Here is a 57,671-nt window from a genome sequence, read left to right as displayed (position 1 = left end):
TGCATGGAGTGGACAGTAACATGAATCCAAGGCAGTGATGCTTTGTAAAGGAGGAATAATACTATGAGAAAAGCAGGTTTGGCTGCTCTGCTTCTTGGCGCAGCACTTTGCATCCCGGGATGCGGATTTGAGGAAGGCGCAGGAGCAACCGTTACTGTTATACAGGCTACCCCTACTCCGATTCCAACCCCTACCCCGGAGGCAACACCTACTCCAGAGGCAACACCTACACCTGAGGTTGTAGTCGTACAGACTGCAAGCGGCGTGAACGTAACCAAACAGGATGGTACTTACGTTGCCAATGCAGATGTAAACCTTCGTGCAGATGCAAGCACAGATGCAGCTCTGGTTGCCAGCGTGGCAAACGGCACACAGCTTACCAGCACTGGTGTGTGTGACAATGGATGGGTTGAGGTTTCCTATGAGGGACAGACCGCATATGTATCCGGTGATTATGTAAGTGCAGTAGCTGCAGACGCAGGCGCAGCGGATGGAGCCGCAGATGTCGGTGCAGATCAGGCAGTTGACGCTTCCACAGAAGGCTGATGCTTTGAAGAGAACGAAATAAAAAATGCCAGATGGGTAGGAATCACAGTGTTTGTGATTTGCTCATCTGGCATTTTTCATGAAAGTTTTGAATTTGCTTCTGATTCAACTGCATGAATATGCAGATTCATGACCTGAATGCAAATATGTTCTGTAGTTTCCGAAGATGCGAAGAAACTGATTTTCGGAAACTGGTTTACTCTGGATAAACCAGTCTGTCCGGTTTAATATCGTAAAGCACTTCATCCAGAAACTTCTTTGCAAGATATTTTGCCATGCCAAGGTTCATGTCCAGGTAGTTTCCACAGTCCTTTGCAGACGCGCCCGGCACCTCGCCCTCGAAATCCCGGATAAACTCAAAAGTTTCGATCATAAGCGGCACAATGTCCTTAGATTCATAATCCCCGTTCAGCAGAAGATAATTTCCGGTACGGCAGCCCATAGGTCCCCAGTAGATCATCTTAGGGCCGAATTCCCTGTGGTTGCGAAGAAAAGTAGCTGCAAGATGCTCAATGGTGTGAAGTTCTGCAGTATTCATCACAGGCTCCTCATTGGGGGAAGTCATGCGGATGTCAAAAGTGGTGATCACGCTGTTTCCAACCGGATCCTTGCGGGAAACATACACTCCCGGCTGAAGCTTGATGTGGTCTATTGTAAAACTGGTAATCTTTTCCATAAAAAAGGTCCTCGCTTTCTGTAAAGTATAAAATTCTCCCTTGATTTTAGCAGACTCTGGAAAAAGTGGCAAGACAGGAATCCTGGAAAGAAAAATTTCCTGGATTTTCACTTGACAATAAAGCCTATTCATCATATCATCTTTGTTAAAAAAACAGGCTGTCTTTTGCTGGAACCAATATGTGATCGACGCAAAAGAGGGCCTTTTTTACGGAAAAAGCGAGAAAGGGTTTGGAAAACGACAGATGAAAAACTGGGAAAACGTAAGACTGGTCAGAGAATTTTCTGATCAGGGTGTGGACTGCTACAAGCTGGCAGGCGGAGACTATGTGAACGAATACTATGTGGTATCAGAGGCGGAGACAAGAAAACTGATGAACACACCGGAGGTTGTAGGCTATGAGGTTTACCACTGCCTGATCCCTGCTACCTCACAGATGCTTTACTATTTCAAGGAACAGAAGAAGGTGACAACAGCCAACATCCTGTCCATTCTTCGCGGTGCCCTGAACTATCCTCTTGAGGAGAGCTGCTATCGCGAGCACATCCCCGTACACGACATCAGCTTTTTGTCCAGCGAGCGTGTGTTCCAGGAGGACGAGATCGCAGGACTGGAGATCAAGTACAGCAAGCTTACCATGGTGCCGGACAGCACCCTTATGATCGGCGATATCATTGCCTCCGGCGAAACTCTGATCCACTGCCTGCGCTATGTAACCGATTTCTACCGGGCACATGGAGCCAAGCTTCGGAACATCATCATCTTCACCATCGGCGGCACCAAGGGAATCGAGATCCTGGAGAAGCTTACCAGCGAGATCCGCGAGTACTGGCCGGACTTCGAGGGATTTATCACCGTTTACTATGAGGGAATCTTCAGCACCTATCAGGACAAGGGCGTATCCGGGATCAATCTTCCGGACGTGGATTTCTACTGGAAAGACGGCATCATCGCACCGGAGTTTCGAAGAGAAACCCTTTCCATGCGGGATCCTCTGTTTGAGAAATGCATTATCTACGATGGCGGCGCCAGAAGATATGAGATCCATGAGCATGTGGAGGAGGTTCTGGACTTCTGGAAGGGCATGTTAGAGCGCTGCGATGTGATCGACATGAACGCCCTGATCGAGGAAAAATTAGGCTATGCACTGCCGATCAGTTACGAGGACTGGCTGGCCTGCAACCACTTCCAGGAGATTGAGTCCGCCCAGACCAAATGGCTGTATGAGATGGAAATGCGCTTCGCAGACTGTCTGAAACAGGTAACCTTGAAAGAGATTGCCCAGCAGAGAATCGAAGAATTCACAACTGCGCTGCGCAAATACATTTTATGATGATGCAACTACAGGAGAAAGAAAATGAGTAAAAACAAAAAAACAAAAGACGTTGACTTTGCGTCAAAGGCAGTTCCGGCAGACAGCCGCAAAGGCCTGGTTACTATGTTCATGATCATGCTGGGATTTACCTTCTTTTCCGCAAGCATGTGGGTTGGCCAGCAGCTGGCAGAAGGACTTGATTTCTGGGGCTTTGTGAAATCCCTGATTCTTGGCGGCGTGATCCTTGGGGCTTACACCGGACTGCTTGGATACGTAGGTGCCAAGACTGGATTATCCCTTGACCTTCTCTCCAGAAGAGCATTCGGGGAAAAAGGCTCCTACCTTCCATCAGCCATGATCAGTTTCACTCAGATCGGCTGGTTCGGCGTGGGACTTGCCATGTTTGCCATTCCGGTATCCAAGGAGCTTCTTGGGGGAAGCGATGCTGCCATGTGGGGACTTGTGATCCTGGCTGGTGTATGCATGACTGCTTCCGCTTATTTTGGAATCGATTCCCTTACCATTGTCAGCTATATTGCAGTGCCGCTGGTAGCGGTTCTTGGTACTGTTGCAATGGTGATGGCGGTACAGCAGGGAGATGGCACCATCATTGACCAGTTCGCCAAATCCAGCGGAAGCCTGACCATTGTAGGCGGCGCAGGACTGGTGGTAGGTTCTTTTGTATCCGGCGGAACCGCAACCCCGAACTTTGCCCGTTTCGCAAAGAACGGCAAGGTCGGCGCGATCACCACAGTGGTTGCGTTCTTTATCGGCAACTCCCTGATGTTCTTCTTCGGTGCTGTTTCTTCTATTTTTGTAGGAGGAAACGATATTTTTGAGGTTATGATCCGCTTGAACCTGTTTTATCTGGCTGTTTTGGTGTTGGGCCTTAACATCTGGACCACCAACGACAATGCCCTTTATACAGCAGGTCTTGGTCTTGCCAACATTTTCCATCAGAAAAAGAAACCAATGGTACTGATTTCCGGAATCATCGGAACGGTGGCTTCTGTATGGCTGTACTACAATTTCTGTGACTGGCTGAACATTCTTAACTGTACCCTTCCGCCAGTTGGAATCATTCTGGTAATGGACTATTTCATGAACCGGAAAGAGTATGAGAAAGAGAATCCGGCACTGAAAACGGTAAACTGGTTTTCCGTTGCAGGTGTTGTGCTTGGAACCATTGTAGCAAATGTGCTGAACTGGGGTGTGGCTTCCATCAACGGTATGGCTGTGGCAGCTGTGTGCTACATGATCGGACAGCTGATGCCAGGTACCAGAGGAGTTGTCAATGAGCACTAAAATAGAGAAAAAGCGGGAACGGGAAAAGAAAATGGTTTCCCAGATGATCCAGCTTTACTGCAAAAAGCAGCACCATAGCAAAGACGGGCTTTGCCCGGAATGTGCCGCGCTGGATGCCTATGCCAGAATGCGCAGCGAGAAATGCCCGTTTATGGAGACCAAGACCTTCTGTTCCAACTGCAAGGTGCACTGCTATAAGCCGGAAATGCGGGAAAAGATCCGTGAAGTCATGCGTTTCTCCGGTCCAAGGATGCTGTTTCATCATCCCATAGCAGCGATCCGCCATGTGGTGGAATCCAAGAAAGAGAAAAAGAAATTGAACAATTTGTGAAATCAATTGTATTTTGCGACAATTTCGTTATAATGAGAAAAGATGGCGTCAGGAAAAGCCTGGCGCCGTTTTTTATCCAAATACACATACTTAAGAACGTAATCTGGAGGCGAATTATGAAGAAAAGAAAAATTATGGCAATGTTGATGACTGCAACCCTGTCAGTGGGACTGCTGGCAGGCTGCGGCACAGACAATGCGAAAGAAGAAACCCAAAATACAGAAGAAAAGACAGATGAGGCCACAGAAGAGAACTCTTCCGATACAAGTGAAGAGCAGGGAACTGACGAGGAAGTTTCCGGTTTTTCAGACGGTACGGATGAGAAAGGAACTGTGACAGATGAGGCAGTACTGGATACTTCACAGCCCCTTACCGGCATCCACCATGCGGAAATTGAAGTGAAGGATTACGGCACCATCAAGGTGGAACTGGATGCGGATACAGCGCCTATCAGCGTTACCAACTTTGTGAAGCTGGCACAGGAGCATTTCTATGACGGGCTGACTTTCCACCGTATTATTGACGGCTTCATGATCCAGGGCGGCGATCCGGAGGGAACCGGAAGAGGCGGCTCTGATGAGACCATCAAAGGAGAATTCTCTGAAAACGGCGTGGAGAATAACATTTCCCATGAAAGAGGCGTAATCTCCATGGCAAGATCCTCAGATCCGGACAGCGCAAGCTCCCAGTTCTTTATTGTGCAGTCAGACAGCACTTATCTGGACGGACAGTATGCAGCTTTCGGCCATGTGACAGAGGGCATGGACATTGTGGACCAGATCTGCAAGGATGCCAAGCCGACGGATAATAACGGAACTATTTCCGCAGACCAGCAGCCGGTGATGACGAGCGTGATTATTACAGACTGATTTCGGAGTCTGCAATTTTACATCTGCAATCGATGTTTTGTCCAGCTTCGGCCTGCGCAGTTTGTGCTGTGCGGCTTTGGCTGGACAAAATTTTTTATGAGATATAATGCAGATGCAGAGGTTATTGTTTTACTACAAGCACAGGCATAGGCGGACTGTTGGGACGGTTGTAGTATTCGGTTTTGATTACCAGATATTTTCTGGAGTCCAGTTCTTTCAGCCAGCTAAGAAGGGCATCCCGCTCCTCAAATCCGGAATCGCCGCCGCTGTAAATGCACAGCATCAGGATTCCGCCTTTTTTCAGAAGGCCAAGGGAAGCCTGAAGGGCCAGAATGCTGGAATCAGGCCTGGTGGCCAGACTGTGATCCCCTCCCGGCAGATAGCCGAAGTTAAACACAATGCAGTTTACACTCATGGGCGCAGCGTAGTTTCCCATATTTGCATGGGAATCCAGGATCAGCTCATAGTTGTGAGCTGCATTTTCTTTTTCCAGGCGCTCCCTGGTGTGGGCAAGGGCCAGTTCCTGGATGTCAAAGGCAAGTACATGGCCTTTTTCCCCGCAAAGACGGCTAAGGAGCAGGGTGTCGTTTCCGTTTCCCATGGTAGCGTCAATGCACAGGTCTCCTTCCTTTACATGCTCTGTGATAAAGTGGGCGCACCACTGTGTGATCTGATAATTCATGATAAAGTCCTTTCCGCTTGGATTCGATGATATCTAAAATGCCATTTCATTATAGCAGATTTTCCTTTTATATTCATGGAAAAATGGCAAAAAAATCTGCCGGATGCGGGCAATAAAAAGGCTGACCGCGGCAGCGCAGCATGTACGAAAAGCTATACATGGAAAAAATACATTGCAATCAGAGCTATATTTGTTTTATAATAAGCGGTACGGACAGAAAAATGTCCCCATGAGTTTAAAGAGAAAAGAGGAAAACGAATGTTAGAGGGAAAGACCGTTCTTCTGGGAGTGACAGGCAGTATTGCCGCATATAAGATCGCATATCTTGCAAGTGCGCTGAAGAAGCAGCACGCGGACGTTCATGTGCTGATGACCAGGAATGCCACGAACTTTATCAATCCCATTACCTTTGAGACTCTTACCGGGAATAAATGCCTGGTGGACACCTTTGACCGGAATTTCCAGTTCCAGGTAGAGCATGTGTCCATTGCCAAGAAAGCAGATGTGGTGATGATCGCCCCGGCCAGTGCCAATGTGATCGGCAAGCTGGCACATGGAATTGCAGATGATATGCTGACCACTACCATCATGGCATGCAGATGCAAAAAAATTATTTCCCCGGCCATGAATACCAATATGTTTGAGAATCCCATTGTCCAGGATAATTTAAAGACCCTGGAGCATTACGGATATGAAGTGATCGATCCTGCAGTGGGCTATCTTGCCTGCGGCGACACAGGAGCCGGCAAAATGCCGGAGCCGGAGACTCTTTTGTCCTATATTATGAGAGAGTGCGCCTGCGAGAAGGATATGAAAGGGCTGAAGCTGCTTGTCACAGCTGGTCCTACCCAGGAGGCCATCGATCCGGTCCGCTATATTACCAACCATTCTTCCGGCAAGATGGGCTACGCCATTGCGAAAATGGCAATGCTGCGAGGTGCAGATGTCACACTGGTAAGTGGACGTACTGCCATTGCGCCGCCGCCCTTTGTGAAGGTGGTTCCGGTGGTGACAGCAAGGGATATGTATGAGGCTGTCACAGCGGTAAGCAAGGAACAGGATATTATCATCAAGGCAGCAGCTGTTGCGGATTACCGTCCGGCTACCGTCAGCGATGAGAAGATCAAGAAGAAAGACGACGATATGTCCATTGCCCTTGAGAGAACAGATGACATTCTGAAGTATCTCGGGGAGCACAAACCGGATGGACAGTTTCTGTGCGGATTTTCCATGGAAACACAGAATATGATCGGTAATTCCAGAGTCAAGCTTACAAAGAAAAATCTGGATATGGTAGCTGCCAACAATGTAAAAATGGCTGGCGCCGGATTCCAGGGGGACACCAATGTTCTGACTCTGATTACACAGGATGAGGAAGTGTCACTCCCGCTTATGAGCAAGGAGGATGCAGCCAGTAAAATCCTGGATAGAATACTTTTTTTAAGAGTGACGGGTAAATAAAAGAACACATGCCCGTCAGTCCATACCGTATTGTATCCCTTTTACGGGAACGATAACAAGGAGGATCATTATGAACAAAAAATTTACAACATCTCAAATCACACTGCTTGGCCTGATGATAGCAATCCTGCTTCTGATGGCTTACACACCTCTTGGCTACCTGAATATCGGACCTCTTGCCATTACTTTTAACATTATTCCGGTTGCCATCAGCGCAATTACAATGGGACCTGTAGGCGGAGCCATTGCCGGAGCCGTATTCGGACTGACCAGCTTCGGACAGTGTATCGGCATTGGCGGTACCAGCATTATGGGTGCTACCTTATTCGGAATCAATCCATTTCTGGCATTTGTACAGAGATTTATCCCAAGACTGGTTGACGGACTTCTGCTTGGATATATTTTCCAGGGCGTTCGCAAAAAAACAAAAAATATTTATGTTTCCTGTGCAGTGACAGGCTTTTGCTCCGCATTTCTGAACACTTTGTTCTTTATGGCACTGCTGGTAGGACTTTTCGGAAATACAGAGTATGTGCAGGGCCTTATGGGCGGAAAAAATGTAATTCTGTTTATCTGCACATTTGTAGGAATCAACGCAGTATGCGAGATGATTTCCGCCACTGTGATCACGGGTGCTGTGGGAGCTGCCCTTTATAAGGCAAGACTGCTTCCTGGCGCAGAGAAAAAGGCTGACAAGGCGGTAAAGGCAGCAGAGGTTTAAAATACAGATAGATGATTTATGTCCGGGCAGACTTTGACTGCGGACGGGAAAAAGGCCAGACGGCTGATAAGAAACTATGGAGGGAAACTATGATCTTAGCAATTGATATCGGAAATACAAACATTGTGGTTGGGTGCATTGACCGGGAGAAGACTTATTTTATTGAGAGACTTTCCACGGTCCGCACAAAAACAGAGCTGGAATATGCAGTTGATTTAAAAACGGTTGTTGACATTTACCACATTAAACGTACAGATATTGAAGGCTGCATCATTTCCTCTGTAGTTCCCCAGATCACCAATGCCGTGAAGCTTGCTGCTGAGAAGGTGCTCCACAAGGAGCCCATGGTTCTGGGACCTGGAGTGAAGACCGGTCTGAATATTATGATGGATAATCCGGGACAGCTTGGCGCTGACCTGGTGGCAAATGCGGTTGCGGGAATCCATGAGTATCCCCTTCCGCTGGCGATTATTGATATGGGAACTGCAAGCACGGTGAGCGTGGTTGATGAAAAGAAACATTATGTGGGCGGTATGATTTTTCCCGGAATGGGAGTGTCCCTGGATGCCCTCACAGCCCGTGCTTCTCAGCTGAGTGGTATCAGCATTGAGGCTCCCAAACGTATCATTGGTAAAAATACCATCGAGTGTATGAAAAGCGGCGTGATCTACAGCAATGCGGCTGCACTTGACGGTATTGTGGACCGGATCGAAGAAGAACTGGGCCAGAAGATTACAGTAGTTGCCACTGGCGGTCTTGCCCGCAAGATCGTTCCTCACTGCCGCAGGGAGATCCTGCTGGATGAGGATCTTCTGCTGAAGGGGCTGCTGATTATTTATGAGAAGAATCGGTAAGAGAAGATAGGGCGACGGCCGCGAAGCCAGAAATAGCTCTATACGAAAAGCAGAAACGTCAATATGACGGCTGTATTAACACGAAAATATAAAAGGCAGATCAGAGGAAGCACAGGATGTGCGGCGCTGGTCTGCCTTTTTTAACATACATTAGTGAAACGCATTAGCGAAATCTTCTGGTACCGGGGCGGTGATGCACATGACTTCTTTTGTAACTGGATGGGTGAATTCCAGCTGGTAGGAGTGCAGGGGTTGGCGCTTTATGATGCTGTAATCCGGATTGTAGAGAAAATCCCCTGGAAGAGGGTGCCCGATGTGCTTCATGTGCACCCGAATCTGGTGGGTACGACCGGTTTCCAGGTGAAGTTCGATTAAAGAATATGCCTGGAGAAAATCTGTTTTCTGTGCGTCCGAAACAGGAGAGAATGTTCCAGCGTGAAGCGCGTAAGCAGCCAGCCTTTCATAATGTGTGACTGCACGCTCCCCATTTACAGGGTCAATCTGCCGTTCAATAGTGGAGCCGTCTGTCCGTCCGATAGGCGCATCTATGGTACCGTGGGACGGCGTGATCTCCTGAACGATTGCCAGATAAGTCCGGCGGATCTGCCGCTGCTTCATCTGGGCGGAGAGAACTGCGGCGCTGTAAGGATTTTTCGCCAGAATAAGAGCACCTGTGGTATCCCGGTCCAGGCGGTTGATGCAGCGGTAGACGAAGGTTTGTCCCTTTTCCTTAAAATACCAGGCCGCTCCGTTGGCAAGGGTGTTGTCGTAATTGCCGATGGAAGGATGCACAGGCATGTCTGCCGGCTTATTTATGACCAGGAGATCCTCGTCCTCATAGAGTATGGAAAGGTCCATTTTCACAGGCAGAATATTCTCGCTGCTTTCCGTTTCCGGGATATGAATGCGAAGAAAATTCCCGGCATGAAGAACCGACTTGCCGAATCCTCTTTCCCCATTTAGCAAAATTGCGCCCTTATACGGCTTCATAGAAGAGAGAATTCCCCGGGAAAATCCCTTGCTTCGAAGGAAATCAAGAAGCAGCATGTTTTCCTCGTCTGGCTGTACAGTGTAAGTAAGAATCCGGTCCAAAGTAAGTTCCTCCTGTGTTGTTTTTCATTGGCAAAGAATGTTACAGAACATCTGACTTTCATATATGATGATATCGTCGGTAGACGACATGTCCGTTTTGTGAAATAGTCTGACATTATATTTAGAATTTCGTACTGCAATTTTTTCGCTTAAGGTGTATAATAACACAGATAAAATGTGTATGGAAGTATACAATCGATTTTTACGGCTGATTTCTGTGCATCGTGAAGTATGTTGCTGGATACAGAGTGGACAATAACATATGACGAAATGTGCTGCCGAGCACGTGGCCAGTAATCATCCGTTTAGGGGGAAAAGAGAAAACATATGGAACAACAGCAGCACCTTTTTACCAACAAAATGCTCCGGGCTCTTCTGGTGCCTATTATTATGGAGCAGCTTTTAAACGCACTGATGGGAACTGTGGATACTATGATGGTCAGCAATGTAGGCTCCGCGGCGATTTCCGCAGTCTCCCTTGTGGACTCCATCAACGTTCTGATCATTCAGGCGTTTTCCGCACTGGCAGCAGGTGGAACCATCATCTGTACCCAGTATCTTGGTCAGAAAAATCACGAGATGGCAAACAAATCTGCCAGACAGGCTCTTTTTATCATAACTGCCATTTCCGTCTGCATTGTCACATTGGGACTGATTTTCCGTGCACCACTGCTGAGCTTTATTTTCGGAAAAGTAGATGCGGATGTTATGGATAATTCAATGGTCTATTTCTTTTACACCGTACTGTCTTATCCATTTATCGCCCTCTATGATGCCGGAGCTTCCATTTTCCGTGCCCAGGAAAATACAAGAGGACCAATGGTGATTTCCATTATTTCCAATGTGATGAACATTGGGGGAAATGCAGTTTTGATCTGGGTATTTCACATGGGAGTTGCGGGAGCAGCGATTTCCACCTTGGTATCCCGAGTCTTCTGTGCAGTGGTAGTTCTGTATCAGCTGCGAAAAGACAGACAGCCCATTGCGGTGAGGGATTATCTGAATATCCGCCCGGATGGAAATATGATAAAGCGGATCCTGGCACTTGGAGTGCCCTCTGGTGTGGAGAACAGTATGTTTCAGCTTGGAAAGCTGGCAATCCAGTCCACTGTGTCTACCCTTGGAACCACAGCCATTGCAGCTCAGGCTATGACCAATATTATGGAGATGCTGAACGGAACGGCTGTAATCGGCGTGGGAATCGGACTGATGACCGTAGTAGGCCAGAGCCTTGGCGCAGGACGCAAGGACGAAGCTGTGTATTATATGAAAAAGCTGATGATCTTTTCAGAGGTCTTTCTGATTGCCTGCTGTGCGATTGTGTATGCACTGGCGAAACCGATCACCATGATCGGCGGCATGGAGCCGGAAAGTGCCAAAATGTGCCTGAATATGATATTCTGGATCACCATTGTAAAGCCTCTGGTATGGATGCCGGCCTTTATTCCAGCCTACGGCATGCGTGCAGCCGGAGATGTGAAATTTTCCATGATCACCTCCTGCACCACCATGTGGGTATTCCGTTTCTGTCTCTGCGTCTACCTGATCCGCGTCTGCGGCATGGGCCCCATGGCCGTCTGGATCGGAATGTTCACCGACTGGACCGTAAGAGGAATTGTATTCAGTCTTCGCTTTAAAAGCGGGAAATGGATGGAACACAGGGTTGTGTGAACAAAAGCAGCAGTTTTGCGGCCGGGATGGGTCAGGAGCGGCTTGGCTGTTGACTTTTACAGGACAAAATTATATAATGTAACGGATAAAAACAGGGAAAAGTATTTTCAGGAAGCAGGTGGAACTCCTGCACAAGTCCGTTACTGTACAGTCAGATACTGGATGCTTTTTCAGGAACAGGATTTCCTGCGGCAACCGGGATCATTCTGGGAAAAGAAGCTTTGTTGTCACGTTACGACAGAGCTTTTTTTGTGTAAGCCTGGCTGCGGAAAATGGTTTCCATTAAAAATCCCAGCCAATAGCTGAAAAATTTACTTTTATACCTACGGAGGCAAAGGATATGGCACACAAAACCGGTCTGGAAGAGTACTACGTGATCCGCGGACAGAAGAAAATGCGCTTCGGCTACACCACAGGCTCCTGCGCGGCAGCTGCCTGCAAAGGCGCAGCGCTGATGCTCCTTGGGAAAAAGAAGCTGGACAGCGTTCCTCTTATGACGCCCAAAGGAATTCTCCTGGATCTGGAACTCCACCACATTCAGATCGAAGAAAACCAGGTCACCTGCGCTGTCAAAAAAGACGCAGGGGATGACCCGGACACCACCAATGGGATCCTGGTATACGCCACCGTATCAAAGACAAAAGAACCAGGAATCCAGATAGACGGCGGAATCGGTGTTGGCCGCGTGACAAGACCGGGACTTTCCCAGCAGGTAGGAGAGGCGGCAATCAACCCAGTTCCCCGGGCCATGATTCTTCGTGAAGCAGAGGAAGCTGCTGTGTCTTACGACTATGAGGGCGGGCTGAAGGTGGTGATCTCTGTGCCCGAGGGCGTGGAAATCGGCAAGAAAACTTTTAATCCGAGGCTTGGAATTACAGGCGGAATTTCCATTTTGGGAACCTCCGGAATTGTGGAGCCCATGAGTGAAAAAGCGCTGGTGGAGAGCATCCACGTAGAAATGAAGCAGCATTTCGTCCAGGGCGAGCAGTACATTCTTGCCACTCCGGGCAACTATGGCGCAGACTATTTAAGAGAGCATATGACATTGCCCTTTGAGCGGAATATCAAGTGCAGCAACTACGTAGGCGAGACCATTGATATGGCAGTAGACATGGGGGTAAAAGGCATCCTTTTTGTGGCTCATATCGGCAAATTTGTAAAAGTGGCAGCCGGGATCATGAACACCCATTCCCATAGTGCAGATGCCCGTATGGAAGTACTGGCTTCCAATGCCCTTCGTGCAGGAGCTGACGGCGACACCGCAAGAGCGGTTTTAAACTGCAATACAACAGATGAAGCCCTGGACGTTCTTCATGAGAAGCAGCTTTTGCAGCCCACAATGGAAGAAATCATGAAAAAAATCCAGTTTTATCTGGACCACCGTTCCTATGAACAGATCAAGCTTGGGGCAGTGGTATTTAACAATGTATACGGCTATCTTGGCCAGACGAAAGATGCAAAAGAGTTGATCGAAGAAATCAAGAAACAGGACATAGAGCTGCAGAAAAAATAATGCAGGAAGCAGAAAATAAAAGAAACGTAACTGGCAATCAGGAATTTTGCAGTTACGGGAAAGAGAAGTAAATGACAGGAAAATTATACGGCGTAGGTGTAGGTCCGGGAGATCCGGAACTTGTTACACTCAAAGCCTTACGACTTACAAAAGAAGCAGACATACTGGCGTTCCCAGGGGAAAATCCCAGGGAATCCGTAGCCTACAAGATCATGAAGGGCGCATACCCGGAAATCGATACCAAGCAGATGATATCCCTTCCCATGCCCATGACCAAGGACAAAGAACAGTTGAAGCAGGTTCATGACGAAGGCACCAGAATCATCGCAGACCAGCTGGATCAGGGCAAAAATGTGGTATTTTTGACCCTTGGAGATCCCACCGTCTATTCCACCTACCTTTATGTGCACAAACGTGTGGCACAGATGGGATACGACACAGAAATCGTAAGCGGCATCACTTCATTTTGCGCGGTAAGTGCCAGATTTAACCAGGGCCTGGTAGAAAAAGCCCAGCAGCTTCACGTGATCCCGGCTTCTTATCAGATTGAAGAGGCACTGAAGCTTCCCGGCACCAAGGTGCTGATGAAAACCGGAAAACAGATGAAAACAGTGAAAGAGCAGATCAAAGCATCCGGCAGCGAAGCCATGATGATCCAGAACTGCGGTATGCCGGATGAGCAAATATACAGAACAGTAGATGAAATCCCAGAGGATGCAGGATACTATTCATTAATTATTGTAAAAGAGGAGAAAAAGCCATGATTCATTTCGTAGGAGCAGGTTCCGGTGCCCCGGACCTGATCACAGTAAGAGGAAAAAAATACTTAGAGGAAGCAGATGTGGTAATCTATGCCGGATCCCTGGTAAATCCCAAGCTTCTTGAGTGCACCAAGGACATCTGCACTATTTACAACAGTGCCAAAATGACCCTGGAAGAAGTACTTTCCGTAATGGAAAAAGCAGAGGCTGCAGGCAAGACAACAGTAAGACTTCACACAGGAGATCCTTGTATTTACGGTGCTATCCGGGAACAGATGGATGTTCTGGATGAAAAGGGAATCGCTTATGATTACTGTCCTGGCGTCAGTGCATTCTGCGGCGCAGCAAGCGCACTGAATCTGGAATATACTTTGCCGGACATTTCCCAGAGCGTAATCATCACCCGTATGGAAGGCAGAACTCCGGTTCCGCCCAAGGAGAGTATCCAGTCCTTTGCCGCTCATCAGGCAACTATGGTTGTTTTTCTCAGCACAGGAATGCTGGAGGAACTGAGCAGAAGACTGATCGAGGGCGGCTACACAGCAGACACTCCGGCAGCCATTGTTTACAAGGCAACCTGGGAGGATGAGAAAAAATTTGTGTGCACAGTAGGCACTCTGGCTCAGACTGCCAAAGAAAACAACATTACAAAGACAGCCCTTATGATCATCGGTGACTGCGTAAATGCAGCACACTATGACCGTTCTAAGCTCTATGACCCGGGATTTACAACAGAGTTCCGTGAAGCAACAAAGTAATTGAAATAAGATGAAGATTTCCATAATATGTTTCACCCTGACCGGGCAGCAGACCGGAGAAAAACTGAAAAAAGCACTGGAAGAACAGGAGCATGCAGTTTCCCTGTATACGAAGAGCAAGTACATTCCGGAGTCCATAAAAGAGAGTACAAAGGAATGGGCAGGAAAGCAGTTTGAGAGTGCGGATGGAATTATTTTCATTGGAGCCACAGGAATTGCAGTGCGCAGTATTGCCCCCTATGTAGCCAGCAAAAAAACGGACCCGGCGGTCCTGGTGACAGACGAATGCGGGAAATTTGTGATTTCCCTGTTATCCGGACATCTTGGAGGTGCTAATGAGCTGGCATTGCAGGCGGCAGAGGCTTTGCATGCAGTTCCTATTGTGACCACTGCCACGGATCTGGAAGGGAAATTTGCCGTAGATGTTTTTGCAAAGAAAAACAACTGCCATATTTTCCGTATGAAAGAAGCCAAAGAAGTGTCAGCAACTTTGCTTGCAGGGGAGAAAGTAGGATTTTACAGTGAATTTCCATGGGAAGGCGAATTGCCGGATGGGCTGGTGAATTGCTGCGGACTTAGGGATGAAAACTGGATTTCAGAAAATGAACCCGGAACCAATGTCCAGAATGATAACCAGATAAAATCGGGAAAACAGGAACCAGAGACAAGGAATGAAATTAGTTCTGAAACAGATTTGGCAGCGATGGAAGCAAAGCTAGAATCGGCATCTGATCTGTTTCCTAAGGTAGGAATTGCCGTCACCATACATAAAAACTGTACCCCATTTCTTTCCACTACTCATGTAGTACCCCAGGCCGTGGCTCTGGGAATGGGCTGCCGCAAAAATAAAGAAGCGCAGGCAGTGGAAAAGGCCGCGTTTACCTGCCTTGAGGAAAATCAGATTTATCCCCAGGCCGTGGCCTGTCTTGCCAGTATTGATATCAAAAAAGAAGAACCAGGACTTCTGGCCCTGGCAGAAAAAATGGGAATCCCATTTGAGACTTTTTCCAGTGAAGAGCTTCTTGCTGTGAAGGGGGAATTTACAGCCTCTTCCTTTGTGAGCAGGACGGTAGGCGTTGACAACGTGTGCGAGAGAAGCGCATTAAAGGCGGCGCAGGATAGAATCTGTTTGAATACCGGTAGGATTCCAGAACGAAACCAGACAAAACCAGGTACCAGGCGAGGTGGGGAACATTGCCGCCTGATCCAGAGAAAACAGGCAGCAGACGGCGTGACAGCCGCCCTTGTCCTTGCAGATTGGAGGATACATTTTGAATAAAGAGAAGAAAATTTACGTAGTGGGCATTGGCCCCGGCTCCTATGAGGGAATGACAGGAGCAGCAGTGGCAGCCCTTGAAAAAAGTGATGTGATCGTGGGCTACACCGTATATATTGATCTGGTAAAGGATCATTTTGCGGGCAAATCCTTCCTTACCACTCCTATGAGAAAAGAGGTAGACCGCTGTGTCATGGCCTTTGACGAGGCAATGAATGGACAGACCGTTTCCATGATCTGCAGCGGAGATGCAGGCGTATACGGAATGGCTGGCCTGATGTACGAGGTAGGAGCCAATTATCCGGATGTTGATATCGAGGTAGTAGCAGGCGTTACTGCAGCTACAGGCGGCGCAGCAGTCCTTGGCGCACCTTTGATCCACGATTTCTGCCTGATAAGCTTAAGCGACCTTCTTACCCCATGGGAAAAAATTGAAAAACGCCTTCTTCTGGCATCGGAGGCGGATTTTGTGATCTGCCTTTACAACCCGTCCAGCCATAAGAGACACGACTATCTGAAAAAAGCATGCGAGCTGATGCTGCAGCACAAGTCCCTGGATACTGTATGCGGCATTGTGAAAAATATTGGAAGAGAAGGGGAATCTTCCCAGATCATGACCCTGGACGAACTGAAGGATACTCAGGTAGACATGTTCACTACCGTATTCATCGGCAATTCCCAGACTCGCAACATCAAAGGCAAAATGGTTACTCCAAGAGGATACAGGGATGTCTGAAATCATTGTATTTGCAGGCACAACAGAGGGATGTGATATCAGTAATTTTCTGGCAGAACATCAGATCCATGTGCTTGCATGCGTGGCTACCGACTACGGCAGCAAATCATTAAAAGAGAACGAATATCTGAAAATCCACGCCGGTCGCCTGACAGAGCCGGAAATGGAAGCACTTCTAAATGAGAAAAAGCCGGAAATGGTTCTGGACGCAACCCATCCTTACGCTGCAGAGGTTACGGAAAATATCCGCACAGCCTGCCAGAACACAGGTTTGGAGTACAGGCGTGTGCTGCGGGAGGCTGGAGCCTATCAGGACCAGGCCGTTTATGTGCCGGATACCCAGGCTGCCATTGAATTTTTGGAGGGGACAGAGGGCAATATCCTTCTTACAACCGGAAGCAAGGAGCTGGGAAAATACACCGCACTTTCTGATGCTGGAGAGCGCATTTATGCCCGTGTCCTTTCCCTGCCCTCTGTGATGGAAACCTGCAAAGGCTACGGCTTTGAGGGAAAGCATCTCATCGGCATGCAGGGTCCTTTTTCCATGGAATTAAATGCTGCCATGCTGCGCCAGTTTGACTGCAAATATCTGGTTACAAAGGATACCGGAAAAGCAGGAGGCTTTCAGGAGAAAATTGATGCGGCCCTTTCCTGCGGAACTGTTCCGGTAATTATTGGACGTCCTCTGAAGGAAAAGGGACTTTCTGTGGCAGAGTGCAGGCATATGCTGGCAGAGTATTTCGGATTTACCGTGAAGCCTCATATTACTTTGCTTGGAATCGGCATGGGAAGCCAGGAAACTCTTACTGTTCAGGGAAAAAAAGCGGCGAAAAGCGCGGATCTGATTATTGGCGCAAAGCGGATGGCAGATGCCGTTCGGGAGCCGGGACAGGCAGTGGTATATGAATACCGCAGCGATGTGATCGCGGATTATATACGGAATCATCCGGAATATGAGAAGGTTGTGATCGCTCTTTCCGGTGATGTGGGATTTTACAGCGGAGCCAGGAAGCTGCTGACGGCACTTGGCGGTAGGGAATCTAACGTGGAGGTAATTTGCGGAATTTCTTCTGTAGTATACTTCATGTCCGAGATCGGGCTTTCCTGGGATGACGCGAAGATCACCAGCGCCCACGGTAAACATTGCAATCTGATTTCCATGATCCGCCATAACCAGAAGGTATTTTCCATTCTTGGAATCGGCACTGCAGTGGCAGAGCTGGCAGGGAAGCTTGTGAAGTATCATATGGGCGAGGTTCTTCTCTATGTAGGCGAGAATCTTTCCTATCCCGATGAGAAGATTTTTGTAAAAAAAGCAGAAGAGCTGACAAACTATGAGGGACAGCCTCTTAGCGTTGTCTGTGCTTTTCATGAAAACCCGGAGCCGGCCCTTTCTACTCATGGAATCCCTGACGAGGAATTTATCCGCGGAAAAGCCCCTATGACAAAGGAAGAAGTGCGAAGCGTTTCTCTTTCCAAGCTTCGCCTTACAGAGGATTCCATCTGCTACGATGTTGGCGCGGGAACTGGTTCTGTGTCTGTGGAAATGGCTCTTCGGGCAGACCAGGGACAGGTGTTTGCCATCGAGAAAAAAGAGGAGGCAGCCGCTCTTCTGGAAGAGAACAAACAGAAATTTGCAGTGGACAATCTGGAAATTATAAAGGGAGAGGCACCTCAGGCACTTGAGAATCTGCCTGCGCCTACCCATGCATTTATCGGAGGCTCTTCCGGTAATCTGAAGGAGATCGTAGCACTGCTTCTTGGAAAAAATCCACAGGTGCGGATTGTAATCAACTGTATTACCCTGGAAACTATCAGCGAAGCTTTGGATGTGCTGAAAGAGTACGATTTCCAGCAGCGCGAGGTAGTGCAGCTTGCCGCTTCCAGATCCAAAGAAATCAGCCGCTACCATCTGATGATGGGAGAGAACCCGATTTATATTATTACCTGTCAGAATCCGAAAATGCGAAAGTAATTTTTTATATGAGAAGTAAGCAGGAGGGCAATGACGTGCTAAAAACAATACCAAGGATTATGCTTGCGGCAGGAGCCAGCGGGAGCGGGAAAACCCTTCTGACCTGCGGACTTCTGCAGGTGCTTGTAAACCGGAGAATCAAAACAGTCTCTTTTAAATGCGGACCGGATTATATTGACCCTATGTTCCACACCCAGGTCATTGGAACCAAATCCCGGAATCTGGATACCTTTTTCACAGGGGAAGAGATCACCAGATCTCTTCTTGCCAAAAACAGTGCAGACTGTGAAATGGCGGTGATGGAAGGGGTCATGGGATTTTACGATGGAGTTGCCGGAACCACCACACAGGCAAGCGCCTATGATCTGGCGCGGGTTACGGATACTCCGGTAATTCTGATCGTAAACAGCAAGGGAATGAGTGTTTCCCTCGCTGCCTACATAAAGGGTTTTATGGAATACAAAAAAGACAGCCGCATAAAGGGTGTGATCTTCAATCAGATGTCCCCTATGCTTTACCCCAGAATGAAAAAGCTGGTGGAAGAGGAACTGGGAATCAAAGCTCTTGGCTATGTGCCAAAAGTAGAGGATTGTGTGATCGAAAGCCGCCATCTTGGCCTGGTGCTGCCGGAGGAAATTCCAGAGTTGAAGCAGCGTCTTCTGAAGCTGGCAGACGTACTGGAGGGAAGTCTGGATATAGAGGCGATTATACAGCTGGCCAAAGAGGCACCGGAGCTTTCTTATGAGCCGTTAGAGGAAGAGAAGACAAGGGCATCGATTATGGCATCAGAGCCAGAAAAATGTACACAGAATTCTGTTGCTCTATCGGCACCGGAGAACACGAAGCAGTCGTCCCTCTCTTCTGTAAAAGAGGTATTAAAATGGAAAAGTTCGAAAAAGCTTCGAATTGGTCTTGCTAAAGACGAAGCATTCTGTTTTTTCTATGAGGACAACTTAGATTTGCTTCGTGCGATGGGGGCAGAGTTGGTGCCGTTTTCCCCGATACATGATGCTCATCTGCCGGAAAATCTGGACGGACTGCTTCTCTATGGCGGCTATCCGGAGCTGAATACACAGGCGTTAGAAGAAAATAAGTTTATGCGTGAGGAAATCGCTGAAGCCATAAAAGGCGGAATGCCTTGTCTTGCAGAGTGCGGCGGATTTATGTATCTTCACGACCAGATGGAAGGCATGGACGGAAAATTTTACCAGATGACAGGTGTGATTCCCGGCAAAGTCTGGCGCACGCCAAAGCTTACAAGATTTGGCTATATTACTTTAACTCAAAATGAACCGCTTGTTCTGGGGGAGACAGACTTTGGAAGCAGCCCGGCGCACGAATTCCACTATTTTGATTCGGAAAACTGCGGCACCGCTTTTCATGCCTCAAAGCCCCAGAGCAAAAGAGGCTGGGACTGCATACACGGCTCAGACCGCCTGCTGGCAGGCTTTCCTCATCTTTATTACTACGCAAACCCAAAAATCCCACAGGCATTCCTAAAGAAATGCTTAGAGTATCGTTTGTCTGGCAGATCCAATGATTGAAGAATGCAGCAGATGAAAACAGGGAAAGTTCGTGCATAAATGTTTGAACAATTGCAGGACTTACTTTGCAGAAAATATCGCCTGGAACACAGGTGGAATGAAGGAGCAACAAACATGATACGATTATTCACCCTCCCGGCAGGGTTTCTTCTGGATCTGCTTATGGGCGATCCAAGATGGCTGTACCACCCGGTATGCCTCATCGGAAAACTGATCAGCGTACTGGAAAAAGGAATCCGGAAGGTTTTTCCAAAATCAGAAAAAGGAGAGCTGGCAGGCGGTGTCCTGGAAGTCATCCTTGTGTGCCTGATCACATTTCTGGTTCCTTTTGGCATCATCCATCTGCTTTATAAATGGAACTTCTGGGTCGGCTTTGTGCTGGAAACCTTCTGGTGCGGACAGCTTCTGGCAACCAAATCCTTAAAGGATGAGAGCATGAAAGTGTACGACCGGCTGAAAAACGGAACCATCGAGGAAGCGCGATACGCAGTTTCCATGATCGTAGGCCGTGACACCCAGTCGCTTACCGAAGAAGGCGTGACAAAAGCCGCAGTGGAGACAGTTGCGGAAAACTCTTCCGATGGAATCATTGCCCCCATGCTTTATATGGCGATCGGTGGAATCCCTCTTATGTTTCTTTACAAGGGAATCAACACTATGGATTCCATGCTGGGTTACAAAAACGACAAATACCTGTATTTTGGAAGATGCGCCGCAAAGCTGGACGATGTGGCCAACTATATTCCGGCCAGGACTTCCGGCTGGCTTATGGCCCTGTCCACTGTTTTTGTGGGAATGGACACCAAAAATGCAGTGAAAATCTATAGAAGGGATCGCCGGAATCACGCCAGCCCCAACTCTGCCCAGACAGAGGCTGCTATGGCAGGGGCCCTGGATGTGCAGCTTGCGGGAAACGCCTATTATTTCGGCAAATTATATGAAAAACCAACCATAGGAGACCCTATCCGTCCAGTGGAAATCGAGGATATTTCCCGCTCGAACCGACTGCTTTACGCAACCTGTATTGCAGGCGCAATCCTGTTCTGGGGCGTGCGCATGCTGGTATGGCTGTATGCTGGAATATAAAGCAAGGATATCAATATATAAATATGCAGACAAGCAACAAGTCTGCTGTCTAACGGAGAAACAAAAATGGAAAAACACATACATGGCGGTGATGTCTACCATCACCAGGGGTGCATCGACTTCTCAGCAAACTGCAATCCCCTTGGCACCCCGGAGGGAATCAAAAAAGCCATTATAGAAAGCCTGGATCACATCGGTGACTATCCCCAGGTTGGCTGCGCTCCCCTCAAAGAAGCCATTGCAGAATACGAACACACCAAACCGGAGCAGGTAATCTGCGGAAACGGCGCAGCAGAGGTGATCTTTTCCCTTTGCCGGGCGGTAAATCCAAAGAAAGCCCTGGTGCCGGCTCCCACCTTTGCAGAGTATCAGCAGGCGCTGTACAGCGTGGACTGTGAGGTGGAATATTTTCCTCTGGAAAAGGCAAAACAGTTTGCCCTGGATGAAAGCTTTCTCCAGGCGCTGACCCCGGATGTGGACATTATTTTCCTGTGCAATCCCAACAATCCCACAGGCCTTCTGGTAGAAAAGCCTCTTCTGGAAAAAATCCTGGACCGCTGCCAGCAGCTTGGAATTTTTATGGCAGTGGATGAGTGCTTCCTGGATTTTGTGGAAGCACCGGAGGCATATACTCTGAAGGAACATCTGGAAAGCCATCAGAACCTGTTCCTTTTCAAGGCTTTTACCAAGCGCTACGCCATGGCGGGAGTAAGACTTGGCTACGGGCTTTGCGGGAACCGTGCCCTTCTGGAAAAAATGGAAAGCATGAGCCAGCCATGGAATGTCTCTTCTATAGCACAGGCAGCCGGCCTGGCAGCTTTGAAGGAAAAAGAATATGTGGAAGAAGGAAGACGGATCATCTTTGAGGAGCTTGCCTACCTGAAAAAGGAGCTGACGGAGCTTGGCTATCCGGTTTATCCATCACAGGCGAACTACGTTTTCTTTGAAGGCCCGGAAAATCTCTATGACCAGCTGGAACAGAAGAAGATCCTCATTCGGGACTGCAGCAACTACACCGGACTTTCCAAAGGGTATTACCGGGTGGCAGTGAAGAATCACCAGGACAACCAGCAGCTGATCCGGGCGTTGAGAGAATTACAGAAATGATTTTTTTACATGATTTAGATGAAGTATAACTTACATACTCAGGGGGAGGAACACATTTTGGCAAAAGCAATTATGGTGCAGGGTACCATGTCCAATGCAGGAAAAAGCCTTCTGGCAGCAGGGCTTTGCAGAATTTTCAAGCAGGATGGATATCGGGTGGCACCCTTTAAATCCCAGAACATGGCACTGAATTCCTTTATCACAAAAGAAGGGCTGGAAATGGGACGGGCCCAGGTGATGCAGGCGGAAGCCGCAGGAATTGCCCCATCCGTTCTGATGAATCCCATTCTTTTGAAGCCCACCAACGATGTGGGTTCCCAGGTGATCGTAAACGGCGAGGTCCTGGGAAACATGAGCGCCAGAGACTATTTCAAATACAAAAAGAAACTGGTGCCAGACATTATGAAGGCGTACAATGCCCTTGCAACAGAAAATGATATTATTGTTATAGAAGGAGCAGGAAGCCCTGCGGAAATCAACCTGAAAAGTGATGATATCGTAAACATGGGAATGGCGAAAATGGCCAAGGCTCCAGTGCTGCTGGTAGGCGACATTGACAGAGGCGGTGTTTTTGCCCAGCTGATCGGAACAGTTATGCTGCTGGAAGAAGATGAGAAAAAGATGGTAAAAGGCCTGATCATCAACAAATTCCGCGGAGACAAAACCATTCTGGATCCCGGCGTGGATATGCTGGAGGAAAGAAGCGGCATTCCGGTGGTTGGGGTGGCACCTTATCTGAACATTCAGGTGGAGGATGAGGACAGCCTGACAGAGCGTTTTGAGACCAAACGCTCTGTGGATCTGATTGACATTGCGGTAATCCGTGTGCCAAGAATTTCCAACTTCACGGATTTCAATCCTCTGGAGAGCATTCCGGGCGTTTCCCTTCGCTATGTGAAAAATCCTTCTGAGCTTGGCAATCCGGACATGATCATTTTGCCCGGAACCAAAAACACTATGGAAGACCTTCTGTGGATGCGGGAAAACGGGCTGGAAGCGCTGATCCTGAAAGAAGCCGCAAGAGGCAAGCTGATTTTCGGAATCTGCGGCGGCTATCAGATGATGGGAGAGAGCTTAAGCGATCCTCATGGGGTGGAAGCCGGCGGTACCATAAAAGGAATGGGACTTCTTCCAATGGACACTGTTTTTGCTGAAAAGAAAACAAGGACCCGGGTGGAGGGTACCTTCGGAGAATTGGATGGAGCTTTTGCAAAGCTTAGCGGCACTGCGCTGGAGGGCTATGAGATCCACATGGGTGAGACCGTTCTGAAAGGAGCGGCGAAGCCATCCACTGCCATCTGTGACAGCGTGACAGGGGAGCAAAAAGCCGACGGAGCCCATCTTGACAATGCGTGCGGAACCTACGTCCACGGTGTTTTTGACAAGGAAGCTGTGGCAGAGGCAATCGTTCACATCATTGGGGAAAAGAAAGGACTGGATGTATCCGGAATGACCGGAATGGATTTCCAGGCGTTTAAGGAAACCCAGTATGATATTCTGGCGGCAGAGCTTCGGAAGCATTTGGATATGAAGAAAATTTATCAGATTTTGGAAGAGGGGGTATAAAAATGAAGGTAGAACTTGAAAATGTAAAGCCAATGGACATAGAGAAAAGAAGCTTTGAGATTATCACAGAGGAGCTTGGAGATACCCCTCTGATTCCGGGAACGGAGCTGGTGGTAAAGCGCTGTATCCACACAAGCGCGGATTTTGATTATGCGAAGAACCTCTGCTTTTCTGAAAATGCAGTGGAGAAAGCAATCCAGGCAATCAAGGACGGCGCCTGCATTGTAACGGATACCCAGATGGCAAAAGCGGGAATCAATAAGCGTGCTCTTGCAAGATACGGCGGCGAGGTGTACTGCTTTATGTCCGATGAAGATGTGGCAAAAATCGCAAAGGAAAATGGTTCCACCCGTGCCACAGCCAGCATGGATAAGGCAGCAGGGTTGGATAAGAAACTGATCTTTGCCATCGGAAATGCGCCTACTGCACTGGTTCGGCTTTATGAGCTGATTGAGGACGGAAAGCTGAATCCGGAGCTGATCATTGGCGTGCCGGTAGGCTTTGTGAATGTAGTACAGTCCAAGGAGCTGATCATGCATACGGATGTGCCTTATATTGTAGCAAGAGGACGCAAGGGTGGATCCAACATTGCGGCATGTATTTGTAATGCGTTGCTGTATATGATCGATAATAATCGGGGGTAATTGGCTTAGAGCGTATGATTTGTTAAGGACAGCCTGTCAGATCATACGCTGTTTATATAAAGTGAATTTCAGGCAGTGACAATCGATTTCAGTAATTCACATGCGGGAACGAAATCCTGTACTGCCATAGAAGAGCAGGACATCAGAACCGTTACCTCTGATTCGGTTTCTTTTAGAATCTGCAGACGCAGGCCTTTCAAACGGGCCTGCTTTTTTAATTCTTCCCCGTTTTTTTCGCAGGGCAGGGTAAGAGCAAGACTGGTTCCGGCAGAGCCCACCTGGATCTGACAGACTGAGCCGAACACCTGCCGGATCGCGCTTCGAAGCTGCTTTAATTTGGAAGCGTAAAGCCGTTTCAGCCTTCTGGTCTGGGCTGCAAGATGGCCGTCCCGGATAAACTGGCACAAAGCGATCTGCTCTGCCTTGGAAGCGGTCTGATTATAAAAGGAGGCTTTTTTTCGGTAGGCGGCAAGAAGCTCTGGCGGCAAAATCATAAAGCTGATTCGGATGGAGGGCAGCAGAAGCCTGGAAAAAGAGCCAATATAAACCACGCCTTGCCCTCCGGAAAGTCCGAACAGGGAAGGAGTAGGCTTCTGAAAATACACGAACTCATTTTCAAAATCATCCTCAATTACAAGATGATGCCGCTCATCTGCATATTTCAAAAGCTCCAGACGGCGTTTTACCGGCATGATCTCGCCCCACTTGGTCATATGCGCCGGGGAAACATAAACCACATCGCAGTCTTTATTCCGATAGTGGATTTCATAGCCGTAATCCGCAAAAACAGTACTTCCATGGACAAAAGAAGGTGTGGGAAAGGATACCTGTTCGAAATTCGGATATACTTCCCGGATCAGCGGGCACAGAATCTGCAGAAGACTCTGGAAGCTGGCACCTACCACAATGTCATCCGGGGAACACAGAATGTTCCGGCGCTCCCGGATATAAGCAGCCAGCGCTTCCCGGAAATCCGTCTCCCCCTGGGGCTCTCCGTAAGTGAGCATGCGCTCATCCTGGCGAAGGGCGCTTTTCATATAACGGCTCCACAGATCGAAGCGGAAGCTTTCCCGGTCAACGCCGGAGGAGGCAAGGTCATAGCGGTAGTGGATTTCATCCCGTCTGTCCGGCTGACTGCTCATATGGTGGTGAGATGCGATCTCCGTTACGTAGTAGCCGCTCTGGGCCTTTGCCATAATATAGCCGTCTGCGGCAAGCTGCAGATAGGCGGTCTCAATGGTGGTGCGGGAAAGCTTCAGCTCCTGGGAGCATTTGCGAAGAGAAGGCATTTTGCTGCCCGGAGCCATTTTCCTATCCAGAATCAGCTTTTTGTAATATTCATAAACCTCCATGTAAAGATGTGTGGTGCGATTCTGGTCTTTTGCAATGTCTAACATAAAACTGTCCCCTCGAAAAAAGTTTAATTTGGATATTTCTGTACATACACTTAAGTGTTATTCTACAATATAAACATAAAATTTACAAGATGTTAGAATCTGCTGCTCATGATCAAGGGGATAGCAGCTAACATCTTTGCAGGAGTGATAGATTTGAAGAAAATAGCAGTGATTCAGGATTTGTCCGGGCTTGGGAAATGTTCTCTGACAGCCGCCATTCCCGTAATCTCGGTAATGGGCGTGCAGGCAGTCCCCCTTCCCACGGCAGTTCTCAGCAACCAGACTGGCTACCCGTCCTACTATGCCTGTGACTATACCGATCATATGGAAAAAGTCATGGATGAATGGGAGAAGCTTGGGTTTGCCCCAGACGGAATTTATACCGGATTTCTGGCAGATGAGAAACAGGCAGACAAGATCCTGGACTTTTTCAGAAGATTTCGAAGCCCAGAGACCATGGTGCTAGTGGACCCGGTAATGGGAGACAGCGGCAGAGCTTATGGGATTTACACAGAAAACCTTCGGGTAAAAATGCTTCAGCTGGTAAGCTGTGCCCAGGTGATCACGCCGAACCTTACGGAAGCGCTGCTTTTGCTGTACGGGAAGGCAGAAATGGAAGAAAGATACGTCTCCCTGATGACCCTGGCAGGGGAGAAACGCCTGGAACAGATTGGGAAAATCGGGGAAGAGCTGGCAGAGCGCTTTCATCTGCAGGCAGCAGTAATTACCGGGATTGAATATGAAAAAGAAACCCAGGCAGTGAAGGCAGGTACAGAGGAAGTGCAAACCCAGATGGGAAATCTGGTAGTGGAAAATGGTGTGCTCTCCTGGTATTTTGCCAGGAAAGAGGGCAGCAGCTATTCCGGAACCGGAGATTTGTTCGCTTCCATTTTAAGTGCAGGCCTGGTGCGGGGAATGTCCATGATGGACTGCGTGAAACTGGCAGTGGATTTTCTCTCCAAAGCAATTTCAGAAACCGTAAAAGAGGGAACCGACCGGAACGATGGGGTTTGCTTTGAGAAATATCTTGGGGAATTGTGTAAAAAGAAATAGAAAGGTGTGTATATCATGGCTGATATTGTATATTGTTATAATGATGAGGTGTATTTTAATCTGACGAATAAATGTCCCTGCAACTGTACTTTCTGTATCCGAAATAACGGGGATTCTGTGGGAGAGGCAAAGACGTTATGGTTTGACAAAGAGCCAACTATGGAGGAAATTTACAAGGCAATCGATGCATTTGATTTCTCAGGATATAAAGAAGCTGTCTTCTGCGGCTACGGAGAACCAACCATGGCACTGGACAAGCTGATTGCAGTCAGCGAGTACATGCGAAGAAAATATCCGGCACATCTTGACCGGGACGGGAATCCCTGTGCAGGAATCAAGCTTCGCCTGAATACAAACGGCCTTGGTGACTTGATCAATAAGCGCTCCATTGCAAAAGAAGTCTGTTCCGCAGTAGATGTAGTTTCCATCAGCCTGAACATGCCCGATGCCAAATCCTACAATGAAGTAGTCCGCCCGGCATACGGGGAGAAAGCCTTTGACGCAATGCTGAAATTTGCTGCAGACTGCAAGAAGTATACGGAAAATGTGAAATTTACAGTAGTAGACTGCATTGGCGAAGAGAACATCGAGAAAAGCCGCAAAGTGGCAGAAAAGCTGGGAATCCCGCTGCGGGTAAGAGAGTACACGGCGGAATAATTTCTGCCAGAATATCGTAGGATGTTTTTCTGACCAATTCTCCGTCTTTTTACAATGACGGAGAGTTGGTTGTATGGATAAATATTGTTAAAGTTACGTTTATCTTTGAGAGACCATTTTCCTAATCTGCATGTCCACTTTACAGTATATCTCGTCTGAATTCGGAGCTTCATTTGGGCAAAATTTTTCGCAAATTGCAACACACATTTTGCCAAATGTTTTTTTTAATATGCTTTTGGAAAAAACTTGCAGATTAACATTTCTGCTCAATTAACTGAAGCAGTATTTCCCGGAATTGGGGTACGCAGGCCAGAATATCCGCATTGGCAAGATAAGGCAGCTTCTCATTTTTCCAGTCAGAGATGGTGCCGCCTGCTTCTTTTAGAATGATTGTAGCGCCGCTGTAATCCCATGGCTTCAGGTTCTGCTCCAGAAATGCATGCTGTCTGCCGCATGCCACATAGCAAAGGTCAAGGGCGGCAGATCCGGTTCTTCTGAAATCTGCGCAGTTCATAAATACGTTATAAAATACCGGGAACAGATCCTTCGCCCGGTTTTTCTCATAAGGGGAAGATCCAAAGGAAACCACCGCATCTTTAAATTCCGGCTGGTCCGAAACGTGGATCGGCACTCCATTTAAAAATGCCCCTTCTCCCTTTGCCCCGCAGAAAAGTTCTTCTGTAAACGGATTGTAAACAACTCCGAAGGTAATCTCACCATTTTCATAAAGTCCCAGGGACACTGCGCTGAGATGATAGTCCCGTATCAGGTTGGTAGTTCCGTCAATGGGATCCAGAATCCAGTAGGATTTCGCCGGATCCAGCCCAAGATTTTCTTTTTCCTCCGCAATTAATGCAATATCCGGAAACTCTTTGGCAAGGGCGTCCTTCAGGAAATTCTGCACTGCCACATCCACATTTGTCACATAATCCGCAGCCCCTTTTTCCGTCACTTTCTCATGGGTCATTTCCTGAAAAATCAGGGGCTTGGTCTGCTTAACAAGTTCTATTACTTTGTTCTGATTTTCTGTCATAAGTCTGTACACCTCCAGATAGAATTTACCATAAATGTCCCCGGCGGGCAACCAGGGCTTATAAAAAATTTTCTTTACTCAGCATACAGGGTAAGTTATAATAAAATTTGTCTGAAAATATCAAATTTCAGGAATACGCGGAGGCATTTAATCGTTACGAAATGGGCATGGTGCCTGTAAGCGGCAGGATCATGTATGAAAATGATAGGAATTATGGAGGAAATCAAAATGGGCGAAACAGCCAAAAAAGCAATTCTCGCAGTGAGCTTCGGAACCAGCCACAGCGACACCCGAAAAGTAACAATCGATGCCATTGAGGAAGACTTAAAAGCAGCATTTGAGGATTGCAGTCTTTACCGGGCATGGACCAGCAAAATGATTCTTGCCAGACTGGAAAAAAGAGACGGCATTCATTATGACAATGTAAAAGAAGCCATGGAACATATGTTAAAGGACGGCATCACAGATGTGATCGTTCAGCCAACCCACGTAATGAACGGCGTGGAAAATGACCTTATGAAAGAGGACGTCCTTACATATGCAGGTCAGTTCCAGTCCGTGACCTTTGGCACACCGCTTCTGACTACTGAAGAGGACAATGAACTTGTAGTGAAAGCAATTGCAGAGGCATTCCCGGTAATTGAGGATAAAGAAACTGCACTGGTGCTTATGGGTCATGGAACCGAGCACTACGCCAACGCAGTTTATGCAGCCCTTGACTACAGATTTAAGGACATGGGACATGAAAATGTGATTGTGGGAACTGTAGAAGGCTACCCGGAAATTTCCCAGGTATTAAAGCAGTTAGAAAAATGCGGACCCAAAAAAGTGGTAATTGCCCCTCTTATGATCGTGGCAGGAGACCACGCCAAGAACGACATGGCCGGCGACGAGCCAGATTCCTGGAAAACCATCATCAGCCAGAAAGGTTATGAAGTACAAACCGTCCTCAAAGGCCTGGGCGAATACGAAAGCATCCGCCATATTTTCGTGGAGCACGCAAAGGCTGCGAAATAATTCTAAAATCCTTCAGGGATAAGCAGACGCAGAAGATAGTGTAGTGCGGGCTATGCTATTTTCTGCAATAAGAAGAAAATAAATGAGACTGGATGCTGCTCCATAAGATGCGGTATCCAGTCTTTTTGGCAGAAGTTAATCGTATCGGCAAAAATAAAATAATTGAAATATGTATATTTATTGCCGATAATTCGAATCAAGAATTTGCGCAGTAGGTTGTTGCACAAATTACATCAAAATTGAATTGAAATAAAAGCGGTATAGTAGAGGAAGATAATACGTAAGATAATACGCAAGATGATGGAACGGTTGGGAGTAAAAGCGAAAGAAGGATTCTGAAGAAATTACCTTTAACGAGACCGTTTGTTTCTTGAAAAATAGAACAATATATGATAAATTATAAATGTGACGTAAAAATAGTCACATTTATAAAAAGGTGATTGATATGAAAAAATTTCTGGAAGAATCATTACGGCAAAATGTAATAATGATGGAGAATAAAGAGTTATATAAAAAGCTCCCATTAGTATATCGTGGAAGATATGATATTTTTAAAGTAGAGACGAATGGTGTATTGTGGATGGCTCTTCATCCAAAAGATGACGTTGGACTTGTCCTGCTGCGAAGAGACAGAGCTAGTGTAGAAAAAATCACAGGGTTAAACTGTGCAATATTTCTTGACCGAACGACATTCTATATAAAAGAAAAGCTGATGGAAGAAGGAATTCCGTTTGTAATAGATGGGAAGCAGGTATTTCTCCCGTTTATTGGATATTTGTTGAGTAAGGCAAATGAAAGAGAGCTGGCACCAGTTCATTTGATATCATTTCTGACGCAAAAAATGCTTCTGACAGCTATTTATGAACGCTGGAATGGAGTGAAAGTATCTGATGCAGCGAAAAGATTGGGAGTGTCAACAAAATCTGCAAGCCGATGTTTTGATGAGTTGGAATATTTAAATGTTGGCGTGTTAGGTATGAAAAGTAAATCAAGAGTCATCGAGATTCCAGATGACCGAAAAGAATTATGGCTGCAGATTGAACATATATTAAGAGATCCAGTCATTCGAAGATTTATTCTGAGAGAAGATATGAAACTTGAAAAGAAAGCAGGTATTTCTGCTTTGTGTGAGTATTCTCTTTTGTCCGATAATGTTTATCCTACCTATGCAGTAACGAAGAAAGAACTGAAAGCCAGTGGAGTGAAAATGGAAAGACAAGCAGGTAAACTGGAAGAAATTGGCTGTGTCGTTTTGGAATTGGGATATTTTATTGATTTTTGGGGAAAAGGATTGCAGGATCCTTTGAGTGTAGCATTGTCACAGACGGGAGAGGAACAAGAAGAGGAACGGGTTGATCTTTCTATTAATAAGATGTTGGAGGAATATGTATGGTCAAAGGATTAGACACATTTCGGAAGTACTTTGCAGATTATGAAGAACAGTATGTTTTAATAGGCGGCGCTGCCTGCGATATTCTAATGGACTTTCTGTCCTAAGAACAGAATATATAATTCTTTTTAAAGCAAAAGCGTATCTTGATTTGAAAATGCGAAAAGATTTAGGTGAAAAAGTTGATTCCAGTGATATTAAGAAGCATAAAAAAGATGTTTTGCGCATTGCTTCAGAACTTATGCTTGAAAAAGTGGAAGAGTTGCCAATAGCGGTAAATACTGATATACATAGTTTGATTAACTTATTGGAGCAAGAACCATTTGATCAGAATTCTTTGAAAAGATATATGCTGAAAAATGAGGATGTTGTGGAATTGTTAAAAAGAGTATTCGGATAGAACCTGTGACGTTGAGGATATTCTGTAACTTATATCAGTGGATAATATGGTTATATACATCGAGAATATTTTTAGTATATAGGTTTAAACACAATAATTTTACACACGAAATCTAATTAGATGTGCGTAAAAAATCAAATGCTATGGCAAAGGCTTTAAAACAGTTGATTAGTCAGCAAGTCTATCACTTATAAAGTTGTAAACTGGTGTATTAAATTTGAAAAATTATGAATTTCATTTGTTAAGCAGATTGAATTTTTTTATAAAATCCGTATAATAGAGGAAGATAATACGTAAGATAATACTCAAGATGATGGAGGTGTTTACATGGGAGAATACAAACCGCCTTTTACTATAACGAATAAAATATTATCGTATGTATCGTCGATTTCAGAAAAAATAGGGCGGATAACTGCAACCGGAAATCTGGAAGCAAAACCGCATTTGAGAAGAAACAATAAAATCAGATCCATTCATTCCTCGCTGAAAATTGAAGCGAACTCACTAACTTTGGGACAGGTTCGAGATGTTATTAATGGTAAGGCTGTGTTAGGCGCACAAAAAGAAATTCAGGAAGTAAAGAATGCCTATGTGGCCTATGAACATTTATGATACATCGAGTGATAAATTTCAGAATTATTATAAAGATGTGTCACTTCGCATGAAGAATAAAGAATTGGATATTCTGATTGTAGTAAATATGTTTCTCACAGGTTTCGATGCCACAACTATGAATACGCTGTGGGTGGATAAGAACTTGAAAATGCATGGACTGATACAGGCGTTTTCCCGTACTAACCGTATTTTGAATTCTATCAAGACCTTTGGAAATATTGTGTGTTTCCGAAGTTTGCAAAAGCGTGTAGATAGTGCCATTTCTCTGTTTGGAGACAAGAATGCCGGAGGTATTGTTCTGCTGCAGAGTTTTAAGGATTATTATTACGGTTACGAATCTGTAGACGGGAAACCAATGCCAGGATATGTGGATATGATGAGAGACTTAAAAAATAAGTTTCCATTGTCAGAATCACAAATTATCGGAGAACAGAATCAGAAAGACTTTATTGCTTTGTTCGGTGCGATTCTTCGTATGAGGAACCTTCTGCTTTCCTTTGATGAGTTCAAGGGAAATGAGCAGATTTCCGAGCGTGATCTACAGGATTACCTTGGACGTTATCAGGATTTACGTGATGAGTGGAAGCGTAAGCGTCAGAAAAGTACAGATATTACAGATGATGTGGTATTTGAGATTGAACTGATTCGTCAGATAGAAATTAACATCGATTATATTCTCATGCTTGTAAAAAAGTACCATGATACCCATTGTGAAGATAAGGAAGTGCTGATAAACATCAATAAGGCAATTGAGGCCAGCCCGGAACTGCGCAGCAAGAAAAAGCTCATTGAAAATTTTATTGCAGGAATTAATGACGTAGATGATGTTCTGAATGAGTGGCACGAGTTTGTAGTAGAACAGCGTGATCAGGACCTTAATGCAATCATTACAGAAGAAAGGCTGAAGCCGGAAGACACACGGAAGTTTATGGAGAATGCGTTCCGTGACGGAGAAATCAAAACAGCTGGAACAGATATCGATAAACTCATGCCGCCGCTTTCCCGTTTTGGCGGTGGCGGAAGAGCCAAGAAGAAACAAGGCGTCATTGACAAGCTGAAAAATTTCTTTGAAAAGTATTTCGGTATCGGTGGTTCATCTAACTTTACTGAGCCAGAGCATAAGCCGGTGACATATAACTTGAGCGGTCAGGAAACGCTGTCGATGGCAGCAGAACCAAAAACACCATACGGAAAACAGCCATAACATATTGTCAATAAAACCGGGAACTCTTTTTCCCGGTTTTATTTGACAATATCGGGCTGAATTAGTAAAATAGGCAATGGACGTCAGCGCAGGCCCGTTTTTATTCATTCTGCTCTGACGAAGCAATCGAAAGTTTTTCAGAAGGAGAAATTACATAAGATGAGTATTTCCATGATTGGAATCGACCATAGTATGGCTCCCGTAGATATACGAGCCTTATTTGCATTTACAAAGAAAAATGCAGGGGAGGCCATGGAAAAAATAAAGGAACAGCCGGGAATCTACGGCTGTATCATATTGTCCACCTGCAACCGCCTGGAAGTATGGGCAAGCGTAGACGAGGAAGCGGAAATTTCCCTGTATGAGGAATTGTGCCGACTGAAAAATGTCCACAACGACGAATACCGGAAATATTTCACCAAACGGGAAGGCCACGATGCCGTAGAACATCTTTTCTACCTTTCATCCGGCCTGAAATCCCAGATTCTGGGAGAAGACCAGATCCTCACCCAGGTAAAAGATGCCCTTGGAATCGCAAGAGAACACTTCACCACAGACGGTGCCCTGGAAGTTCTTTTCCGCATGGCTGTGACCGCAGGCAAGAAGATCAAGACAGAGGTCCCTTTTTCCCACGGCAACCCTTCCGTCATCCACCAGGCCATCCAGATGCTGGAAAAACAGGGCTACTCTGTTGCCGGTAAAGTCTGTATGGTAATCGGAAACGGGGAAATGGGAAAAGTAGCCGCTCAGGCTTTAGAGGAGGCTGGCGCAGACGTAACCGTCACCGTAAGACAGTACCGAAGCGGCGTGATAAACATCCCCTTTGGCTGCAAGCGAATCAACTACGGGGAAAGAATGGAGTACCTTCCCAAGTGCGACCTGGTGGTAAGCGCAACCGCAAGCCCCAACTTCACCCTCCGGGAAGAACTGTTTGAGGATCTGGAGCTTGAGAAAAACATCATTCTCATTGACCTTGCCGTGCCAAGAGACATTGAGCCGGAAGTAGGCCGATTCGAGGGCGTCACTTTATTTGACATGGACAGCTTCCGCATGGACGAAACTCCCGCAGAGCTTCAGGAAAACTTAGAAGCCGCAGGAAAGATCGTCAGAGAGCAGATGGACGAATTTTTCAAATGGCTGGATGGAAAGGAACTGATCCCGAGAATCCAGGAAATCAAAGAAAATGCAGTCAACGATTTTAACCTGCGCATTATGAAGCCTCTGAAAAACAGCCCTCTGGAAGAAGAGGACAAAGAGAAGTTGATGAGCGCAGTAGACAAAGCAATGGAGAAGGTAGTAAACAAAATGCTGTTTGGCCTAAGAGACAGCATGAATGAGAAGGCATTTCTGGAATGTGTAGCCGGACTGGAGAAAACATATGAAAAATAAGCGCTATTTTCCACTGTATGTGGATCTGTCAGATAAAAATGTGGTTGTTGTGGGTGGGGGAACCATTGCAACCAGAAGAGTAAAGGCACTGCTGCTTTTTACAAGGAACATCACTGTGATCGCGCCGAAAATGACGGCAGATCTGTGGGAGCTTGGCAAGCTTGGCAAGATCCAGATCCAGCCCCGCCCTGTGAAAAAATCCGATTTTTCCATGGCGTATATGGTGCTGGCTGTAACCAACAACAGGGAATTAAATGAAGAAATTTATCATGCCTGCAAAGAAGAGGGAATCTACGTAAATGTAGCCAGCGACAAAGACCTGTGCGACTTTTATTTTCCCGGGATCTGCCTGAAGGATGATGTGGTGGTGGGAATTACCGCCAGCGGCATGAACCACAAAAAAGCCAGAGCCGTGCGCGAAAAAGTGCAGGCCCTTCTGGAAGAAATTGCAAAAGACGAGGAGAGTTATGAGTAATAAAATTGTGATCGGCAGCAGGGAAAGCAAGCTTGCCGTACTTCAAAGCCAGATGGTACAGGACTTCATTGTACAGAATCATCCGGACATGGAAGTGGATATCCTTACCATGAAAACCACCGGAGACAAGATTCTGGACCGTACCCTGGACAAAATCGGAGGCAAAGGCCTTTTTGTAAAAGAACTGGACCGGGCCCTTCTGGAGGGAAGAAGCCAGCTGTCTGTACATAGCCTGAAGGACATGCCCATGGAAGAATCCGAAGAGCTTCCCATCCTGGCATTTTCCAAGAGAGAGGATGTAAGAGACGTGCTGGTGTTTCCAAAAGGCTGTGAAGAACTGGATGCCTCAAAACCAATCGGCTGCTCCAGCCTGCGAAGAAAGCTGCAGCTGCAGGAAATTTTCCCAGATGTAAAAGTAAAAAGCATCCGCGGAAACCTTCAGACAAGACTGGAGAAATTAGACTCCGGAGAGTATTCTGCCCTTGTTCTTGCGGCAGCAGGACTGAAGCGCCTTGGCCTGGAAAAAAGAATCAGCCGCTATTTTGACACAGAGGAGATCCTCCCGGCAGCAGGCCAGGGAATCCTTGCGGTACAGGGCAAAAAAGGACTGGACTATGAGTATCTGAAGGGCTACGATGACCCGGAGGCACATAGTGTTGCCCTTGCGGAACGTGCATTTGTAAGATATTTAAACGGCGGGTGTACCTCCCCTGTGGCAGCTTACGGCCAGATTCAGGAGGGACAGTTAAAGCTGTGCGGCCTTTACTATGAAGAAGAGACCGGACATTATCTCAAAGGAAGCAAAACAGGAGCCGTATCAGAGGCCGAAGCGCTTGGAATCGCCCTTGCAAAGGAGCTGAAGGAGCGCTGCCGGAAGGAATATAAAGTGGCAAAACAGGAAGAAAGAAAAGAGATGGGAAAAGTCTGGCTGGTTGGTGCAGGCCCTGGAGATGCAGGTCTTTTCACCTTAAAAGGCGCAGACGTGCTGGAAAAAGCAGACGTAGTGGTATACGACAGCCTTGTAGGCCAGGGAATCCTCACCAGGATCCCGCCGGATGCAAGACTGATCAACGTTGGAAAACGTGCCGGACATCACATGATGCCCCAGAATATGATCAATCAGGTGCTTGCAGACGAGGCGAAAAAAGGAAACCGGGTAGTGCGCCTCAAAGGCGGCGATCCTTTCTTATTTGGAAGAGGCGGCGAGGAACTGGAGCTTCTTACGAAAGAAGGGGTTCCCTATGAAGTGGTACCGGGAGTGACCTCCCCTATTTCCGTGCCTGCCTACAACGGAATTCCGGTAACCCACAGGGATTTTTGTTCCTCTGTGCACATCATTACCGGACACAAGCGCCAGGGAATGGAATATGACATTGATTTCAAAGCGCTGGTTCACACAAAAGGAACCCTTGTTTTCCTCATGGGCTTAACGGCCATGGAAGACATCTGCAAAGGCCTGATGGAGGCTGGAATGGATCCGGATATGCCGGCAGCTGTATTATCCAAGGGAACCACAGCAGGACAGAGAAGAGTGATCGCCACCATTTCCACTTTGAAAAAAGAATCCGACAGACAGAAGATCAAGACTCCGGCCATTATTGTGGTAGGCAAAGTCTGTACCCTTTCTGAAGATTTTGCATGGTACGAGAAGCTGCCGTTGGCGGGATGGAAGATTCTTGTCACAAGACCGAGGGAAAATATTTCCAGAACAGCGGCAAAGCTTCGGGAAAAAGGCGCTGAGGTACTGGAGCTTCCGTCCATCAGCATCAGCCCCCTTGAGGATCAGAGCAGGCTTCAGGAAGCGTTTGCAAAGCTTAACACCTATGACTGGCTGGTATTTACAAGTCCCGCAGGCGTGGAAGTATTCTGGCGGGAACTGGGCAAAAAGAAAGTGGACATCCGCTGCCTTGGCAGCGTCAAAATCGCAGCCATCGGCGAGGGCACCAAAAAGAAGCTTCTGGAAAGAGGCATCTACGCAGATTTCGTGCCATCTGTTTATGACGGCGACACCCTGGGCAAAGAGCTTGCCAGCCTTTTGACAGGAAAAGAAAAGATCCTGATTCCAAGAGCTATGCTTGGAAACAAGACTCTGGTAGAAGAACTGGAAAAAACAGGCGCTTCAGTTGAAGATGTGCCTACCTATGAAACCGATTACCAGAACTGCCCGCTGATCGACGAGAAAAAGGAATTCGAAGAGGGCAGCATTGATATGGTCGTATTCACAAGCGCTTCCACTGTGAAAGGCTTTGTGAAGAGTACAAACGGACTGGACTATTCTAGGGTGCGTGCTGCCTGCATTGGCAAACAGACCAAAGCCGCAGCAGATGCTTACGGAATGCAGACCTATATGTCAGAGAAAGCCACCATCGACAGCCTGATCGAGCTGGTTGAAACATTAAAGAGGAGTGAAGAAAAATGGAACTGATCAAAAGACCAAGAAGATTAAGAGGCGGGGAGACCCTGCGAAAAATGGTAAGGGAAACCAGAATGGACAAATCCTCCCTGATCTATCCTTTGTTTGTTATGGAAGGAACCGGGATCCAGGAAGAAATCCCGTCCATGGAAGGCCAGTACCGCTACAGCCTGGACCGTCTGCCTTATAAGTTAGAGCAGCTGGAAAAAGCAGGAGTAAGCAGCATCATGCTTTTTGGAATTCCGGATCATAAGGATGAGATCGGAAGCGGTGCCTATGCCCAGGACGGCATTGTGCAGAAAGCCCTTCGTTCTGCCAAGGAAAGATTTCCGGAAATGTATTATGTAACAGATGTCTGCATGTGCGAGTATACTTCTCACGGACACTGCGGCGTGCTTTGCGGTCATGATGTGGACAATGACAAGACCCTTGAGCTTCTTGCAAAAACAGCCCTGTCCCACGCACAGGCAGGATCCGATATGATCGCGCCTTCTGATATGATGGACGGCCGTGTGGCAGCAATCCGTAAGGAACTGGATCAGGGCGGATTTTCCAATATCCCGATCATGTCCTATGCGGTGAAATATGCTTCTGCTTTCTACGGCCCGTTCCGTGATGCGGCAGGAAGTGCCCCGGCCTTTGGCGATCGCAAGAGCTACCAGATGGATTTCCACAACAGAAGAGAGGGGATGAAAGAGGCTCTTATGGATATTGAGGAGGGCGCAGACATTATTATGGTGAAGCCGGCAATGTCCTATCTGGATATGGTATCTGAGATTTCCAAGGCTGTGAATGTTCCGGTAGCTGCATACAGCGTAAGCGGCGAGTACGCCATGGTAAAAGCAGCAGCCAAAATGGGCTGGATCGATGAAGAGCGCATTATCGGGGAAATGGCAGTTGGCGCATACCGTGCCGGTGCCCAGATCTATATCACCTATTTTGCAGAGGAAATCGCAAAAATGATGGACGAAGGGAGAATCGGCTGATGACAAAGTCTGAGAAGCTTTTTGAAAGAGCAGTAAAAAGGATTCCAGGAGGCGTAAACAGCCCGGTGCGTGCCTACGGATCCATCGGAGAGGCACCAAGATTTATTGACAGGGCAGACGGCTGCTACATTTACGATGTGGACGGCAACCGCTATATTGACTACATTGATTCCTGGGGACCGATGATCCTTGGCCATAATTTCCCGGCCATCCGGGAAAGTGTGTTAAAGGCATGTGAGAACGGCTTAAGCTTTGGCTGTGCCACTGAGATTGAGGTGGAGATGGCAGAGTTTATCTGCGAGAGGATCCCTCATGTGGACATGATCCGTATGGTCAATTCCGGAACAGAGGCCGTTATGAGTGCTATCCGTGTTGCCAGAGGCTTTACCGGGAAAAATAAGATCATCAAATTCGCAGGCTGCTATCACGGACACAGCGATGCCATGCTGGTAAGTGCTGGCTCCGGTGTCATGACAAGCGGCGTGCCGGACAGCGCAGGCGTGCCAAAGGGATGCACAGAGGATACCATGCTGGCAGTTTACAATGACATTGGCAGCGTGAAGGCTCTTTTTGAACAGGCAGACGGCCAGGTGGCAGCTGTGATCGTGGAGGCAGTTGGAGCCAACATGGGTGTGGTTCCTCCATGCGAGGGCTTCCTTGAGGGGCTTCGGGCTCTTTGTGATCAGTATCATGCACTTCTTATTTTCGATGAGGTTATCACAGGATTTCGTCTGGCATTTGGGGGCGCAGCCCAGTATTTTGGCGTAACTCCGGACCTTGTGACCTACGGTAAGATCATCGGCGCAGGAATGCCTGTGGGCGCTTACGGCGGAAGAAGAGACGTGATGGAGCTGGTTTCCCCGGCAGGAAAGGTTTACCAGGCAGGAACCTTAAGCGGAAACCCGGTTGCCATGGCAGCAGGTCTGATCCAGCTGAAATATTTATACGATCATCAGGAAATTTATAAAGAACTGGAAGCCAAGGGCCAGATGCTTTACGGCGGCATGGAAAAAATTGCCCGGGAAAAGGGCCTGAAGGTACAGATGAACCACATCAGCTCCCTGGGAAGTCTGTTCTTTACCGGGCAGCCTGTAGTGGACTATGTTTCCGCCAAAACCTCTGATACCAAGGCCTTTGCAGAGTATTTTAAGAAAATGCTGAAAATGGGAATCCACATGGCACCTTCCCAGTTTGAGGCAATGTTCTTATCTGCTGCCCACACAGATGAAATTATTATGGAAACTCTGGATGCAGTAAAGCTTGTTCTTTGAAACCGGGTGTGGTATAATTCAGTTACAAATTACATAAAAGAAACCAAACCAGTTACTGGGAATGTACTGAACAGTAACCAGGACCGCTGCAGATTGAGAACGGAAAAGCAGCGAAAGCAAATGGTTTCCAGAAATGAGACTGTAGGAGGCTAGACAAATGGGGAAGAAATATGTGGCTTATGTAGGTACCTATACTCACGGAACCAGCAAAGGAATCCAGGTTTATGACGTGAACCTGGAAGAAGGTACTCTCACAGAGAGAAGCGAAGTGGAAGTAAGCAATGCATCTTATACCGCAGTGTCCAAGAATGGCAAGTATCTGTATTCCATCGAGGACGAAGGAGTTGCGGTTTTCAAGCGTGATCACAACGGTGATCTGTCCCGTATCAACAGCGTTGATATCGACGGCATGCGCGGATGCTTCCTGGCAACAGACGTAGACGGCAAATATCTTTACGTTGCAGGCTATCATGATGGCAAGGTGACAGTTGTGCATACACATAAGGATGGACGTCTTGGAAGCGTTATGGACGGCGTGTTCCATACAGGACTTGGAAGCGTGGCAGAGCGCAACTTCCGCCCTCATGTAAACTGCGTGCGTCCCACACCGGACAATAAGTATCTCTGTGCAGTAGACAATGGAATCGACCAGGTAAAGGTGTACCGCATCAATAAGCGCACAGACAAGCTTGAGCTTGTAGATATTGTCCGCTGCCCGAGAGAGAGCGGCCCGCGTATTATCCGCTTCAGCGCAGACGGACGTTTTGCATACATTCTTTTTGAGCTGAGCAATGAGATCAAGGTGTACAGCTATGACGGAAGCGGAGATGCTCCGGAGTTTGAACTGCTTCAGAGCGTATCCACTCTGGCGAAGAAGGAGACTGGTGTTTCCCACAATGCAGCTTCCGGACTTGCGCTTGCACCGGACGGCAAGCACCTGTTCTGCACAACAGCAGGTGAGAATACCGTTGCCATGTTTGAGGTAGATGGGGAGACCGGACTTCTGGAGCGCAAATTTGTGCTTCCGGTTAGCGGTGATTACCCGAAGGACCTGGTAATCTTCCCGGATAACCAGCACATTGCCGTTGCCAACCATTCCAGCAACAGCGTAACCACCTTCAAGGTAGACTACGAGAAGAACATCATTATGATGAAAGGCAAGCCCCGTAAGATCGAGACTCCGAACTGCATCAACATCTGGCCGGTTCCGGATGGAGAGGACATTGAGGATTTGGAGGCCTGATGTTTTCGTGAAAAAGCGATTATAAAAAACAAGGACAGTTATCTGAAAGTAAAAGCAGATAGCTGTCCTTGTTTTTGCAAGTGCAGAAATTTAGAACTAAGTAGTTTGTAAAAGAAAACTCCCTCCGAATCCGGGAGGGAGCTTTAGAGCGTGTTTGAAAAATCATTCCCGCAATCTGTACGCCCCACTTTGCGGGAGATTTTGCCCGAATTCAGTTGCCGTAGCCCGCTACGGCGCCTTCATGCGGACAAAATCTCCCACAAATTGTGACGCACATCTTGCAGAAAGCCTTTTTCAAACACGCTCTAGGAAAAGACATTTCTTACAGATAAAAATCCTTCACATAATCCATGCGGGCGCTCATGTTGGAGAACATGGCATCTACCAGGGTGATGGCAGCCATAGATTCTACAACTACAACGGCTCTTGGCACGATCACCGGGTCGTGGCGCCCCTTGATTTCGATGGAAATATTTTCTCCGGTCCTGGTGACAGTCTGCTGTGCCTGAGAGATGGACGGAGTAGGCTTTACATGGGCGCGAAGAAGAATCTGTCCGCCGTCACTGATGCCGCCAAGGATACCTCCGGCGTGATTGGTGGTTTTTGTGATCTTGCCGTCTTCCATGTGGAAACCGTCATTATCCGTGGAGCCTTTCATGGAAGAAACCTTTACACCGTCACCGACTTCTACAGCCTTGACTGCGCCAATAGACATCAGTGCCTGCGCAAATGCTGCATCAAGCTTGCCAAAAACAGGGTCTCCGATACCTGCAGGAACACCATTAATACGGCATTCGATCACGCCGCCTGCACTGTCATTTTTTCTCATGCACTGCTCCAGATACTGGACTGCTTTTTTTGCGGCAACCATATCCGGCATATAAAAAGAATTCTCCGAAATCACCTCAGGATGAAAGCCCTGGCAGGAGACAGGTCCGATAGAGCTTGTATATGTCTGCAGGGTAATGCCAAGCTCTTTAAGAATCTTAGCTGCAATGGCACCGGCTGCTACCCGGCCGATGGTCTCCCGTCCGGAGGAACGTCCTCCGCCTCTGTAATCCCGAAAACCGTATTTGCTGTCAAAGCCAAAATCCGCATGTCCGGGACGGTAAGTCTGGGCAATATTTCCATAATCCTGGGAACGCTGATCCTTATTATACACGATCAGGGAGATGGGAGTTCCTGTAGTTCTGCCCTCGAATACGCCGGAGAGAATTTCTACCTGATCACCCTCACTGCGGGATGTAGTGTAGCGGCTCTGTCCAGGCTTTCTGCGATCCAGATAAACCTGAATGTCGGCCTCTGTAAGGAAAAGTCCTGCAGGTACTCCGTCCACAACTGCCCCAAGTGCCTTGCCGTGAGATTCTCCCCAGGTAGTTACTGTGAATTTTTTTCCGAATGTTGACTGACTCATAGGCGTAAAATCCTTTCTGTTTTTTGACTATATCGTATTAAAGTACGAATGTGTTGTTAAAGACATTATAGCGAAATGCTAAAAATTTGTAAACCGAATCTATTAGAATTGACAAAATTTCTTGTACAAATTATAATGGAAACTGTATTTTTGTGATGGAAGGAGTGCAGATTGTGGTAAGGGTTTTCAAGACAATAGAAGGGGCAATTCATGAAATCCAGGAGCCACAGGAGGATTGCTGGATTGCGATGACCAATCCTACTGCAACTGAGATATTTGAGATATCCGAGCGATTTGGAATTGAAGTGGATGATCTTCGGGCACCTCTTGATGAAGAAGAGCGTTCCCGTATCGAAGTGGAAGACAATTATACCCTGATACTTGTAGATGTTCCGATCATTGAGGAACGTAATGAAAAGGATTGGTACGGCACCATCCCTCTGGGCATTATAGTTACCAGGAAAATGATCATTACCGTATGTCTGGAGGATACGCAGGTACTTACCCGTTTTATGGAAGGAAGGGTGCGGAACTTTTTTACCTATATGAAGACCAGATTTATTCTGCAGATTCTGTATCGCAATGCGACCATGTACCTGCATTATCTGCGAATTATAGATAAGAAGAGCGAGCAGGTAGAAGAGAAGCTTCATATGTCTACTAGGAATCAGGAATTATTAGAGCTTTTGGAACTGGAGAAATCACTGGTCTATTTTACAACCTCTCTTCGTTCCAATGAGGTAGTGCTGGAGAAGCTTCTGAAAGTAGAGAGTATCAAGCAGTATCCGGAGGACACAGATCTTCTGGAGGATGTTATCATAGAGAATAAGCAGGCAATTGAGATGGCGAACATTTACAGCGGTATCCTGAGCAGTATGATGGGAACCTTTGCATCTGTTATTTCCAATAACTTGAACGTGGTTATGAAGGTTTTATCTGTCATTACCATTGTTATGAGTATTCCCACCATTGTGTTCAGTGCCTACGGCATGAACCTAAGTCCTGCAGGAATGCCTTTTTCAGCAGATAAATGGGGATTTTTAGTGGTAATCGTGTTGTCCGTTCTGGTAAGTATTGTGGCGGCAGTGATTCTATCCAAGAAGAAATTTTTCTGATCATCAGAGAATGGAGGATTACATGAAATTTATTGACAAGTGGGAACGCAAATATGGAAGATTCGGAATTCCCAATCTGACAGTTTACATTATTGTTTGTTACGTGATTGGCTATGCGCTTACGATCATAAATCCAAGCCTTCTGAACTGGCTGAGTCTGGAACCGGCGTATATTTTGCGTGGACAGATATGGAGACTGGTGACATGGGTTTTGTATCCGCCAAGTACTGCAGGTGTACTCTGGTTTGCAATTGCGGTTTTATTCTTTTATTATCCGATCGGAACGTCACTGGAGCGTACGATTGGTACCTTTAAATATACTTTGTATATTTTTTCGGGAATCCTGTTTACAATTATAGGCGCTTTTATTTTATACTTCCTTCTTGGAGGGAATGTTCTGGTAGGAAGCGTATTCTCCACCTATTATATCAGCTTGTCCACATTCCTTGCATATGCAATGTGCTATCCGGATATGTCGGTTCTTCTTATGTTTATCATTCCGGTGAAGATGAAGTGGATGGCGGTTTTCTATGTAGTGATTGTTGCATATGAAATGATTCAGTACATTATGGCAGGTGCATGGTATCTGGTGATCCCTATTGTGGCTTCACTGTTGAACTTCATTATTTTTTACTTTGGAAGTAAGGATTTCAGTCGGTATAATCCGAAGGAGGTCCACAGAAGGAATGAATTTCGCAGGGCGATGGAGCCAAGAGGACGTACCGGGTCAGGCGGTGGTGCACTGACCAAGCATAAATGTGCAATTTGCGGGCGCACCGAGCTTGATGATCCCAATCTGGAATTTCGCTTTTGCTCCAGATGTAACGGAAATTATGAGTACTGCCAGGACCATCTTTTTACTCATACACATGTGAAGTAGAGCCTTTTCAATATGCTTTGGCACATACTTTAAACAGAATCCGGGGGTGAAGCAGATGGTTTTGCTTCCTTGGGATTCCGGGAACTCACTATAGATGTGAGGTTCTGTAAACTATTACAAACAGAGGGATAAACTGCTATGAAAAGAACAAAAATCATCTGTACTCTGGGACCGGCCTCCAGTAAGAAAACTGTATTGAAAGCTATGATGCGTGCCGGAATGGATATTGCCCGTTTTAATTTTTCCCATGGCTCTCATGAAGAACACAGAGGGCGCGTGGACATGATCAAGAACCTGAGGGAAGAGCTGAATATTCCTGTTGCTATGCTTCTTGATACCAAGGGACCTGAGATCCGTACCAAGCTTCTGAAGGATCATAAGAAGGTTATGCTGGAAACAGGAAGTGAATTTACACTTACCACAGGTGACATAGAGGGAGATGAAACCCGTGTTGCCATTACGTATGAGAATCTGCATAAGGATGTTAAAAAAGGCGGCAAAATCCTGATCGATGATGGTCTGATCGAGCTGGAAATCGAGAATATAAAGAACTGTGACATTGTCTGCCGTGTTTTAAATGGCGGTGAGCTTGGCGAGCGTAAAGGAATCAATGTCCCTTATGTGAAAGTGAAACTTCCGGGAATTACAGAGCAGGATAAAGCTGATATTTTATTTGGAATTCAGCAGGAATTTGACTATATTGCAGCTTCCTTTGTCCGGGATGCAAAGGCAATCCGGGAAATCAGACAGCTTCTGGATGAAAACGGCGGTCAGGATATTGGTATCATTGCCAAGATTGAGAATGCAGAGGGCGTTGAGAATATCGACGAGATCATTAAGGCAGCAGATGGAATTATGGTTGCCAGAGGTGATCTTGGAGTGGAGATTCCTCCGAGTGAGGTTCCCTACATTCAGAAGATGATCATCCGCAAATGCAACGAAAATTACGTTCCGGTTATCACAGCTACACAGATGCTGGATTCCATGATCCGCAATCCGCGTCCAACAAGAGCAGAGGTTGCAGATGTTGCAAATGCTATTTATGACGGTACAGATGCAATTATGCTGTCAGGTGAGACTGCGGCAGGTAAATACCCGCTGGAGGCACTGAAAATGATGGTAGAAATCGCACAGAATACAGAGCCTCATCTGAATTACGAGTCCTACACCCATGGCCGTAATATGTGCGGAGAGAGCCGTGTTTCCAGTGCTGTGGGGCTTGCAGCAGTACAAACAGCAAGAGATTTGAAGGTAAAAGCTATTGTAACGCCTACCTTTAGCGGAAGAACGGCCAGACTGATCTCCAATTTCCGCCCGGCTGTTCCCATCTATGCAGTTACGCCCAGTGATACGGTTCTTCACAGACTGCAGCTGGTTTGGGGTGTGACTCCGTTGAAGGGATATGAGAAGGATTCCACAGAGCATATTATTTCCCAGGCCATGAGCGTTGTCCGCAGAAAGCGTCTTGCAAAGAAGGGCGATCTGATCGTGTTTACTGTAGGAGATCCGGCTACGAATATGACCAGGGAGGGTGCTGTTACAAACATGCTTCATGTGATTGAGGCTAAGTAACAAATAGCTGTACATTTTATAAACGAGGAGAAACTATTATGAAAAAAACACCTTTTGTAACATTGGAGAAGGTTCAGGAAATTGCAAAGAAGTATCCTACACCGTTCCATCTCTATGATGAGAGGGGAATCCGTGAGAATGCACAGGCTTTAAAGGAAGCATTTGCATGGAATAAGGGATTTAAGGAATTTTTTGCCGTAAAAGCAACACCTAATCCATTTCTCATTAAGATTCTGCAGGAATATGGCTGCGGCTGTGACTGCTCTTCCATGACAGAGCTTATGCTTTCCAAGGCAATCGGCTGCGGAAAGGGAGACATTATGTTTTCCTCCAATGATACTCCGAACGAAGAGTTTAAGTATGCAGATGAAATTGGTGGAATTATTAATCTGGATGATATCACTCACATTGAGAGTGTGGAAAAGGCTGTAGGCAGGATTCCGGAAATTATCAGCTGCCGCTATAATCCAGGCGGAGTATTCAAGATCAGCAATGATATTATGGACAATCCGGGAGATGCCAAATACGGTATGACAACGGAACAGATTTTTGATGCTTTCCGTATTCTTAAAAGCAAGGGTGCAAAGGAGTTTGGTATCCATTCATTTCTTGCCAGCAATACTGTAACGAACGAATATTACCCAATGCTTGCAAAGGTAATGTTTGAGCTTGCTGTTAAGCTTCAGAAGGAGACAGGAGCGCACATTAAGTTTATCAATCTTTCCGGTGGTATCGGTATTCCGTATCGTCCGGAACAGACACCTAATGATATCCGTGTGATCGGAGAGGGTGTGCGCAAGGTTTACGAGGAAGTTCTTGTTCCGGAAGGAATGGGAGATGTGGCAATCTACACTGAGCTGGGACGTTTCATGATGGGACCGTATGGCTGCCTGGTAACCAAGGCAATCCATGAGAAACATACCCACAAGGAATATATCGGCGTGGATTCCTGTGCAGTAAACCTGATGCGTCCGGCTATGTACGGTGCTTATCATCATATTACCGTTCTTGGCAAGGAGGATCAGCCTTGCGATCATCTGTATGACATTACAGGATCTCTTTGTGAGAACAATGATAAATTTGCCATTGACCGTTATCTTCCGAAGATTGACATGGGAGATTATCTGGTGATCCATGATGCCGGTGCCCACGGCTTTTCCATGGGCTACAACTACAACGGCAAGCTGAAATCTGCGGAGATCCTTCTTCACGAGGACGGAACCTTCGACATGATCCGCCGCGCCGAGACCCCAAGAGACTACTTCGCAACCTTCGACTGCTTCCCGATTTTTGAGAAGCTGCTGGAAGATGAGGAGAAGGCGTGATTGCCGGGGATGAATTGTAATTAGGCAATTAAGCACAATATAAAAAGCGATATCGTTCAACTCCGGAAGTTGAGTGGTATCGCTTTTTGTGCAATTAAATCCAAGCAACAAGATGGGCGGCTATAAATACTTTTGGCTTCATGTTTACTCCCTTAGGTAAGAAAAAATCCCGCAGGACAAGGCTCTGACGGGATTCATAGAAACGTATGAAATTGCCGGCAGTGGGACTTGAACCCACACGTAGTTGCCTACAACAGATTTTGAGTCTGCCTCGTCTGCCATTCCGACATGCCGGCGGTTGAAACAAGATATATGATAGCATAAATTGTCATGTTATGCAAGTGGATTTCCGAAATTAATTTATGAAATTGTGTAAAAAATACACACAATGAGGAAATAAAGGAATGATGAAAAGAATGAAAAGTTTATAAATTTTCCGGGCAGAATATTGATATTCCCAATTAGAAATGCTAAAGTATTTAACAGTTGACAGAATATGGAGGAAATGCCAATGAATATTGACCATAAAAAACCAGAGAACCGTCCCTTATACATTTTCGTGCTGGTGGCGGTAGTGGTGATTCTTCTCCTGAACGTGTTCGCAATCCCTGCCATGCAGGAGCGCTCTGTGGAGAAGACAGATTACAGCACATTCCTCAGCAATGTAGAGCGTGGAAATGTGTCCAAGGCAGAAGTACAGGATGATTACATCTATTATGTGGTAAGAAAGAACGGAGAAGACGTTGTCTGCAAGACCGTGCGCATGGATGATCCGGATCTGGTAAGCCGCCTTTACGACGCCGGCACCAGCATGGAGGCAGTAGAGCCCCAGAAGCAGTCCATTCTTCTCAGTCTGATCATAGGTTATGTGATTCCCATTGGCATCTTTGTTTTACTTGGTAGATGGCTGAGCAGGAAGATGATGAGCTCCATGGGCGGAGGTCCTGGCGGAGCCATGTCCTTTGGCAAAAGCAATGCCAAGGTATATGTGAAATCTTCCACAGGTATTAAGTTTACAGACGTAGCAGGCGAGGATGAGGCCAAGGAGCTTCTTACGGAAATCGTAGATTATCTTCACAATCCGCAGAAATATACGGAAATCGGAGCTTCCATGCCCAAAGGTGCCCTTCTTGTAGGCCCTCCAGGTACAGGTAAAACCCTGCTTGCCAAGGCAGTTGCAGGTGAAGCGGAGGTTCCTTTCTTCTCTATCTCAGGCTCTGAATTTGTAGAAATGTTTGTTGGTATGGGAGCTGCCAAGGTTCGGGATCTGTTTAAGCAGGCTAATGAGAAAGCACCCTGTATCGTATTTATTGACGAAATTGATACTATCGGAAAGAAGCGTGACAGCGGAAGCTTCACCGGCGGGAATGATGAGCGTGAGCAGACCCTGAATCAGCTTCTTACAGAGATGGATGGCTTTGACGGTTCTAAGGGTGTTGTGATTCTGGCAGCAACCAATCGTCCGGATTCTCTTGATCCGGCATTGCTTCGTCCGGGACGATTTGACAGACGTATTCCGGTAGAACTTCCCGATTTGAAGGGTCGTGAGGAAATTCTTAAGGTTCACGCCAAGAAGATCAAGATTGCGGATAGCGTACGCTTTGAGGATATTGCCAAGGCAGCAGCCGGAGCTTCCGGCGCAGAGCTTGCCAATGTTGTAAATGAGGCTGCCCTGCGTGCAGTACGTGACGGCAGAAAATTTGCTACACAGGCAGATTTTGAAGAGAGCATTGAGGTTGTAATTGCTGGATATCAGAAGAAGAACCGCGTACTTTCCAATAAGGAGAAGCTGATCGTTTCTTATCACGAGGTGGGACACGCACTTGTAGCTGCCAAGCAGACGGATTCGGCTCCGGTTCATAAGATTACCATTATCCCCCGTACCTCTGGTGCACTTGGATACACCATGCAGGTGGATGAACAGGAACATTTCCTGATGTCCAAGGAGGAACTGGAGAACAAGATCGCCACCTTCACAGGAGGGCGTGCTGCAGAGGAACTGATTTTCCACAGCATCACAACAGGTGCATCCAATGATATTGAGCAGGCGACTAAAATTGCCCGGGGCATGATTTCCCGCTATGGAATGAGTGACGAATTTGACATGGTAGCAATGGAGAGCATGAACAACCAGTATCTGGGCGGAGATGCAAGCCTGAGCTGTTCCTTTGAGACACAGACTCTTCTGGACAAGAAGGTTGTGGAACTGGTGCGCAGACAGCATGAGAAAGCTTACAAGATCCTGGAGGACAACATTGAGAAGCTCCACGAGCTTGCCAAATACCTGTATGAGCATGAAACCATTACAGGCGAGGAATTTATGAAGATTTTGAATGACCCGCCAAGGGTGCTTACAGCAGAAGAATAAGAAACCGCAAAAGGGAGTGCAAAAGAACGATGCCATGTTTTTTTCCACTCCCTTGTGTTTTTTTGAGGATTCGGATATAATAACCGATATGGGCCGTAGGCTTGCAGAAAATACTGCAGGAGAACCTGCAGTGGAAAACAGCGGCGAAGAACTACAGTACCAAAAAGACAGGGGGAAAATCCATGAATTGTCAGACTGCTGAGAGTATGGTAAACCGATATATTGAACATGATCTGTCCGTAAATGAGCTGGAGGATTTTCTGGATCATGTGGAGAATTGTCCATCCTGTTACGATGAACTGGAGACGTATTTCATTGTTCATGCCGCCATGCGCCAGCTGGATGAGGAAAGCGGGGATTCTTCGCTGGACCTTCGGGAGCTTCTTGAGGATGACATCCGCAGATCCAAGCACTATATATTGAAAATGAAATTCCGAAGAGCCTTAAGCGGCGTAGGTTTTTGTACCTTAATTGCTGGGCTTGGAGGATTTTTAATTTATATTATTATGCAGACCTTGTAATCTGCATTACAGCGAATATTAAGTAACCGCTATGTTGACTTGTCTGATTTTTTATATGCTGTGGCAATAGAGCTGATATTTGATTTTCGTTATATTAGAGCGTGTTTGAAAAAAACTGCTGTACAGGAGGCACACATGTGTGAGAAAATTTTATTGATAGATGGTCACAGTATTTTGAACAGAGCATTTTACGGGCTGCCGGATCTCACCAGTCCGGAGGGACTGCACACGGGCGCTGTTTACGGTTTTCTGAATATTCTGTTTAGAGTACTGGAAGAAGAAAAGCCGGAATACCTGGCAGTAGCTTTTGACAGAAGCGAGCCTACCTTCCGTCATCAGAAATATCCAGAATATAAAGGTACCCGCAAACCAATGCCGGAAGAACTAAAAGAGCAGCTTCCCCTGCTTCAGGAAATGCTGGCTGCCATGGGGATAACCACCATTTCCCTGGCCGGCTATGAGGCAGACGATCTCCTTGGAACCCTGGCGAAAAGAAGCGAAGAGAAAGGTATGGATGTGACAGTTCTTTCCGGTGACCGGGATCTGCTGCAGCTGGCATCAAAGAAAACCCTGATTCGTATTCCAAAAACAGCCAAGGGACAGACCCTTATAGAGAGCTATCATGAGGATGAGGTGCTGGAGCATTATCAGGTCACTCCCTCCCAGATTATCGAACTGAAAGCCCTTATGGGAGATTCCGCAGACAATATTTCGGGAATCCCGGGAGTGGGAGAGAAAAATGCCACCCGCTTGATTAAAGAATACGGCACTGTGGAGAATGCTTACGCCCACGCGGAAGAGATTCCCCAGAAACGTGCGCGGGAATCCCTTCTGGAACATTACGAACTGGCACAGTTAAGCCGGGAACTTGCTGCAATTTGTACGGACAGCCCGGTGGAATTTTCCTGTGAGGATGCCAAAGTCGGGGATCTTTACACAAAGGAAGCCTATGAGCTGTGCCGAAAGCTGGATTTCAGAAGCTTTTTGAACCGCTTTGATCCTGCACAGGTGAACGAGGACTCTATGGAACAGGACTTTTTTACCTGCAGTGATTTCGAGGGCTGCGAGGCTCTTTTTGAGAAAGCGGCGCAGGCAGAAGCGGTTGGAGTCAGTCTTCTTGGAGACAAAGAGGGCACATACGGTCTGGGACTGGCATTAAATGAGGATGAAATTTATTACATTCCAGTACAGGGAATGACTACACCAGGCTATCTTAGTGAGAAACTTGAAAGTCTCAGCCAGAATACCATGCTTTGCTCCATGGATGTAAAAGCCATGTTAAAGCATATCGAACTGCGCCCGGAAGCAAAGGTCTTTGACTGCGGTATTGCAGCCTACCTTCTGAATCCATTAAAGAGCACTTATACCTATGAAGAGCTTGCCCGGGATTATCTGGATGGCAAAGCCATTCCTGCAAAAGAAGAGCTTCTTGGCAAAATCTCCCTGAAAAAAGCCTGGGAGCAGGACATGCCAGAGCTGGAGCAGCTGGCATGCTACATGGCCTACACCGCATTTTGTGTCAGAGGGCCGCTGGAAGAGAAGCTGAAGGAAACCAGCATGTGGAAAGTTTACACAGAAATTGAGCTTCCCCTTGTATTTACCCTGGATTCCATGGAAAAATGGGGAATCGAAGTGAAAGGGGAAGAACTGAAAAATTACGGAGATCAGCTGACGGTCCGCATCCAGGAGCTGGAGAAGCTGATCTGGCAGCAGGCAGGAGAGGAATTCAATATTAATTCCCCCAAGCAGCTTGGAGTTATCCTTTTTGAAAAAATGGGAATTCCCGGCGGGAAAAAGACCAAAACCGGCTATTCCACTTCCGCAGACATTCTGGAGAAGCTGGCACCGGATCATCCCATTGTAAACGATATTTTGGAATACAGGCAGCTTGCCAAGCTGAAATCCACCTATGCAGACGGTCTTGGCGCTGTAATTGAAGCAGATGGAAGAATCCATTCCACCTTTAACCAGACTATTACCGCAACAGGCAGAATCAGCAGTACAGAGCCGAATCTTCAGAACATTCCAGTGCGCATGGAGCTGGGAAGACTGATCCGCAAGGTTTTTGTGCCGGAGCCTGGCTTTGTATTTCTGGATGCGGATTATTCTCAGATTGAGCTTCGCGTGCTGGCCCATATGTCCGGGGATGAGAAGCTGATCCAGGCATACCGGGAGGCAGAGGATATCCACAGACTGACTGCATCCCAGGTATTCCACATCCCCCTTGAAGAAGTCACCCCGCTGCAGAGACGAAACGCCAAGGCAGTAAACTTCGGCATTGTGTACGGTATCAGCTCCTTTGGACTGAGTCAGGATCTTAGCATTACCAGGAAAGAAGCAGCTGCCTATATCCAGAAGTATTTTGAGACATACCCAAGTATTAAGGGCTTTCTGGATGGTCTGGTGGAGCAGGGAAAAGAAAAGGGCTACGTTTCCACCATGTTTGGCAGAAGACGTCCGGTGCCGGAACTGAAATCCAGTAATTTCATGCAGCGTTCCTTTGGAGAGCGAGTGGCAATGAACTCCCCAATTCAGGGAACTGCCGCAGATATTATTAAAATTGCCATGAACCGTGTGTATAAGCGCCTTCTGGATGAGAAATTAAGATCCAGGCTTGTGCTTCAGGTACACGATGAGCTTCTCATTGAAACCTGGAAGGATGAAATTCCACAGGTTTCCAGAATTCTGGAAGAGGAGATGAAGGGGGCTGCTCATCTGGCAGTAGAGCTGGAAGTGGACATGCACCAGGGAGATAACTGGTACGAAGCGAAATAAATCCATGCATATGAGGCAAAACAAATGAGAACCATAGGAATTACAGGAGGGGTAGGCGCCGGGAAAAGCACGGTGCTTGCTTTCCTTGAGAAAAAATACGATGCATACGTAATTCAGGCAGACGAAGTTGGCCATCTTGTGATGGAACCTGGGGAAGAATGTTATGAGCCCGTGATCCGCCTGTTTGGAAAAGATGTGATAAAAAACGATAAAACTATTGACCGGAAGAGGGTTTCGGATGTAGTATTTGGACAACCGGATATGCTGGAGCAGTTAAACGGCATCATTCATCCGGCTGTGAAACGGTATATTTTACGAAGTCTGAAAGAGAAGGAACAACAGGGCTGCAAGCTTTGCATTGTAGAGGCGGCTCTTTTCTTAGAAGAGCATTACGAAGAATTCTGCGATGAAGTGTGGTATGTCCACACAGACGAAGAAATCCGGATTCAGAGACTGATGGAGAACCGGGGCTATACAAGGGAAAAATCTCTTGGTATCATCCGCAATCAGGCTTCAGTGGAATATTTCCGTGCCCACACAGACTATACGGTAGAAAATAACGGCGATCTGGAAGAAACATGGAAGCAGATCGAAGAAGGAGTAAGAAGAAATGAGATTTTGTAGCATTGCCAGCGGCAGCAGCGGAAACTGTATTTATGTGGGATCAGAAGAAACCCATGTCCTGGTAGATGCAGGAATCAGCGGGAAAAGAATTGAGCAGGGCCTGAACCAGCTGGAGCTGACAGGCAATGACATTGATGCTATCCTGGTCACCCACGAGCATTCCGATCATGTAAGCGGGCTTGGGGTGATGGCGCGCAGATACCACATTCCCGTGTATACAACAGGCGGCACGGCAGATGCCATCAGCCGTATGAAGAACATGCAGAAGCTTCCCGAGGATACCTTCCATGAGATTGAGGAGGATCAGGACTTTCATATTAAGGATCTGACCATCCATCCGTTTTCCATTCCACACGATGCGGCACAGCCTGTAGGATATCGTCTGGAATGTCAGGACAAGGCAGTGGGGATTGCCACAGACCTTGGCAAATATAACAAATACATAGTAGATAATTTACAGAATCTGGACGCCCTTTTGCTGGAAGCGAACCACGATATCCGCATGCTTCAGGTGGGAAGCTATCCCTATTATCTGAAACAGCGTATCCTGGGAGACAGAGGGCATCTTTCCAATGAAAATGCAGGAAGGCTGCTTTGTCGGCTTTTGCATGACGATATGAAAGCCATATTCCTGGGACATTTAAGCAAGGAAAACAACTACGAGGCTCTTGCCTATGAGACCGTGTGCTCAGAGGTGACCCTTGGAGATAATCCATATAAATCCAAAGATTTCAAGATACAGGTTGCGAAACGTGACAGTATTTCAGATGTGGTCATGCTCTAGAGTGAGGTTGAAAAAGCATTCCCGCAATCTGCACGCCCCAAGCTGGCTTTTTTGCTGCCGCAGATGGCGGCGGTTTCGGAAAACATTCTGTCCGTTTTTGTATACAGGTCATGGGGGAGATCTTGGACTGTTCATCTGGAGCTTTTTTCAAATTTGCTTTAGAGTACAGCAATGAGTTTCCCTGAGACAGCCATAGCTGCTGCTTGCAGCAACAGTCAAATATGGGCCGCATGCCCAAACACAGGAGGAGTATCATGAAAAAAACAATCATCACAGTAGTAGGAAACGACACCGTTGGTATCATTGCAAAGGTATGTACCTATCTTGCCCAGAACCAGGTCAACATTCTGGACATTTCCCAGACGATTGTACAGGGATATTTTAACATGATGATGGTCGCAGACACCAGCGCTTCAGACAAGGAAATTGCAACTCTTTCCAAGGAACTGGCTGCTCTCGGGGATGAGATCGGCGTAGTGATCCACTGTCAGCACGAGGATATTTTCAACGTAATGCATAGAATCTGAAAGGAAAGTCCCGGACAGCTGACTTTCATTAAAAATGTCGTCAGAAGACGACAGTTTCATTATACTTGAAAGGAACACATACGCTATGATTAATATGTTTGAGGTAAACGAGACCAATAAAATGATCGAGCAGGAGAACCTGGATGTTCGTACCATCACCCTTGGAATCAGCCTGCTGGATTGCATTGACAGTGATCTTGATAAATTAAATGAAAAAATTTATAACAAAATTACCACTTATGCTAAGGATCTGGTAGCAACCGGAGAGAAGATTTCTGCCCAGTACGGAATTCCCATTGTAAATAAACGAATTTCCGTAACCCCGATTGGTCTGATAGGCGGAGCTGCCTGCAAGACCACAGAGGACTTTGTGACCATCGCCAAGACTCTTGACAAAGCTGCAAAACAGGTTGGAGTAAACTTTATCGGCGGATACACTGCTCTTGTAAGCAAAGGAATGACCCCCGCAGAAGAGCTTTTGATCCGTTCCATTCCCCAGGCACTTGCAAGCACTGAGCGGGTGTGCAGCTCTGTAAACGTTGGTTCCACAAAGACCGGAATCAACATGGACGCCGTGAAGCTGATGGGAGAAATCGTCCTTGAGACAGCAGAGGCTACCAAAGAGCAGGATTCCCTTGGCTGTGCCAAGCTGGTGGTATTTTGCAACGCGCCGGATGACAACCCGTTTATGGCAGGTGCTTTCCACGGTGTTACAGAGGCAGACAGTATTATCAATGTCGGCGTCAGCGGACCTGGCGTTGTAAAAACCGCTCTTGAGAAAGTAAGAGGAGAGGATTTCGAGACTCTCTGCGAGATGATCAAACGTACCGCATTTAAGGTTACCCGTGTGGGACAGCTGGTTGCCCGTGAGGCATCCAAGATGCTTGGCGTTCCATTTGGTATTGTGGATCTTTCCCTTGCGCCAACTCCTGCAATCGGCGACAGTGTGGCTGAGATTCTGGAGGAGATCGGCCTTGAGAGAGCCGGCGCACCGGGAACCACTGCAGCCCTTGCCCTTCTGAACGACCAGGTGAAAAAAGGCGGTGTCATGGCATCCACAGCAGTGGGCGGATTAAGCGGCGCGTTTATTCCAGTCAGTGAGGATCAGGGAATGATCGACGCTGTGACAGCAGGCGCCCTTACCATTGAGAAGCTGGAAGCCATGACCTGCGTATGCTCCGTTGGACTGGATATGATCGCAGTTCCGGGAGACACCAAGGCATCCACTATTTCCGGTATTATCGCAGATGAGGCAGCCATTGGAATGGTGAACCAGAAGACCACAGCAGTCCGTCTGATCCCGGTAATCGGAAAAGGAGTGGGAGAGACGGTTGAATTTGGCGGCCTTCTTGGATATGCCCCGATCATGCCGGTCAATAATTTCTCCTGCGAAGCTTTTGTAGCAAGAGGCGGACGCATCCCGGCTCCGATCCATAGTTTTAAGAATTAAGCTTACGCAGCAAACGCTGCTTCTTGTGCAACGCACAGGAAAGTTCGGATTTTTATCGGTCATACGATATAAAAACAAGTATCATAATTTTCATTTTAAAAACAAAGTGCAGCCCGGATATGCTTCGTGCATACCGGAACTGCACTTTGTTGTTTTTGGGGGTAAAATCTCCCGCAAATTGTGACGCACATCTTGCAGAAAGCCTTTTTCAAACACGCTCTAGCCGAAATCCTCTATGAACACACTTCCGCTATAAATATATCCTATAACCAGCTATTAAAATTCTATAGTAGACAATCTGGTTGTCCTATGTTATCATCTTAATCACATTAAACCTATTGAAAAAATAGGAAATATAAAACAGGGGGAAATGGAAATGAAAATGAGAATGACCACTGCAGCTTTAAGACTTGTTACTATATTGCATCATCCAAACATTCGGCAGAAAATGTTGTGAATCTTTCAGCTTTGGGAAATCCGTGAATGATTCCATTGCAGCAAATCACAACGAACAGACAATATTTTATAAATTGAACGAGGAGAATTATTATGAAAACGAAAACATTACATAGACTTTTTACAGCTGTTTTAACAGGAACTCTTCTTTTTGGCGGCACACAGCTTGTATTTGCAAATGAACTGGAGGATATTCAGAATGCAGGTGTGATCAAAGTAGGTGTGGAGGGAACTTATCAGCCATATACATACCACGATGAAGATGGAAATCTCACTGGCTTTGATGTGGATGTAGCAAAGGCAATTGCAGAGAAGCTGGGAGTAGAGGTGGACTTTACCGAAGCTGACTGGGATTCTCTTCTTGCAGGAATTGACAGCGGCCGTATTGATACTGTAATCAATGCTGTAAGTGTTACAGACGAACGAAAAGAAAAATATGATTTCGCAGGCCCCTATTTTTATATCGAGCAGCAGGTTGTGATCAAAAAGGGCAACGATGAGATTAAATCCTGGGATGACCTGAAGGGAAAAAAGGTTGCTACCAATATTACCTCCACTACCGCTGACATTTACAAAGCCGCCGGTGCCGAAGTAGTTGCAATTTCCACCTCGGATGAGGCTGCATCTTTGGTTCTCTCAGGCAGAGCTGATTTTTGCAGCTTTAACGCAAATGTGTTCAGCAGTTATCTGAAAGAACACCCGGATGCAGAGCTGGAAGCCGCTTTTTCCGTCCCAGACTCTGTTGATGAATATGCAGTTCCTGTGAAAAAAGGGGAAACAGAACTTCTGGATGCCATCCAGACAGCGATTGACGAATTAAAAGCGGAC

50 protein-coding genes, 1 tRNA gene and 2 pseudogenes (1 of these 53 only partly in view) are annotated in these 57,671 nt (G+C 46.8%); 45 read left to right on the top strand and 8 right to left on the bottom strand.

The genetic code is table 11. The features are described from left to right. The first annotated feature begins 63 nt into the window (after positions 1-63). Positions 64-546, top strand: coding sequence for an SH3 domain-containing protein (locus DWZ38_RS23170; protein WP_117853950.1), 483 nt, complete (start codon positions 64-66; stop codon positions 544-546). A 196-nt stretch (positions 547-742) separates the two neighbouring features. Here DWZ38_RS23170 and DWZ38_RS15330 read toward each other — a convergent pair whose 3' ends face one another. Next, a complete protein-coding gene (locus DWZ38_RS15330) occupies positions 743-1,222 on the bottom strand; it encodes an S-ribosylhomocysteine lyase (protein WP_021926004.1) in 480 nt (159 codons plus the stop codon). 181 nt (positions 1,223-1,403) lie between these two features. Here DWZ38_RS15330 and DWZ38_RS15325 point away from each other — a divergent pair, with 181 nt between their 5' ends. The 4 genes from DWZ38_RS15325 to DWZ38_RS15310 all read left to right on the top strand — a co-directional run bounded on the left by DWZ38_RS15325 (position 1,404) and on the right by DWZ38_RS15310 (position 5,042). Continuing rightward, on the top strand, positions 1,404-2,555 hold the full coding sequence (locus DWZ38_RS15325; RefSeq protein ID WP_243000293.1) for a hypothetical protein: 1,152 nt from the start codon (positions 1,404-1,406) through the stop codon (positions 2,553-2,555). Between the two features lie 24 nt (positions 2,556-2,579). Then, positions 2,580-3,842 (top strand): cytosine permease, encoded by a 1,263-nt coding sequence (gene codB, locus DWZ38_RS15320; RefSeq protein ID WP_021926006.1) that lies wholly within the window; start codon positions 2,580-2,582, stop codon positions 3,840-3,842. Beyond that, on the top strand, positions 3,832-4,173 hold the full coding sequence (locus DWZ38_RS15315; protein WP_021926007.1) for a nitrous oxide-stimulated promoter family protein: 342 nt from the start codon (positions 3,832-3,834) through the stop codon (positions 4,171-4,173). Before codB ends, DWZ38_RS15315 begins: the two co-directional genes overlap by 11 nt. Positions 4,174-4,289: 116 nt before the next feature. Continuing rightward, positions 4,290-5,042 carry a peptidylprolyl isomerase gene (locus DWZ38_RS15310; RefSeq protein WP_178105354.1) on the top strand — a complete coding sequence of 251 codons (753 nt, stop codon included), beginning with the start codon at positions 4,290-4,292 and terminating at the stop codon, positions 5,040-5,042. Between the two features lie 121 nt (positions 5,043-5,163). Here the strand turns inward: DWZ38_RS15310 and DWZ38_RS15305 are convergent, their stop codons facing one another. Continuing rightward, positions 5,164-5,724 (bottom strand): class I SAM-dependent methyltransferase, encoded by a 561-nt coding sequence (locus tag DWZ38_RS15305; RefSeq protein WP_347519934.1) that lies wholly within the window; start codon positions 5,722-5,724, stop codon positions 5,164-5,166. A 258-nt stretch (positions 5,725-5,982) separates the two neighbouring features. Between DWZ38_RS15305 and coaBC the strand changes: the two genes are divergently transcribed. The 3 genes from coaBC (at position 5,983) to DWZ38_RS15290 (ending at position 8,760) form a co-directional block, all read left to right on the top strand. Beyond that, on the top strand, positions 5,983-7,185 hold the full coding sequence (gene coaBC, locus DWZ38_RS15300) for a bifunctional phosphopantothenoylcysteine decarboxylase/phosphopantothenate--cysteine ligase CoaBC (RefSeq protein ID WP_117853945.1): 1,203 nt from the start codon (positions 5,983-5,985) through the stop codon (positions 7,183-7,185). Between the two features lie 70 nt (positions 7,186-7,255). Next, on the top strand, positions 7,256-7,906 hold the full coding sequence (locus DWZ38_RS15295; RefSeq protein WP_117853942.1) for an ECF transporter S component: 651 nt from the start codon (positions 7,256-7,258) through the stop codon (positions 7,904-7,906). Between the two features lie 89 nt (positions 7,907-7,995). Then, positions 7,996-8,760 (top strand): type III pantothenate kinase, encoded by a 765-nt coding sequence (locus DWZ38_RS15290; protein WP_021926012.1) that lies wholly within the window; start codon positions 7,996-7,998, stop codon positions 8,758-8,760. Positions 8,761-8,910: 150 nt separating this feature from the next. On the opposite strand, the gene DWZ38_RS15285 is transcribed toward DWZ38_RS15290, so the two are convergent. Further along, positions 8,911-9,852: an RluA family pseudouridine synthase gene (locus DWZ38_RS15285; protein ID WP_243000292.1), complete on the bottom strand. Its 942-nt coding sequence runs from the start codon at positions 9,850-9,852 to the stop codon at positions 8,911-8,913. Between the two features lie 327 nt (positions 9,853-10,179). On the opposite strand from DWZ38_RS15285, the gene DWZ38_RS15280 reads away from it, so the two are divergent. The 12 genes from DWZ38_RS15280 to DWZ38_RS15220 all read left to right on the top strand — a co-directional run bounded on the left by DWZ38_RS15280 (position 10,180) and on the right by DWZ38_RS15220 (position 24,489). After that, the gene (locus tag DWZ38_RS15280) at positions 10,180-11,523 is read left to right on the top strand and encodes an MATE family efflux transporter (protein ID WP_117853940.1); all 1,344 of its coding nucleotides are present in this window, start codon (positions 10,180-10,182) and stop codon (positions 11,521-11,523) included. Positions 11,524-11,863: 340 nt separating this feature from the next. Beyond that, positions 11,864-13,036 (top strand): cobalt-precorrin-5B (C(1))-methyltransferase CbiD, encoded by a 1,173-nt coding sequence (gene cbiD, locus DWZ38_RS15270; RefSeq protein WP_117853936.1) that lies wholly within the window; start codon positions 11,864-11,866, stop codon positions 13,034-13,036. A gap of 71 nt (positions 13,037-13,107) precedes the next feature. After that, positions 13,108-13,800, top strand: a complete 693-nt coding sequence (gene cobI, locus DWZ38_RS15265) for a precorrin-2 C(20)-methyltransferase (protein ID WP_021926016.1) — start codon at positions 13,108-13,110, stop codon at positions 13,798-13,800. Then, positions 13,797-14,555 (top strand): precorrin-4 C(11)-methyltransferase, encoded by a 759-nt coding sequence (gene cobM, locus DWZ38_RS15260; RefSeq protein ID WP_021926017.1) that lies wholly within the window; start codon positions 13,797-13,799, stop codon positions 14,553-14,555. Before cobI ends, cobM begins: the two co-directional genes overlap by 4 nt. A gap of 10 nt (positions 14,556-14,565) precedes the next feature. Next, positions 14,566-15,834: a cobalt-precorrin 5A hydrolase gene (locus DWZ38_RS15255; RefSeq protein WP_117853934.1), complete on the top strand. Its 1,269-nt coding sequence runs from the start codon at positions 14,566-14,568 to the stop codon at positions 15,832-15,834. Continuing rightward, positions 15,827-16,567: a precorrin-3B C(17)-methyltransferase gene (gene cobJ, locus DWZ38_RS15250; protein WP_117853932.1), complete on the top strand. Its 741-nt coding sequence runs from the start codon at positions 15,827-15,829 to the stop codon at positions 16,565-16,567. The genes DWZ38_RS15255 and cobJ overlap by 8 nt, the downstream gene beginning before the upstream one ends. After that, positions 16,560-18,542 (top strand): precorrin-6A reductase, encoded by a 1,983-nt coding sequence (cobK, locus tag DWZ38_RS15245; RefSeq protein WP_117853930.1) that lies wholly within the window; start codon positions 16,560-16,562, stop codon positions 18,540-18,542. Before cobJ ends, cobK begins: the two co-directional genes overlap by 8 nt. A gap of 8 nt (positions 18,543-18,550) precedes the next feature. After that, positions 18,551-20,086 carry a cobyrinate a,c-diamide synthase gene (locus DWZ38_RS15240; RefSeq protein ID WP_243000291.1) on the top strand — a complete coding sequence of 512 codons (1,536 nt, stop codon included), beginning with the start codon at positions 18,551-18,553 and terminating at the stop codon, positions 20,084-20,086. Between the two features lie 114 nt (positions 20,087-20,200). Continuing rightward, the gene (cbiB, locus tag DWZ38_RS15235; protein WP_021926022.1) at positions 20,201-21,172 is read left to right on the top strand and encodes an adenosylcobinamide-phosphate synthase CbiB; all 972 of its coding nucleotides are present in this window, start codon (positions 20,201-20,203) and stop codon (positions 21,170-21,172) included. A gap of 66 nt (positions 21,173-21,238) precedes the next feature. Beyond that, positions 21,239-22,279, top strand: coding sequence for a threonine-phosphate decarboxylase (locus tag DWZ38_RS15230; protein ID WP_021926023.1), 1,041 nt, complete (start codon positions 21,239-21,241; stop codon positions 22,277-22,279). A gap of 57 nt (positions 22,280-22,336) precedes the next feature. Next, positions 22,337-23,845, top strand: coding sequence for a cobyric acid synthase (locus DWZ38_RS15225; RefSeq protein ID WP_021926024.1), 1,509 nt, complete (start codon positions 22,337-22,339; stop codon positions 23,843-23,845). 2 nt (positions 23,846-23,847) lie between these two features. Further along, the gene (locus DWZ38_RS15220) at positions 23,848-24,489 is read left to right on the top strand and encodes a precorrin-8X methylmutase (RefSeq protein WP_021926025.1); all 642 of its coding nucleotides are present in this window, start codon (positions 23,848-23,850) and stop codon (positions 24,487-24,489) included. A 68-nt stretch (positions 24,490-24,557) separates the two neighbouring features. Here DWZ38_RS15220 and DWZ38_RS15215 read toward each other — a convergent pair whose 3' ends face one another. After that, positions 24,558-25,886, bottom strand: coding sequence for a PLP-dependent aminotransferase family protein (locus DWZ38_RS15215; RefSeq protein ID WP_021926026.1), 1,329 nt, complete (start codon positions 25,884-25,886; stop codon positions 24,558-24,560). A 153-nt stretch (positions 25,887-26,039) separates the two neighbouring features. Here DWZ38_RS15215 and DWZ38_RS15210 point away from each other — a divergent pair, with 153 nt between their 5' ends. After that, entirely contained in the window at positions 26,040-26,939 is a 900-nt protein-coding gene (locus DWZ38_RS15210; RefSeq protein WP_117853926.1) for a pyridoxamine kinase, read from the top strand. A gap of 15 nt (positions 26,940-26,954) precedes the next feature. After that, positions 26,955-27,596 (top strand): TIGR04100 family radical SAM protein, encoded by a 642-nt coding sequence (locus tag DWZ38_RS15205; protein ID WP_021926028.1) that lies wholly within the window; start codon positions 26,955-26,957, stop codon positions 27,594-27,596. Between the two features lie 253 nt (positions 27,597-27,849). On the opposite strand, the gene DWZ38_RS15200 is transcribed toward DWZ38_RS15205, so the two are convergent. Continuing rightward, positions 27,850-28,641 (bottom strand): inositol monophosphatase family protein, encoded by a 792-nt coding sequence (locus DWZ38_RS15200; RefSeq protein ID WP_278309171.1) that lies wholly within the window; start codon positions 28,639-28,641, stop codon positions 27,850-27,852. Positions 28,642-28,824: 183 nt separating this feature from the next. On the opposite strand from DWZ38_RS15200, the gene DWZ38_RS15195 reads away from it, so the two are divergent. The 11 genes and pseudogenes from DWZ38_RS15195 (at position 28,825) to DWZ38_RS15145 (ending at position 41,032) form a co-directional block, all read left to right on the top strand. Continuing rightward, the gene (locus DWZ38_RS15195; protein WP_021926030.1) at positions 28,825-29,646 is read left to right on the top strand and encodes a sirohydrochlorin cobaltochelatase; all 822 of its coding nucleotides are present in this window, start codon (positions 28,825-28,827) and stop codon (positions 29,644-29,646) included. A gap of 445 nt (positions 29,647-30,091) precedes the next feature. Then, the gene (locus DWZ38_RS15190; protein WP_021926031.1) at positions 30,092-31,051 is read left to right on the top strand and encodes a hypothetical protein; all 960 of its coding nucleotides are present in this window, start codon (positions 30,092-30,094) and stop codon (positions 31,049-31,051) included. 142 nt (positions 31,052-31,193) lie between these two features. Continuing rightward, positions 31,194-31,436 carry a hypothetical protein gene (locus tag DWZ38_RS22885; protein ID WP_021926033.1) on the top strand — a complete coding sequence of 81 codons (243 nt, stop codon included), beginning with the start codon at positions 31,194-31,196 and terminating at the stop codon, positions 31,434-31,436. A 327-nt stretch (positions 31,437-31,763) separates the two neighbouring features. Then, positions 31,764-32,048 carry a hypothetical protein gene (locus tag DWZ38_RS15180; RefSeq protein WP_021926034.1) on the top strand — a complete coding sequence of 95 codons (285 nt, stop codon included), beginning with the start codon at positions 31,764-31,766 and terminating at the stop codon, positions 32,046-32,048. Then, positions 32,044-33,255: pseudogene (locus DWZ38_RS15175) on the top strand (type I restriction endonuclease subunit R); the annotation flags it as partial. The gene DWZ38_RS15180 and the pseudogene DWZ38_RS15175, both read left to right, overlap by 5 nt. A 159-nt stretch (positions 33,256-33,414) precedes the next feature. Next, entirely contained in the window at positions 33,415-34,644 is a 1,230-nt protein-coding gene (gene hemA / locus DWZ38_RS15170; protein WP_117853922.1) for a glutamyl-tRNA reductase, read from the top strand. After that, the gene (locus DWZ38_RS15165; RefSeq protein WP_021926037.1) at positions 34,634-35,119 is read left to right on the top strand and encodes a bifunctional precorrin-2 dehydrogenase/sirohydrochlorin ferrochelatase; all 486 of its coding nucleotides are present in this window, start codon (positions 34,634-34,636) and stop codon (positions 35,117-35,119) included. The genes hemA and DWZ38_RS15165 overlap by 11 nt, the downstream gene beginning before the upstream one ends. Continuing rightward, positions 35,112-37,544, top strand: a complete 2,433-nt coding sequence (cobA, locus tag DWZ38_RS23635; protein WP_021926038.1) for a uroporphyrinogen-III C-methyltransferase — start codon at positions 35,112-35,114, stop codon at positions 37,542-37,544. The genes DWZ38_RS15165 and cobA overlap by 8 nt, the downstream gene beginning before the upstream one ends. Continuing rightward, the gene (hemB, locus tag DWZ38_RS15155; protein WP_021926039.1) at positions 37,535-38,518 is read left to right on the top strand and encodes a porphobilinogen synthase; all 984 of its coding nucleotides are present in this window, start codon (positions 37,535-37,537) and stop codon (positions 38,516-38,518) included. Before cobA ends, hemB begins: the two co-directional genes overlap by 10 nt. Next, complete coding sequence (hemL, locus tag DWZ38_RS15150; RefSeq protein WP_021926040.1) at positions 38,518-39,789, top strand: glutamate-1-semialdehyde 2,1-aminomutase; 1,272 nt, start codon at positions 38,518-38,520, stop codon at positions 39,787-39,789. Before hemB ends, hemL begins: the two co-directional genes overlap by 1 nt. 157 nt (positions 39,790-39,946) lie before the next feature. After that, positions 39,947-41,032 (top strand): lactonase family protein, encoded by a 1,086-nt coding sequence (locus tag DWZ38_RS15145; RefSeq protein ID WP_021926041.1) that lies wholly within the window; start codon positions 39,947-39,949, stop codon positions 41,030-41,032. Positions 41,033-41,051: 19 nt separating this feature from the next. On the opposite strand, the pseudogene DWZ38_RS23630 reads toward DWZ38_RS15145, so the two are convergent. Continuing rightward, positions 41,052-41,309: pseudogene (locus DWZ38_RS23630) on the bottom strand (DUF6783 domain-containing protein). 45 nt (positions 41,310-41,354) lie between these two features. Further along, on the bottom strand, positions 41,355-42,446 hold the full coding sequence (gene aroC / locus DWZ38_RS15140) for a chorismate synthase (protein ID WP_117853919.1): 1,092 nt from the start codon (positions 42,444-42,446) through the stop codon (positions 41,355-41,357). Positions 42,447-42,619: 173 nt separating this feature from the next. Between aroC and DWZ38_RS15135 the strand changes: the two genes are divergently transcribed. The 4 genes from DWZ38_RS15135 to DWZ38_RS15120 all read left to right on the top strand — a co-directional run bounded on the left by DWZ38_RS15135 (position 42,620) and on the right by DWZ38_RS15120 (position 47,338). Beyond that, positions 42,620-43,561, top strand: coding sequence for a magnesium transporter CorA family protein (locus DWZ38_RS15135; RefSeq protein ID WP_117853992.1), 942 nt, complete (start codon positions 42,620-42,622; stop codon positions 43,559-43,561). Positions 43,562-43,583: 22 nt separating this feature from the next. Continuing rightward, positions 43,584-44,441, top strand: coding sequence for a hypothetical protein (locus DWZ38_RS15130; RefSeq protein WP_117853917.1), 858 nt, complete (start codon positions 43,584-43,586; stop codon positions 44,439-44,441). Positions 44,442-44,579: 138 nt separating this feature from the next. Then, a complete protein-coding gene (gene pyk, locus DWZ38_RS15125; RefSeq protein ID WP_117853915.1) occupies positions 44,580-46,013 on the top strand; it encodes a pyruvate kinase in 1,434 nt (477 codons plus the stop codon). 38 nt (positions 46,014-46,051) lie between these two features. Next, entirely contained in the window at positions 46,052-47,338 is a 1,287-nt protein-coding gene (locus DWZ38_RS15120) for a diaminopimelate decarboxylase (RefSeq protein WP_021925046.1), read from the top strand. 213 nt (positions 47,339-47,551) lie between these two features. Here the strand turns inward: DWZ38_RS15120 and DWZ38_RS15115 are convergent. Continuing rightward, a tRNA-Leu gene (locus DWZ38_RS15115) sits at positions 47,552-47,634 on the bottom strand. 215 nt (positions 47,635-47,849) lie between these two features. On the opposite strand from DWZ38_RS15115, the gene ftsH reads away from it, so the two are divergent. The 8 genes from ftsH to DWZ38_RS15075 form a co-directional block, all read left to right on the top strand. Continuing rightward, on the top strand, positions 47,850-49,706 hold the full coding sequence (gene ftsH / locus DWZ38_RS15110; protein WP_021925045.1) for an ATP-dependent zinc metalloprotease FtsH: 1,857 nt from the start codon (positions 47,850-47,852) through the stop codon (positions 49,704-49,706). A 101-nt stretch (positions 49,707-49,807) separates the two neighbouring features. Then, a complete protein-coding gene (locus DWZ38_RS15105; RefSeq protein WP_243000290.1) occupies positions 49,808-50,227 on the top strand; it encodes a zf-HC2 domain-containing protein in 420 nt (139 codons plus the stop codon). A 135-nt stretch (positions 50,228-50,362) separates the two neighbouring features. After that, positions 50,363-53,002, top strand: a complete 2,640-nt coding sequence (gene polA, locus DWZ38_RS15100; protein WP_021925043.1) for a DNA polymerase I — start codon at positions 50,363-50,365, stop codon at positions 53,000-53,002. A gap of 24 nt (positions 53,003-53,026) precedes the next feature. Next, positions 53,027-53,626, top strand: a complete 600-nt coding sequence (coaE, locus tag DWZ38_RS15095) for a dephospho-CoA kinase (RefSeq protein ID WP_021925042.1) — start codon at positions 53,027-53,029, stop codon at positions 53,624-53,626. Further along, a complete protein-coding gene (locus DWZ38_RS15090; RefSeq protein WP_021925041.1) occupies positions 53,613-54,410 on the top strand; it encodes an MBL fold metallo-hydrolase in 798 nt (265 codons plus the stop codon). The genes coaE and DWZ38_RS15090 overlap by 14 nt, the downstream gene beginning before the upstream one ends. A 254-nt stretch (positions 54,411-54,664) precedes the next feature. Further along, a complete protein-coding gene (locus tag DWZ38_RS15085; RefSeq protein WP_021925040.1) occupies positions 54,665-54,937 on the top strand; it encodes an ACT domain-containing protein in 273 nt (90 codons plus the stop codon). 85 nt (positions 54,938-55,022) lie between these two features. Then, the gene (locus tag DWZ38_RS15080) at positions 55,023-56,387 is read left to right on the top strand and encodes a PFL family protein (protein WP_021925039.1); all 1,365 of its coding nucleotides are present in this window, start codon (positions 55,023-55,025) and stop codon (positions 56,385-56,387) included. A 549-nt stretch (positions 56,388-56,936) separates the two neighbouring features. Beyond that, positions 56,937-57,671, top strand: partial view of a transporter substrate-binding domain-containing protein gene (locus tag DWZ38_RS15075; RefSeq protein ID WP_117853912.1) — the 5' portion only. 72 nt of this gene lie beyond the right edge of the window; only the first 735 of its 807 coding nucleotides appear in the window; it begins with the start codon at positions 56,937-56,939; the stop codon falls past the right edge of the window.

Source organism: Ruminococcus sp. AF31-8BH, from assembly GCF_003460605.1.
GTDB lineage: Bacteria > Bacillota > Clostridia > Lachnospirales > Lachnospiraceae > Blautia_A > Blautia_A acetigignens.
Note: the sequence above shows the minus strand (reverse complement) of the source record. Positions and strands in the feature narration are given on the sequence as shown.

Coding starts and splice junctions, on each gene's coding strand:
- DWZ38_RS23170 (WP_117853950.1), top strand. CDS start 64: ATGAGAAAAGCAGGTTTGGCTGCTCTGCTTCTTGGCGCAGCACTTTGC.
- hemL (WP_021926040.1), top strand. CDS start 38,518: ATGACAAAGTCTGAGAAGCTTTTTGAAAGAGCAGTAAAAAGGATTCCA.
- cobI (WP_021926016.1), top strand. CDS start 13,108: ATGACAGGAAAATTATACGGCGTAGGTGTAGGTCCGGGAGATCCGGAA.
- DWZ38_RS15205 (WP_021926028.1), top strand. CDS start 26,955: ATGGCTGATATTGTATATTGTTATAATGATGAGGTGTATTTTAATCTG.
- DWZ38_RS15295 (WP_117853942.1), top strand. CDS start 7,256: ATGAACAAAAAATTTACAACATCTCAAATCACACTGCTTGGCCTGATG.
- cbiB (WP_021926022.1), top strand. CDS start 20,201: ATGATACGATTATTCACCCTCCCGGCAGGGTTTCTTCTGGATCTGCTT.
- coaE (WP_021925042.1), top strand. CDS start 53,027: ATGAGAACCATAGGAATTACAGGAGGGGTAGGCGCCGGGAAAAGCACG.
- DWZ38_RS15220 (WP_021926025.1), top strand. CDS start 23,848: ATGAAGGTAGAACTTGAAAATGTAAAGCCAATGGACATAGAGAAAAGA.
- ftsH (WP_021925045.1), top strand. CDS start 47,850: ATGAATATTGACCATAAAAAACCAGAGAACCGTCCCTTATACATTTTC.
- polA (WP_021925043.1), top strand. CDS start 50,363: ATGTGTGAGAAAATTTTATTGATAGATGGTCACAGTATTTTGAACAGA.
- DWZ38_RS15240 (WP_243000291.1), top strand. CDS start 18,551: ATGAGAAGTAAGCAGGAGGGCAATGACGTGCTAAAAACAATACCAAGG.
- hemA (WP_117853922.1), top strand. CDS start 33,415: ATGAGTATTTCCATGATTGGAATCGACCATAGTATGGCTCCCGTAGAT.
- cobA (WP_021926038.1), top strand. CDS start 35,112: ATGAGTAATAAAATTGTGATCGGCAGCAGGGAAAGCAAGCTTGCCGTA.
- DWZ38_RS15310 (WP_178105354.1), top strand. CDS start 4,290: ATGAAGAAAAGAAAAATTATGGCAATGTTGATGACTGCAACCCTGTCA.
- DWZ38_RS15315 (WP_021926007.1), top strand. CDS start 3,832: ATGAGCACTAAAATAGAGAAAAAGCGGGAACGGGAAAAGAAAATGGTT.
- hemB (WP_021926039.1), top strand. CDS start 37,535: ATGGAACTGATCAAAAGACCAAGAAGATTAAGAGGCGGGGAGACCCTG.
- DWZ38_RS15230 (WP_021926023.1), top strand. CDS start 21,239: ATGGAAAAACACATACATGGCGGTGATGTCTACCATCACCAGGGGTGC.
- DWZ38_RS15080 (WP_021925039.1), top strand. CDS start 55,023: ATGATTAATATGTTTGAGGTAAACGAGACCAATAAAATGATCGAGCAG.
- DWZ38_RS15180 (WP_021926034.1), top strand. CDS start 31,764: ATGGGAGAATACAAACCGCCTTTTACTATAACGAATAAAATATTATCG.
- DWZ38_RS15305 (WP_347519934.1), bottom strand. CDS start 5,724: ATGAATTATCAGATCACACAGTGGTGCGCCCACTTTATCACAGAGCAT.
- cobM (WP_021926017.1), top strand. CDS start 13,797: ATGATTCATTTCGTAGGAGCAGGTTCCGGTGCCCCGGACCTGATCACA.
- DWZ38_RS15120 (WP_021925046.1), top strand. CDS start 46,052: ATGAAAAAAACACCTTTTGTAACATTGGAGAAGGTTCAGGAAATTGCA.
- DWZ38_RS15090 (WP_021925041.1), top strand. CDS start 53,613: ATGAGATTTTGTAGCATTGCCAGCGGCAGCAGCGGAAACTGTATTTAT.
- DWZ38_RS15145 (WP_021926041.1), top strand. CDS start 39,947: ATGGGGAAGAAATATGTGGCTTATGTAGGTACCTATACTCACGGAACC.
- DWZ38_RS15280 (WP_117853940.1), top strand. CDS start 10,180: ATGGAACAACAGCAGCACCTTTTTACCAACAAAATGCTCCGGGCTCTT.
- coaBC (WP_117853945.1), top strand. CDS start 5,983: ATGTTAGAGGGAAAGACCGTTCTTCTGGGAGTGACAGGCAGTATTGCC.
- cobK (WP_117853930.1), top strand. CDS start 16,560: ATGTCTGAAATCATTGTATTTGCAGGCACAACAGAGGGATGTGATATC.
- DWZ38_RS15195 (WP_021926030.1), top strand. CDS start 28,825: ATGAAAATGATAGGAATTATGGAGGAAATCAAAATGGGCGAAACAGCC.
- DWZ38_RS15215 (WP_021926026.1), bottom strand. CDS start 25,886: ATGTTAGACATTGCAAAAGACCAGAATCGCACCACACATCTTTACATG.
- cbiD (WP_117853936.1), top strand. CDS start 11,864: ATGGCACACAAAACCGGTCTGGAAGAGTACTACGTGATCCGCGGACAG.
- codB (WP_021926006.1), top strand. CDS start 2,580: ATGAGTAAAAACAAAAAAACAAAAGACGTTGACTTTGCGTCAAAGGCA.
- DWZ38_RS22885 (WP_021926033.1), top strand. CDS start 31,194: ATGCGAAAAGATTTAGGTGAAAAAGTTGATTCCAGTGATATTAAGAAG.
- DWZ38_RS15165 (WP_021926037.1), top strand. CDS start 34,634: ATGAAAAATAAGCGCTATTTTCCACTGTATGTGGATCTGTCAGATAAA.
- DWZ38_RS15085 (WP_021925040.1), top strand. CDS start 54,665: ATGAAAAAAACAATCATCACAGTAGTAGGAAACGACACCGTTGGTATC.
- DWZ38_RS15190 (WP_021926031.1), top strand. CDS start 30,092: ATGAAAAAATTTCTGGAAGAATCATTACGGCAAAATGTAATAATGATG.
- DWZ38_RS15290 (WP_021926012.1), top strand. CDS start 7,996: ATGATCTTAGCAATTGATATCGGAAATACAAACATTGTGGTTGGGTGC.
- pyk (WP_117853915.1), top strand. CDS start 44,580: ATGAAAAGAACAAAAATCATCTGTACTCTGGGACCGGCCTCCAGTAAG.
- aroC (WP_117853919.1), bottom strand. CDS start 42,446: ATGAGTCAGTCAACATTCGGAAAAAAATTCACAGTAACTACCTGGGGA.
- DWZ38_RS15255 (WP_117853934.1), top strand. CDS start 14,566: ATGAAGATTTCCATAATATGTTTCACCCTGACCGGGCAGCAGACCGGA.
- DWZ38_RS15330 (WP_021926004.1), bottom strand. CDS start 1,222: ATGGAAAAGATTACCAGTTTTACAATAGACCACATCAAGCTTCAGCCG.
- DWZ38_RS15130 (WP_117853917.1), top strand. CDS start 43,584: ATGAAATTTATTGACAAGTGGGAACGCAAATATGGAAGATTCGGAATT.